The sequence below is a fragment of the Streptomyces sp. NPDC001450 genome, from assembly GCF_053597295.1.
On sequence record NZ_JBSFHY010000052.1, the window covers coordinates 1 to 54,186 of the forward strand.

General features: G+C 71.1%; 44 protein-coding genes and 9 pseudogenes. 22 read left to right on the top strand and 31 right to left on the bottom strand.

All coding sequences use genetic code 11. The features are described 5' to 3' along the window. From ACWC5O_RS39415 to ACWC5O_RS39425, 3 genes and pseudogenes are all read left to right on the top strand, one after another. A pseudogene (locus tag ACWC5O_RS39415) lies at window positions 1-400 on the top strand (glucose-6-phosphate isomerase); the annotation flags it as partial. A gap of 7 nt (window positions 401-407) precedes the next feature. After that, on the top strand, window positions 408-1,286 hold the full coding sequence (gnd, locus tag ACWC5O_RS39420) for a phosphogluconate dehydrogenase (NAD(+)-dependent, decarboxylating) (RefSeq protein WP_450592417.1): 879 nt from the start codon (window positions 408-410) through the stop codon (window positions 1,284-1,286). A 6-nt stretch (window positions 1,287-1,292) separates the two neighbouring features. After that, window positions 1,293-1,886, top strand: coding sequence for a histidine phosphatase family protein (locus tag ACWC5O_RS39425; RefSeq protein WP_450592416.1), 594 nt, complete (start codon window positions 1,293-1,295; stop codon window positions 1,884-1,886). Between the two features lie 676 nt (window positions 1,887-2,562). Here the strand turns inward: ACWC5O_RS39425 and ACWC5O_RS39430 are convergent. Next, complete coding sequence (locus ACWC5O_RS39430) at window positions 2,563-3,459, bottom strand: shikimate dehydrogenase (RefSeq protein WP_450592414.1); 897 nt, start codon at window positions 3,457-3,459, stop codon at window positions 2,563-2,565. Window positions 3,460-3,613: 154 nt separating this feature from the next. On the opposite strand from ACWC5O_RS39430, the gene ACWC5O_RS39435 reads away from it, so the two are divergent. Both ACWC5O_RS39435 and ACWC5O_RS39440 read left to right on the top strand, forming a co-directional pair. Next, on the top strand, window positions 3,614-4,279 hold the full coding sequence (locus ACWC5O_RS39435; protein WP_450592413.1) for a TetR/AcrR family transcriptional regulator: 666 nt from the start codon (window positions 3,614-3,616) through the stop codon (window positions 4,277-4,279). A 183-nt stretch (window positions 4,280-4,462) separates the two neighbouring features. Continuing rightward, complete coding sequence (locus ACWC5O_RS39440) at window positions 4,463-5,818, top strand: MFS transporter (RefSeq protein ID WP_450592412.1); 1,356 nt, start codon at window positions 4,463-4,465, stop codon at window positions 5,816-5,818. An 88-nt stretch (window positions 5,819-5,906) separates the two neighbouring features. Here ACWC5O_RS39440 and ACWC5O_RS39445 read toward each other — a convergent pair whose 3' ends face one another. Together ACWC5O_RS39445 and ACWC5O_RS39450 are read right to left on the bottom strand one after the other, a co-directional pair. Beyond that, window positions 5,907-6,248: a VOC family protein gene (locus ACWC5O_RS39445; protein ID WP_450592410.1), complete on the bottom strand. Its 342-nt coding sequence runs from the start codon at window positions 6,246-6,248 to the stop codon at window positions 5,907-5,909. A 53-nt stretch (window positions 6,249-6,301) separates the two neighbouring features. Next, window positions 6,302-6,898: a TetR/AcrR family transcriptional regulator gene (locus tag ACWC5O_RS39450; protein WP_450592408.1), complete on the bottom strand. Its 597-nt coding sequence runs from the start codon at window positions 6,896-6,898 to the stop codon at window positions 6,302-6,304. A 110-nt stretch (window positions 6,899-7,008) separates the two neighbouring features. On the opposite strand from ACWC5O_RS39450, the gene ACWC5O_RS39455 reads away from it, so the two are divergent. Further along, a complete protein-coding gene (locus tag ACWC5O_RS39455) occupies window positions 7,009-7,887 on the top strand; it encodes an NAD(P)-dependent oxidoreductase (protein WP_450592407.1) in 879 nt (292 codons plus the stop codon). 187 nt (window positions 7,888-8,074) lie between these two features. Here ACWC5O_RS39455 and ACWC5O_RS39460 read toward each other — a convergent pair whose 3' ends face one another. Continuing rightward, on the bottom strand, window positions 8,075-8,518 hold the full coding sequence (locus ACWC5O_RS39460; RefSeq protein WP_450591922.1) for a PPOX class F420-dependent oxidoreductase: 444 nt from the start codon (window positions 8,516-8,518) through the stop codon (window positions 8,075-8,077). Window positions 8,519-8,607: 89 nt separating this feature from the next. On the opposite strand from ACWC5O_RS39460, the gene ACWC5O_RS39465 reads away from it, so the two are divergent. The 5 genes and pseudogenes from ACWC5O_RS39465 (at window position 8,608) to ACWC5O_RS39485 (ending at window position 11,750) form a co-directional block, all read left to right on the top strand. Further along, the gene (locus ACWC5O_RS39465) at window positions 8,608-9,186 is read left to right on the top strand and encodes a TetR/AcrR family transcriptional regulator (protein ID WP_450591921.1); all 579 of its coding nucleotides are present in this window, start codon (window positions 8,608-8,610) and stop codon (window positions 9,184-9,186) included. Beyond that, a pseudogene (locus ACWC5O_RS39470) lies at window positions 9,183-9,490 on the top strand (MFS transporter); the annotation flags it as partial. The gene ACWC5O_RS39465 and the pseudogene ACWC5O_RS39470, both read left to right, overlap by 4 nt. 76 nt (window positions 9,491-9,566) lie before the next feature. Further along, entirely contained in the window at window positions 9,567-9,749 is a 183-nt protein-coding gene (locus ACWC5O_RS39475; RefSeq protein WP_450591923.1) for a hypothetical protein, read from the top strand. Between the two features lie 61 nt (window positions 9,750-9,810). Continuing rightward, window positions 9,811-11,034 (top strand): serine hydrolase domain-containing protein, encoded by a 1,224-nt coding sequence (locus ACWC5O_RS39480; RefSeq protein WP_450591919.1) that lies wholly within the window; start codon window positions 9,811-9,813, stop codon window positions 11,032-11,034. Window positions 11,035-11,162: 128 nt separating this feature from the next. After that, window positions 11,163-11,750 (top strand): histidine phosphatase family protein, encoded by a 588-nt coding sequence (locus tag ACWC5O_RS39485; RefSeq protein ID WP_450591918.1) that lies wholly within the window; start codon window positions 11,163-11,165, stop codon window positions 11,748-11,750. A 16-nt stretch (window positions 11,751-11,766) separates the two neighbouring features. On the opposite strand, the pseudogene ACWC5O_RS39490 reads toward ACWC5O_RS39485, so the two are convergent. Next, window positions 11,767-12,087, bottom strand: a pseudogene (locus ACWC5O_RS39490) (IS5/IS1182 family transposase); the annotation flags it as partial. A 107-nt stretch (window positions 12,088-12,194) separates the two neighbouring features. Between ACWC5O_RS39490 and ACWC5O_RS39495 the strand changes: the two are divergent. The 3 genes from ACWC5O_RS39495 to ACWC5O_RS39505 all read left to right on the top strand — a co-directional run bounded on the left by ACWC5O_RS39495 (window position 12,195) and on the right by ACWC5O_RS39505 (window position 14,264). After that, window positions 12,195-12,362: a hypothetical protein gene (locus ACWC5O_RS39495; RefSeq protein ID WP_450591917.1), complete on the top strand. Its 168-nt coding sequence runs from the start codon at window positions 12,195-12,197 to the stop codon at window positions 12,360-12,362. A 204-nt stretch (window positions 12,363-12,566) separates the two neighbouring features. Then, on the top strand, window positions 12,567-13,256 hold the full coding sequence (locus tag ACWC5O_RS39500) for a HEAT repeat domain-containing protein (RefSeq protein ID WP_450591916.1): 690 nt from the start codon (window positions 12,567-12,569) through the stop codon (window positions 13,254-13,256). A gap of 3 nt (window positions 13,257-13,259) precedes the next feature. Then, on the top strand, window positions 13,260-14,264 hold the full coding sequence (locus ACWC5O_RS39505; RefSeq protein WP_450591914.1) for a MerR family transcriptional regulator: 1,005 nt from the start codon (window positions 13,260-13,262) through the stop codon (window positions 14,262-14,264). An 85-nt stretch (window positions 14,265-14,349) separates the two neighbouring features. Here ACWC5O_RS39505 and ACWC5O_RS39510 read toward each other — a convergent pair whose 3' ends face one another. Next, a complete protein-coding gene (locus ACWC5O_RS39510; protein ID WP_450591913.1) occupies window positions 14,350-14,778 on the bottom strand; it encodes a hypothetical protein in 429 nt (142 codons plus the stop codon). Window positions 14,779-15,292: 514 nt separating this feature from the next. Here ACWC5O_RS39510 and ACWC5O_RS39515 point away from each other — a divergent pair. Beyond that, a complete protein-coding gene (locus ACWC5O_RS39515; protein WP_450781186.1) occupies window positions 15,293-15,664 on the top strand; it encodes a hypothetical protein in 372 nt (123 codons plus the stop codon). On the opposite strand, the gene ACWC5O_RS39520 is transcribed toward ACWC5O_RS39515, so the two are convergent. The 5 genes from ACWC5O_RS39520 to ribA are packed head-to-tail and all read right to left on the bottom strand — an operon-like array spanning window position 15,642 to window position 20,656. Further along, on the bottom strand, window positions 15,642-16,793 hold the full coding sequence (locus ACWC5O_RS39520) for a saccharopine dehydrogenase family protein (RefSeq protein ID WP_450591911.1): 1,152 nt from the start codon (window positions 16,791-16,793) through the stop codon (window positions 15,642-15,644). The genes ACWC5O_RS39515 and ACWC5O_RS39520 overlap by 23 nt on opposite strands. Continuing rightward, window positions 16,786-17,850 carry a saccharopine dehydrogenase gene (locus ACWC5O_RS39525; RefSeq protein ID WP_450591909.1) on the bottom strand — a complete coding sequence of 355 codons (1,065 nt, stop codon included), beginning with the start codon at window positions 17,848-17,850 and terminating at the stop codon, window positions 16,786-16,788. Before ACWC5O_RS39525 ends, ACWC5O_RS39520 begins: the two co-directional genes overlap by 8 nt. Continuing rightward, window positions 17,847-18,992, bottom strand: a complete 1,146-nt coding sequence (locus ACWC5O_RS39530) for an NAD(P)/FAD-dependent oxidoreductase (RefSeq protein ID WP_450591907.1) — start codon at window positions 18,990-18,992, stop codon at window positions 17,847-17,849. Before ACWC5O_RS39530 ends, ACWC5O_RS39525 begins: the two co-directional genes overlap by 4 nt. Continuing rightward, window positions 18,989-19,963, bottom strand: coding sequence for an ornithine cyclodeaminase family protein (locus ACWC5O_RS39535; RefSeq protein ID WP_450591906.1), 975 nt, complete (start codon window positions 19,961-19,963; stop codon window positions 18,989-18,991). Before ACWC5O_RS39535 ends, ACWC5O_RS39530 begins: the two co-directional genes overlap by 4 nt. 33 nt (window positions 19,964-19,996) lie before the next feature. Then, a complete protein-coding gene (gene ribA, locus ACWC5O_RS39540) occupies window positions 19,997-20,656 on the bottom strand; it encodes a GTP cyclohydrolase II (RefSeq protein ID WP_450591904.1) in 660 nt (219 codons plus the stop codon). A gap of 38 nt (window positions 20,657-20,694) precedes the next feature. Between ribA and ACWC5O_RS39545 the strand changes: the two genes are divergently transcribed. Next, on the top strand, window positions 20,695-21,471 hold the full coding sequence (locus tag ACWC5O_RS39545; protein ID WP_450591902.1) for a creatininase family protein: 777 nt from the start codon (window positions 20,695-20,697) through the stop codon (window positions 21,469-21,471). 101 nt (window positions 21,472-21,572) lie between these two features. Here the strand turns inward: ACWC5O_RS39545 and ACWC5O_RS39550 are convergent. From ACWC5O_RS39550 to ACWC5O_RS39570, 5 genes and pseudogenes are all read right to left on the bottom strand, one after another. After that, a pseudogene (locus ACWC5O_RS39550) lies at window positions 21,573-22,679 on the bottom strand (lysylphosphatidylglycerol synthase transmembrane domain-containing protein); the annotation flags it as partial. Next, the gene (locus ACWC5O_RS39555) at window positions 22,676-23,686 is read right to left on the bottom strand and encodes a class I SAM-dependent methyltransferase (protein WP_450591901.1); all 1,011 of its coding nucleotides are present in this window, start codon (window positions 23,684-23,686) and stop codon (window positions 22,676-22,678) included. The gene ACWC5O_RS39555 and the pseudogene ACWC5O_RS39550, both read right to left, overlap by 4 nt. Beyond that, entirely contained in the window at window positions 23,683-24,864 is a 1,182-nt protein-coding gene (locus tag ACWC5O_RS39560) for a glycosyltransferase family 4 protein (RefSeq protein WP_450591899.1), read from the bottom strand. Before ACWC5O_RS39560 ends, ACWC5O_RS39555 begins: the two co-directional genes overlap by 4 nt. After that, window positions 24,861-25,259 carry a 6-pyruvoyl trahydropterin synthase family protein gene (locus tag ACWC5O_RS39565; RefSeq protein WP_403965710.1) on the bottom strand — a complete coding sequence of 133 codons (399 nt, stop codon included), beginning with the start codon at window positions 25,257-25,259 and terminating at the stop codon, window positions 24,861-24,863. The genes ACWC5O_RS39560 and ACWC5O_RS39565 overlap by 4 nt, the downstream gene beginning before the upstream one ends. Window positions 25,260-25,371: 112 nt before the next feature. Then, window positions 25,372-26,361, bottom strand: a complete 990-nt coding sequence (locus ACWC5O_RS39570; protein WP_450591897.1) for a zinc-dependent alcohol dehydrogenase — start codon at window positions 26,359-26,361, stop codon at window positions 25,372-25,374. Between the two features lie 108 nt (window positions 26,362-26,469). Here ACWC5O_RS39570 and ACWC5O_RS39575 point away from each other — a divergent pair, with 108 nt between their 5' ends. Further along, window positions 26,470-27,234 (top strand): CDP-alcohol phosphatidyltransferase family protein, encoded by a 765-nt coding sequence (locus ACWC5O_RS39575; protein WP_450591896.1) that lies wholly within the window; start codon window positions 26,470-26,472, stop codon window positions 27,232-27,234. Window positions 27,235-27,289: 55 nt separating this feature from the next. Here ACWC5O_RS39575 and ACWC5O_RS39580 read toward each other — a convergent pair whose 3' ends face one another. The 7 genes and pseudogenes from ACWC5O_RS39580 to ACWC5O_RS39610 all read right to left on the bottom strand — a co-directional run. After that, entirely contained in the window at window positions 27,290-28,006 is a 717-nt protein-coding gene (locus ACWC5O_RS39580) for a YcnI family protein (RefSeq protein WP_450591894.1), read from the bottom strand. A 40-nt stretch (window positions 28,007-28,046) separates the two neighbouring features. Beyond that, a complete protein-coding gene (locus tag ACWC5O_RS39585; RefSeq protein WP_450591892.1) occupies window positions 28,047-28,661 on the bottom strand; it encodes a hypothetical protein in 615 nt (204 codons plus the stop codon). 190 nt (window positions 28,662-28,851) lie between these two features. Then, on the bottom strand, window positions 28,852-35,049 hold the full coding sequence (locus ACWC5O_RS39590) for a hypothetical protein (RefSeq protein WP_450591891.1): 6,198 nt from the start codon (window positions 35,047-35,049) through the stop codon (window positions 28,852-28,854). A 92-nt stretch (window positions 35,050-35,141) separates the two neighbouring features. Then, the gene (locus ACWC5O_RS39595; protein ID WP_450781188.1) at window positions 35,142-37,571 is read right to left on the bottom strand and encodes a hypothetical protein; all 2,430 of its coding nucleotides are present in this window, start codon (window positions 37,569-37,571) and stop codon (window positions 35,142-35,144) included. A gap of 77 nt (window positions 37,572-37,648) precedes the next feature. After that, on the bottom strand, window positions 37,649-38,260 hold the full coding sequence (locus ACWC5O_RS39600; protein ID WP_450781190.1) for a hypothetical protein: 612 nt from the start codon (window positions 38,258-38,260) through the stop codon (window positions 37,649-37,651). Next, window positions 38,244-38,420: pseudogene (locus tag ACWC5O_RS39605) on the bottom strand (RHS repeat-associated core domain-containing protein); the annotation flags it as partial. The gene ACWC5O_RS39600 and the pseudogene ACWC5O_RS39605, both read right to left, overlap by 17 nt. Before the next feature lie 25 nt (window positions 38,421-38,445). Continuing rightward, window positions 38,446-39,068: pseudogene (locus ACWC5O_RS39610) on the bottom strand (IS5 family transposase); the annotation flags it as partial. Between the two features lie 288 nt (window positions 39,069-39,356). Between ACWC5O_RS39610 and ACWC5O_RS39615 the strand changes: the two are divergent. The 3 genes and pseudogenes from ACWC5O_RS39615 (at window position 39,357) to ACWC5O_RS39625 (ending at window position 41,240) form a co-directional block, all read left to right on the top strand. Further along, window positions 39,357-40,388, top strand: coding sequence for a hypothetical protein (locus ACWC5O_RS39615; RefSeq protein ID WP_450592520.1), 1,032 nt, complete (start codon window positions 39,357-39,359; stop codon window positions 40,386-40,388). A 135-nt stretch (window positions 40,389-40,523) separates the two neighbouring features. Next, window positions 40,524-40,660 (top strand): annotated as a pseudogene (locus tag ACWC5O_RS39620) (TcmI family type II polyketide cyclase); the annotation flags it as partial. A 116-nt stretch (window positions 40,661-40,776) separates the two neighbouring features. Continuing rightward, window positions 40,777-41,240, top strand: a pseudogene (locus tag ACWC5O_RS39625) (transposase). Between the two features lie 2 nt (window positions 41,241-41,242). On the opposite strand, the pseudogene ACWC5O_RS39630 reads toward ACWC5O_RS39625, so the two are convergent. The 5 genes and pseudogenes from ACWC5O_RS39630 to ACWC5O_RS39650 all read right to left on the bottom strand — a co-directional run. Further along, window positions 41,243-41,730 (bottom strand): annotated as a pseudogene (locus ACWC5O_RS39630) (discoidin domain-containing protein); the annotation flags it as partial. A gap of 76 nt (window positions 41,731-41,806) precedes the next feature. Further along, a complete protein-coding gene (locus ACWC5O_RS39635; RefSeq protein ID WP_450583192.1) occupies window positions 41,807-43,171 on the bottom strand; it encodes a GH1 family beta-glucosidase in 1,365 nt (454 codons plus the stop codon). Between the two features lie 29 nt (window positions 43,172-43,200). Next, window positions 43,201-44,040, bottom strand: a complete 840-nt coding sequence (locus ACWC5O_RS39640; protein WP_393484755.1) for a carbohydrate ABC transporter permease — start codon at window positions 44,038-44,040, stop codon at window positions 43,201-43,203. A gap of 13 nt (window positions 44,041-44,053) precedes the next feature. After that, window positions 44,054-45,040, bottom strand: a complete 987-nt coding sequence (locus tag ACWC5O_RS39645; protein WP_450583190.1) for a carbohydrate ABC transporter permease — start codon at window positions 45,038-45,040, stop codon at window positions 44,054-44,056. Then, window positions 45,037-46,362 (bottom strand): ABC transporter substrate-binding protein, encoded by a 1,326-nt coding sequence (locus ACWC5O_RS39650; protein ID WP_450583188.1) that lies wholly within the window; start codon window positions 46,360-46,362, stop codon window positions 45,037-45,039. Before ACWC5O_RS39650 ends, ACWC5O_RS39645 begins: the two co-directional genes overlap by 4 nt. 195 nt (window positions 46,363-46,557) lie before the next feature. Here ACWC5O_RS39650 and ACWC5O_RS39655 point away from each other — a divergent pair, with 195 nt between their 5' ends. Next, window positions 46,558-47,847, top strand: coding sequence for an ROK family transcriptional regulator (locus tag ACWC5O_RS39655; RefSeq protein WP_450583186.1), 1,290 nt, complete (start codon window positions 46,558-46,560; stop codon window positions 47,845-47,847). 194 nt (window positions 47,848-48,041) lie between these two features. On the opposite strand, the gene ACWC5O_RS39660 is transcribed toward ACWC5O_RS39655, so the two are convergent. From ACWC5O_RS39660 to ACWC5O_RS39670, 3 genes are all read right to left on the bottom strand, one after another. After that, window positions 48,042-48,878: a class II glutamine amidotransferase gene (locus ACWC5O_RS39660; protein WP_450583185.1), complete on the bottom strand. Its 837-nt coding sequence runs from the start codon at window positions 48,876-48,878 to the stop codon at window positions 48,042-48,044. Between the two features lie 329 nt (window positions 48,879-49,207). Then, a complete protein-coding gene (fusA, locus tag ACWC5O_RS39665) occupies window positions 49,208-51,265 on the bottom strand; it encodes an elongation factor G (RefSeq protein ID WP_450583184.1) in 2,058 nt (685 codons plus the stop codon). Between the two features lie 361 nt (window positions 51,266-51,626). Next, entirely contained in the window at window positions 51,627-52,598 is a 972-nt protein-coding gene (locus ACWC5O_RS39670; RefSeq protein WP_450583183.1) for a nucleotidyl transferase AbiEii/AbiGii toxin family protein, read from the bottom strand. 218 nt (window positions 52,599-52,816) lie between these two features. Here ACWC5O_RS39670 and ACWC5O_RS39675 point away from each other — a divergent pair, with 218 nt between their 5' ends. Beyond that, a complete protein-coding gene (locus tag ACWC5O_RS39675) occupies window positions 52,817-54,025 on the top strand; it encodes an Ig-like domain-containing protein (RefSeq protein WP_450583210.1) in 1,209 nt (402 codons plus the stop codon). Window positions 54,026-54,186 lie beyond the last annotated feature (161 nt).

Sequence of the window (54,186 nt, forward strand, 5' to 3'; positions counted from 1 at the left end):
CGACCTGTTGATGGCCAACTTCTTCGCCCAGACCCAGGCGCTCGCCTTCGGCAAGACGGCCGAGGAGGTCCGTGCGGAGGGCGTGCCCGAGGAGCAGGTGGCGCACCGCACCTTCCGCGGCAACCACCCCACCACCACCATCCTCGCCCGCGAGCTGACCCCGTCCGTGCTCGGCCAGCTGGTCGCGCTCTACGAGCACAAGGTGTTCGTCCAGGGCGCGGTCTGGAACATCGACTCCTTCGACCAGTGGGGCGTGGAGCTGGGCAAGGTCCTCGCCAAGCGCATCGAGCCCGCCCTGACCACGACGTCTACATCAGCCGCTGCCGCGGCGGGCTCCGTGCCCGGTCTCGACCCGTCCACCACGGCCCTCGTCGCCGCCTACCGCTCTCTCAGGAAGTGAACTGATCATGCAGCTCGGTCTCATCGGTCTCGGCAAGATGGGCGGCAACATGCGCGAGCGGATCCGCCGCGCCGGCCACACCGTCATCGGCTACGACCGCAACCCGGAGGTCTCCGACGTCAAGAGCCTCGAGGAACTGATCCAGAAGCTCGACGCGCCGCGCACGGTCTGGGTGATGGTCCCGGCCGGCACCGCCACCCAGACGGTCGTCGACGAACTCAAGGACCTGCTCTCCCCCGGCGACGTGGTCGTGGACGGCGGCAACTCCCGCTGGACGGACGACGAGAAGCACGCCGCCGAACTCGGCATCAAGGGCATCGGCTTCGTCGACGCGGGCGTCTCCGGCGGCGTGTGGGGCCTGCAGAACGGCTACGCGCTCATGGTCGGCGGCGACAAGGAGCACGTCGACCGGCTCCAGCCCGTCTTCGAGGCGCTCAAGCCGGAGGGCCCCTACGGCTACGTCCACGCCGGCCGGGTCGGCGCCGGGCACTTCTCGAAGATGGTCCACAACGGCATCGAGTACGCCATGATGCAGGCCTACGCCGAGGGCTGGGAGCTGCTGGAGAAGGTCCACTCGGTGGAGAACGTCCGCGAGGTGTTCCGCTCGTGGCAGGAGGGCACCGTCATCCGTTCCTGGCTGCTGGACCTCGCGGTGAACGCCCTGGACGAGGACGAGCACCTGGAGAAGCTGCGCGGTTTCGCGGAGGACTCCGGCGAGGGCCGCTGGACGGTCGAGGCCGCCATCGACAACGCGGTGCCGCTGCCCGCGATCACCGCCTCGCTGTTCGCCCGGTTCGCCTCCCGGCAGGACGACTCCCCGCAGATGAAGATGATCGCCGCGCTGCGCAACCAGTTCGGCGGGCACGCCGTAGAGACCAAGGGCTGAGCGGCCGTGGGGGACCTCCTGCTGGTCCGCCACGGCGAGACGGAGTGGAGCGTGTCGGGACAGCACACCAGCTGGACCGACCTGCCCCTCACCACGCACGGTGAGGAACAGGCCAAGTCCCTCGCCCCGCTCCTCACCGAACGGACCTACGCCCTCGCGCTGACCAGCCCGCTGGTCCGCGCGATACGCACCGCCGAACTCGCGGGTCTGACCGGGGCCGTGCCCGACCCCGATCTGCACGAGTGGGACTACGGCGGCTACGAGGGCGTCACCACGGTCGACATCCATCGCACCCGCCCCGACTGGGACCTGTGGACCGACGGCGTACCGCGTGGCCCCGAGGGTCACCCCGGCGAGTCGCCCGAGCAGATCGGGGTGCGCGCCGACCGGGTGCTGGCCCGGGTGGAGACGGCGCTGGCCACGTACACCGGTGACGTGATCCTGGTCGCGCACGCCCACTTCCTGCGGGTGCTCACCGCCCGCCGGCTGGGTCTCCCGCCCGCCGAGGGCCGGCTGTTCCAGCTGGCGACCGGCACCGTCAGCCGGCTCTCCACGGAGCACGGGCGGCCGGTCGTCGCCGAGTGGAACCGACGCGCGTAGCGGCCCTTCTCGCGGCCCGGGTCACCTCGTGTGACCCGGGCCGCAGTCGTACAGCAGCCCGGTCCGGTCGCCGGGAAGGCTCGTCCCGCCCGCCGCCTACGAAGCCGTCCGGAGCCTCGGCACCGGTGCGCACGGCCGTGGTGGGTATGCGCGGCGGGGCGTGCCGGACGAGGGAGTGGCTTGCTGGCGGGGCTCGGCATGGGCGGCCTTCCAGGCATCCCGGGGATCTCACGGTCCGGGACGCTGGGAACGCCCCGGACCGTGGTGAGTATCGGCCGGGCCCTGGCGCCGGTGACCGAGACGGGACCGGGTCTCACCGAGGTCTCATCACGGGCACACCTGGTGTTGGCGGGCTCTCACCGGGGAGGAGCCGTTGCCCGGGGCCCTCACGCGGGGTGGGAACCCGGTCTGCCTCCGGCTCACGGGCGTACGGGTGCTGCCCTGCGCGCGTACGGTGGCGGCCGCGGCCTACCGCGTTCGTCCGCGGTCGGGATACGTCCGCGGACCGGATACGTCCGTCGTCGGGATACGTCCGTGGACGGGATACGTCCGTGGACGACCGGGGTGCTCAGCCGCCGTGGCCCGGTCTGGCGCAACCGCGTGACATCCTGCGGCTCGGCCGCGTGGGCGCCACCAGCCGTGGACGTCCCGCCCCTGTCAGACCGCCCGACTCTCGTTACACGGTCTGCCCCGCGGAGTGCTCCGCGCCGGCCAGCTCCGTGATGTCCGCCAGCATGCGGGCCGTGTCGGGCTCGCGGCCCGTGAACAGGCGGAAGGCGTCCGCGGCCTGGAAGACCGCCATCCCGCCCCCGTCCAGCACGGCGCAGCCGGCCGCTCGCGCCGTGCGCAGCAGCTCGGTCTCCAGGGGGCGGTAGACGACCTCGGCGACCCACAGCCCGGGGTGCAGGAGGTCCGCGGGCAGGGGCAGACCGGGGTGGGCGGCCATGCCGGTGGGGGTTGCGTGAACGAGGCCGCCGAGGCCGCCGGCGCGGGACAGCAGGTCCGCGAGGCGCTCCGGGCTCGCGGAAGCCGCCCGGCCGGCGCCGAAGTGCCGGTTCAGGGAAGCGGCGAGGGCGGCGGCGCGCTCCGGCAGCGCGTCGACGACCGTGACCCGCTCGGCGCCGAGAGTGAGGGTGGCGTGGGCGACGGCCGCGCCCGCTCCACCGGCGCCGAGCTGCACGATCTCCCGCAGGGGCGCGTCCGGCAGGCCGCGCGCGAAGGACGCGGCGAAGCCCGTGACGTCCGTGTTGTGCCCGACCGCTCGCCCCTCCGGCTCGAAGACGACCGTGTTGACCGCGCCGAGCGCCTGTGCCTGCGGGGCGAGCCCGTCGAGGTGCTCGATGACGAGCTGCTTGCACGGGTGGGTGATGTTGAGCCCGTCGAAGCCCAGGTCACGGGCCGCCCGGACGAGATCCCCCACGGCTTCGGGCGGCATGCCGAGCACGTCGATGTCGATGAGCCGGTACAGATAACGCAGTCCTTGGCGGTCGGCCTCGCGCTCGTGCAGTGCGGGACTGAGCGAGGGACCGATGCCGGAACCGATCAGCCCGACGAGATACGCGTCCTTGGCCACGGAGACCTCCCGGTGCGACCCACCAATGTACGAACTAGTACGTTAGCTATATCAGCCTCCACCCTCTCAGGGAAGGCCGGGCCGGTCCGGCGGGCCCCGCTTCGGACCCTGCTTCTACAATCACCGGCACTGGCCCCATGTCCGAAGGAACCCGATGACCAGCGTCGAAGAACCGGTACACCCCGGCGGGCGGACGCGTGACGCCGTCCGCACCAAGGCCGAGATCCTCGACGTGGCCACGCAGGAGTTCGCGCGGGCGGGCTACGACGGCGCCCGGGTGGACGAGATCGCGGCCCGCACCCGCACCACCAAGCGGATGATCTACTACTACTTCGGCGGCAAGGAGCAGCTGTTCACGGCCGTGCTGGAGCGGGCGTACGGCGTGATCCGCGAGGCCGAGCAGCGGCTGGACGTCGAGCACCTGGACCCGGTCGCGGCGATCCGGCGCCTGGCGGAGCTGACCTTCGACCACCACGAGCAGCACCCGGACTTCATCCGTCTGGTCAGCATCGAGAACATCCACGACGCCGAGCACATCGCGGCCTCCGAGAAGCTCGGGCGGATGGGTTCACCGGCGCTGGACGTGATCCGCCGGATCCTGGCCGCCGGGCAGGAGTCCGGGCTGTTCACGGCCGATGTCGACGCCGTCGACCTGCACGCGGTGATCAGCTCGTTCTGTTTCTTCCGGGTCGCCAACCGGCACACCTTCGGCGCCCTGTTCGGCCGCGACCTGGTGGACCCGGCACAGCGCGAGCACTACCGGACCATGCTCGGCGACATGGTGATCGCCTACCTCACCGCGGAGCGGGCCGCCGGCTGACGCGGCCGGACGCGGCCCGACCGGCTCACGCACGACCTCTTGACACGACGGAAACGCGGGCGCAACATCCCACCCACCACAACTAACTATCCAGTGGGTTAATTAACTGCCGAGATCCGGCCCTTCGCCCCGCCGCCCACTCCGCCCCTCCATAGGGTGGAGTTCCCCCGAAGGAGCACCGCCGTGTCCGTCCCCACCCCCGCGCCCGCCGCCGAGGCCCCACCCGGCCAGCCCAGGAAGGCCGCCACCGCCGCCTGGATCGGCAGTGCGCTCGAGTACTACGACTTCTTCGTCTACGGCAGCGCCGCCGCGCTGATCTTCCCGAAGGTGTTCTTCGACGCCTCCGACCCGGCCACCGCGACCCTGCTGTCGCTGGCCACGTTCGGGGTGGCGTATGCGGCCCGGCCCATCGGCGCGCTGTTCCTCGGGCACGTCGGGGACCGGCTCGGGCGCAAGAAGATCATGGTGTTCACGCTGATCCTGATGGGTCTGTCGACGTTCCTGATCGGCTGTCTGCCGACCCGCGCGCAGGTCGGCACCCTCGCTCCGGTGCTGCTGGTGCTGTGCCGGGTCCTGCAGGGCATATCGGCCGCGGGCGAGCAGGCCAGCGCCAGCTCGATGAGCCTGGAGCACGCGCCACCGGACCGGCGGGGTTTCTTCACGAGCTTCACGCTCAGCGGCACCCAGGGCGGCCAGCTCATCGCCACTCTCGTCTTCATCCCGGTCGCCCAGCTCCCCGAGGACCAGCTGCTGTCCTGGGGCTGGCGGGTGCCGTTCTGGCTGAGCGTGGCGGTCGCCGTCGTCGGCTACGTCATCCGGCGCAAGCTCCAGGAAACCCCGGCCTTCGCCCGGCAGTCGGCGACCGAGGGTGTGGTCCGGCTGCCGCTGGCGGTGCTGATGCGGGAGCACTGGGCCGATGTGCTGCGGGTGATCGCGGGCGCGCTGATCGCCTCGGTCAGCACGATCTTCACGGTGTGGGCGCTGGCGTTTGCCACGAGCGACGCGGTCGGCATGTCCCGTACGTCGATGCTGTGGGTGGGCGCCCTGGCCAACCTGGTCGCGCTGGCCGCGATCCCGCTGTGGGCCACGCTGTCCGACCGGATCGGGCGCCGCCCCGTCTACCTGATCGGCGCGGTCGGCAGCGCGGCGGCGATGGCCGGCTACCTGTGGGCGATCTCCACCGGCTCCTACCCTCTCACCCTGACCCTCGGGATCATCGCCTTCGGTCTCGTCTACAGCGCCGCGAACGGCGTGTGGCCCGCCTTCTACGGCGAGATGTTCGCGACCCGCGTCCGGCTGTCCGGCATGGCGATCGGCACTCAGATCGGCTTCGCGGTGGCGGGTTTCGCGGTCACCTTCGCCGCCGAGATCGCCGGCCCCGGCGGCGACGACTGGCAGGCGGTCGCCCTGTTCACGGCAACCCTGTGCGTCCCCCCGACCCTGGCAGCCCTCACCGCCCGCGAGACCCACAAGGTCCCGACGGAACTGCTGGGCGAACGCGCCGGCCGCAGCGAGTCACACCAGACCGTGCCGGCCTGACACCTCCCCGACCGGCCGGGCCGCCACAGCACGCGCCCGGCCACCGGACGGGCGACCGTCCACCGGGGCCTGCACCGCCCTCACCGGCCTACGGCCGCGGATGGCGCGGCTCGTACAGGCCGAGGCTGCCGCCGCCCGGCAGCCGGAGTGCCGTGAGCCGACCCCAGCGAGCCTCCTCGACCGGCCTCGCGAACTCCACGCCCTTCTCGGCGAGTTGCTCCCGTGTCGCGTCGAGGTCGTCGCACATCAGCATCAGTTCGTGCGACGGGTCTCCGTCCGTGGGATGGCAGGCCACCTCCGTGGGCGGCGCCTGGAAGATCAGCCAGCCGTGGCCCGCGTCGACGTGCGCCCATCCGAGGACGTCCCGCAGGAAGGCCCGGTCCGCTTCGACGTCGCGGCTGTAGATCACCACATGTGCCCCATTGATCACGCGCGGAGGCTAGTGCGGGAGGCCGTGCGGAACAAGCACCTCCGCGCCGGGCGTCACCCGGAGGAGACCACCGCCGCGTCGAGCAGTGGCCCGAGTTCGCGGACCACGGCCGTCAGCGGGCGTACGTCCTCTTCGGCCCGGGCCATCAGGATCGCGCCCTCCAGGGTGCTGATCATCAGGGTGGCGAGGGAGTCGGCGCGGGCCGCGGGAACGCCCATGCCGGTCAGGGCCTCGGCGACCGGGGCGCGCCAGGCCGTGAACGCCGCGGCGGCCGCCTCGCGGGTGGAGGTGCCCGTGGCGGCGCAGTCCACGGTCGCGGCGGCGACCGGGCAGCCCCCGGCGAAGCCTTCCGTCTCGTACTCGTCCGTCCACTGCGCCGCCATCGCCGCGAACAGGCGGCTCGGCGTCGGCTCGTCCAGGCCCGCGAGGAAGCGGGCGACGCGCTTGCCGGCGTACCGTCCGGCCCAGCCCACGGCCTCGTTGACCAGCTGTTCCTTGCCACCCGGGAAGTAGTGCTGGAGCGAGCCGCGCGGCGCCCCGGCGTGGGCGGCGACCTCCCGCATGCCGGTCGCACCGACCCCGTCGCGCCGGATCAGCTGGGCCGCGCTGAACACCATCCGCTCACGCGGCCCGTGCCGCGACTCCGCCATGGCCGACCTCCGATCACCCTCACCCTCGATCCTCACCCTATGACCGGTGTCATAACCCTCGCTACTATGACAGCCGTCATAGTCGGTCGGCAGAGGGAAGGGCGGCCCCCGTGAACATCGGTTTCATCGGTCTCGGAGTGATGGGTCAGCCGATGGCGCTGCGCCTGGCGACCTGCGGCACACCCCTCGTGGTGTGGAACCGGACACCGGAGCGCGCCGAGCCGTTGCGCGCGGCCGGCGCGGAGGTCGCGGCGGACGCCGACGAGGTGTTCGCGCGGGCCGAGGTCGTGCTGCTGATGCTCGCCGACGAGGCGGCGGTCGACACCGTCCTCGGCCGCGGCACCCCCGCCCTCGCCGCGCGGGTCGCCGGGCGCGTAGTCGTCCACATGGGCACGACCTCCCCCGAGTACTCCCACGCCCTTGAGTCCGACATCCGCGCGGCCGGCGGCCGGTACGTGGAGGCGCCTGTCTCCGGCTCCCGGGTACCGGCGGAGCAGGGCCGGCTGGTGGCGATGCTGGCCGGCGAGGAGTCCGCCGTGGGCGTCGTACGACCGCTGCTCGCACCCCTGTGCCGGGAGACCTTCCCGTGCGGCGCGGCGCCGGGCGCGCTGCTGATGAAGCTGTCCGTGAACCTCTTCCTGATCACCCTGGTGACCGGGCTGACCGAGGCCTTCCACTTCGCCGAACGGCAGGGGCTGGACCGGCGCCTGTTCCTGGACGTCCTGGACGCGGGCCCCATGGCCAGCGGGGTATCCCGGATGAAGGCACCCAAGCTGCGCGAGCGGGACTTCGCGGTGCAGGCGGCCGCCCTGGACGTCCTGAAGAACAACCGGCTCATCGCCGAGGCAGCCCGCAAGGCACACCTGGCCTCGCCCCTGCTCGACGTCTGCCACAGCCTGTTCGAGGAGACGGTGACGCAGGGGCACGGCGGCGAGGACATGGTGGCGGTACTGCGGGCGATCGAGGCGCGAACCGCCGAGGCACCCTAGGGGGTGTCGTTTGGATCAGGCCGGCTGTGACAAGCGGTGCGGACTGGGCGACCCGAGCGGGGCCTGGTGCGTGCAGCTGCAAGGCGGAGGAGGGAGGCGACGCGGAGCGTCGGCGAGTGACGACAACGCCGCAGATGTGCGCACCAGGCCCCGCGACGCCGGGATGATCCGAACGACACCCCCTAGGTCAGCCCTGGCCCTTCGGGATGCCGTACACCCGCTCGACGGGCAGCCGCAGCACCAGCCGCCGGTCGCGGACCATCGCGGCCCGGTAGTCGTCCCAGTCCGGGTGTTCACCGAGGACGTCCCGGTAGAGCCGGACCAGCTCCTCGACGGTCTCGTCGTACGGGTCCTCGGCGACCGGCGAGAGCTCGGCCGTGCCCTCGGCGACCGTGTACGCCCAGCGGTCCCGGCTGGTGACGTGGTAGGAGGCGCGGGGGTCGCGGCGGAGGTTGCGGGCCTTGGCGCGGTCGTCGGTGACCGAGATCCGGATGACCCGCTCGTCGGGGTAGTAGGCGTGGCTGACGTTGGACAGCTGGGGCCGGCCGTCGCTCTTGAGCGTGACCAGCACTCCGCCTCGCGCCTCGGAGAGCAGCTTGAGCAGGGCGTCCTGCGTCGGGTCCTGAGTCATATGAGGGTCAACTGACCCGAGGGCACGGGCATTCCCCCACATGGATACGCAAGTAGACACCATCTACGCATACCTGGTAGACACTGTCTATGACTGAATCCGGCACAGGGCTGCGCGCCCGCCTCATCGACGTCGGCGTGGATTTGGTCGCCGCCGAGGGCGTCCAGGCGCTGACGCTCCGGGAGATCGCCCGCCGCGCGGGGGTCTCGCACGGGGCACCACGCCGCTACTTCCCCACCCATCTGGAACTGCTGTCAGCCATCGCCCGACGGGGGTTCGCGGATCTGGGCGACCGAGTCCGGCCGGCACTGGACGACACCGGCGACCCACGCGCACGGGTGCGGGAACTGGCCCGCGTCTACTTGGAGTTCGCTCTGGACAATCCGGGCATGTACGAGCTGATGTTCCGTCACGACTTGCTGGAGAGCGGCCACTTGGGTCTGCGCGAAACGAGCCTGCCACTGTTCACTCTCCTCGCGGACCTCGTCGGCCAGGTCCGCCCGGAGACGGACGCCCGGCGCACGGCGGGCGCCCTGTGGGCAAACCTGCACGGCATCGCCCAGCTGTGGCACTGGGGCAGCCTCCAACTCGCCACGAGCGAACCGGACTTCAACGCACTGTTGGATACGACGCTCCTCGCCCACCTGGGCCCGGAGGGCGGGCGGTGAACCGCCGGCTTGCCCTGGTGAGCAGTGTGGCGGGCGCCGTACTCGTCGCCCTGGACGGCACGGTCCTCACGGTCGCCCAACCCTCCCTGCAACGGCGCTGCACGCGTCGTACGCGCAGGTGCAGTGGACCAGCACCGCGTATCTCGTGGCGGTGGCGAGCCTGCTGGTGTTCGCGGGCCGGCTCGGCGACCGCTACCGGCAGCGGCGGATGTTCGCGCTCGGCATGCTGGGATTCGGCGCGGCCTCGGCGGGCGTCGGACTGGCGTCCTCGATCGGCTGGGTGATCGGATTGCGGGCGGTTCGCCGTGCACCCAGCCTGCGCAGCAGCATCGGGCACAGGGGGGCGGATCAGGGCTGCGCCTTCGCGCAACATCGGTCCCGTGCTCGGCGTGGCCGCGGGCACCGCGCTGATGGACGCGAGCCCCCGGACGGCGCTGCTCGTGCTCGCCGCTGTGGCCGCGATCGCCGTGCCGGTGGCCCGCGCGCTGCCGGGGCCAGAGGTCGCGTCGATCACACACACCCCTGATGAACAGGTCCGTTCCGGGGTTCCTGCGCGACGATGAGGTGTGCGTTGCGGCGGACCTGCCTGCCCGCACGCGCGTACGAGGCGACCGGAGGAGAGCGATGGCACAGCTGCGACAGGAAGTCGAGCCGGACGAGGCCGGGCTGGACGCGAAGGCCCTTGACCGCCTCGACCGGCGCTTCGCCCAGCACGTCGACGAAGGCCGCCTGCCCGGCTTCCTGTTGGCCCTGGCCCGCGGGGGCCGCGTCGCCCACCTCACCACGTACGGCCACCGGAACGTCGCGGCCGGGCTGCCCGTCGAGACGGACACCCTCTGGCGCATCTACTCCATGACCAAGCCCGTCACAGCGGTCGCGGTGCTGCAGCTGATGGAGGAGGGCCGCCTGTCCCTGGACGACCCGGTCGACCGCTACCTACCGGAATTCGCCGACCCCCAGGTGTACGAGAGCGGTGCGGGCACCGAAGTACGCACACGCCCCGCCGCCGGCCCGATCCTCATCCGGCATCTGCTCACCCACACGGCGGGCCTGACCTTCGGCTTCTACTACCAACACCCCGTGGACGCCCTCTACCGCGAGGCCGGCCTGGAGTCGTCCGTACCGCCGGGCGCGAACCTGGCCGAGACGATGCAGGTGTACGCGCGCCTGCCCCTGCAGTTCGAACCAGGCACGCAGTGGAACTATTCCATCGCCTCCAACGTGCTGGGCAGGATCATCGAGGTGACCTCCTCACAGTCCCTGGACGAGTACTTCGCCGAGCGCATCTTCCGCCCCCTCGGCATGACCGACGCCGGCTTCCACATCACCCCCGAACAGGCCGAACGACTGGCCGAGATGTACGGCGAGACCGAGGACGGCGGCATCACACCGATCCCGGGACTGCCACTGCGCGGCCGGCCCCGCTTCCTGTCCGGCAGCGGCGGTATGGTCGCCACGGCCCAGGACTTCCACCGCTTCATGGAGATGCTCCGCCGGGGCGGCGAACTGGACGGCACCCGCCTCCTGTCCCCCGAAACGGTCGCCCTGATGACCCGCAACCACCTCCCCGGCAACACCGACCTGCGCGCCTTCGGTGCCCCCACCCACCAGGAACGCACCAACGACGGCCTCGGCTTCGGCTTCAACGTCTCCGTCGTCATCGACCCGACCCGCGCACCGGCTCCCCAGGGCCTCGGCACCTACGGCTGGACCGGCGTGGCCACCACGGCCTTCTGGATCGACCCGAGCAACGACCTGACGGTCCAGTTCATGACCCAGCTACGCCCGAAGAAGCTGAAGGTCTTCCCGGAGCTGCGGCGAATGGTGCACGAGGCGCTGGTGGGCTGATCGCCCGGCTACGGTCCCCTCCCGTGCGAATCACTTCTGTCCGTGCTGGTGCGGTAACTTCCTTCCCACATCCGCCGAGTTACGCAACACCCTGCCTCGTGTCGCATGATCAGATAGCGTGCGCAGCCATGGGTGAGCTGATATTGATCAGGCATGGCCAGACCGAGTGGAGCCTGTCGGGCCAGCATGCCGGCCGCACCGACGTTCCGCTGACGGACGTGGGCGAGGCCGCAGCCAAGGCGCTTGCTCCGAGGCTGGCCCAGCGCCGTCTGGTTGCCGTGTTCAGCAGCCCGCTGAGCCGGGCCATGCGGACAGCCGAGCTGGCGGATCTGGCCGGCGTCAGGCCCGATCCCGACCTGATGGAGTGGGACTACGGCGGCTATGAGGGCCTGACCGCCGGGCAGATCCGGGAGACGAGGCCGGGCTGGGATCTGTGGCGGGACGGCGTCGTTCCCGGCGACGCCGCGCATCCTGGCGAGCAGCTCCGGCAGGTGGCCGCGCGCACGGATGCGGTGCTGGACCGGATCCGGCCGCTCTTGGGCGACGGCGATGTCGCCGTCGTCGCTCATGGTCATCTGGCGCGGGTGCTGACCGTGCGCTGGCTTGGCCTCGACGCGTCCGCCGGCCGACTGCTCGGCCATCCGCATCCGGGCACTCTCAGCTTCCTGGCTACCGAGGACGGGCAGCCGTTCATCTCCGCCTGGAACGTCCCGTAGTGGCGGAGCCCCTGCGTCACGTCTGCCGCGCGAGGCGCCGGTAGCAGATGAGAGCGCAGGCGATGCTGGTGAAGGCTAGGAAGTGCTCGGCCTTGCGTTCGTAGCGGCGATGGGGGCGGCGGCAGCCGAGCCAGGGTCCGCTCCGTGATCAAGTGGATCTTCGACCCGAACTTGCCCCGGTCTACAGGATTCGGACCCGTCAGGTCCCCCTTTTCAGGGCCCGCATGTTCACCGAGTCGATTGCGCAGCGGGACCAGTCCAGCTCACCGCGAGCGCCGAGCTCGTCGAGAACCAGACGGTGGAGCTTGGCCCACACCCGGGCCTTGCTCCACTCGGAGTCAGAAGGAGCTGACCCGGCCTCGTGGCTGAACCGGCGAAGAGTGCTTCATCCGCCGGTTCAGCCAAGTCGCCGCCTACACAGGCCATTTCGGCGAACATCCCAGCATGGCCAGTACATGGTCCAGCAGTTGGCCGGCGGCGGCGAGCATCTCGTCGTCGAAGGGGGGCGGGAACACCCAGCAAGGCGGCGACGTCCCAGCCGTGCACAACGTAGTCGACCCCGCCCTGGGCAGGGCCCTGCTGGTCCTGACGAACCGCGAAGTGGACCAGTGACCGACGATCTTCACCGCGGCCATCCCCTGCGGCCGGCACGAGTACCCCCGCCCCCACGCATGCCAGCCCCGTGACCAGCAACTTCACGATACTCAATGGGCACGGTCGGGACGCAGCAGATGGCTGGTGCTCACGCCCCAGCGGGCTGTGTTTGACCTTGACACGGTGACAGGGTCTTCACTGCTCGCCAAGGAGGTGGTCTCGATGACGATCACGAGGCAGGATGCGGATGCGGATACGGATACGGATACGGTACGAGCGCTTCAGGGGTTGGAGGACGGCCGTTCGTCCGTACGACTGCGGACTGCTCTGGCGGTCGGCATGACGCCTGACCCGCGCTTCGTCGACAAGCTCATCGAACGCTGCGCGATCGAGCCCGAGTTCTTCGTCCGCGACATGCTGACCTGGGCGCTCACCCGCCACCCGGTGTCCATGACGCTTCCCGAGCTGCTCCGCGAAGCCCGCTCGGAGCGTGCGCAGGCACGGAGCCAGGCACTGCACACACTGTCCAAGATCGGGGACCGGCAGGCGTGGCCGGCGATCACACGGACGCTCCTGTCCGACGCCGACGACGAGGTGGCGCGAAGCGCCTGGCGGGCCGCGGCCGTGCTCGTGCCGGAAGGCGAGGAGTCCGCGTTGGCCAAGGTGTTGGCGACGCAGCTCGGGCGCGGTGATCGGGAGACGCAGCTGAGTCTCAGCCGGGCGCTGGTCGCGCTGGGTGAAGTGATCGTGCCGGCTCTTCGTTCTGCGACGACGGCCCCTGACCCGCGCGTGCGCGCGCACGCGCACGCCACACAACGGCTGCTGCTCGACCCGGACGCCGGGTTCGAGTTCGCGATCGAGGAGGCGAAGCGCGTCGTGGCCCTCAGCGGGTCTGGCCAGGAGGGACGATAGGACGTGTTGATCGGTGAGGTGGCGCGACGGTCCGGGGTCAGTGCCCGCATGCTCCGGCATTACGAGTCGCTCGGTCTGGTGCGCCCTTCGGGTCGTACCGGCTCCGGGTACCGGGAGTACTCCGGCGAGGACATCCAGCGGATCTTCCATATCGAGAGCCTGCGGTCGCTCGGGCTGTCGCTGCGCGAGATCGGACGCGCGCTCGAGGATCCCAGCTTCACGCCCTCGGCACTCGTGGACGACCTCATCCGTCAGACGCGCGACCGCATCGCGGCCGAGACCGAGCTGCTCACGCGGCTCCGCCGGATCCATGCCGCGGGCCCCGTCGGCTGGGAGGGCGTCCTCCAGGTCGTTGCGCTCCTCCAAGCACTGGGGTCGCAGAGCGCCGACGTGCGCCAGCGCGCGGCCCTCTCCTCGGCCGACGAGGTTCCGGTGCCGGTGGAGGCCCTGGTCGAGGCGGCACTCAGCGAGACGGAGCCGAACGTCGCCGGGGCCCTTCGATGGGCGCTGGCGCGATCGGGCGACGGCGGCCTGCCACTGCTGGCGGAGGGCCTCGGCTCACCGGTGGCCGCGGTGCGGGAACGTGCCGTTCAGTCCCTCGCCGAGATGCCCGGTGGTGAGGCTACCGCGCGGCTGCGGGATGCCCTCGCGAGCCCCGACGTCGTGGTCCGCGGGTATGCGGCATTGGCGCTCGGTACACGCGGTGTGGCCGATGCGGTCCCGGTGCTCATCGACATGATCGTGGAGGGAAGGAACGACACCGATGCGGCCGATGCACTGAGCGTGCTGGCGAGCGACACCGAGACGACGGATGAGATCGCGACCAGGCTCGTCGACCGCCTCGCCCACGACACCACCAGGGCGCCTGCACGCTGGCGGCTGACCCAGGCGCTGGCGGGCATCCCGGGGACGAGGGCGTCACGTGCCCTCGTGGAACTGTCGCAAGACGTGGACCGTGCCGTTGCGCTGACTGCGGCGTACCTTCTTCAGCTACGCGACGCACGGTGACGGATCTCTCGTGGGGCCGTGTACGCGGCCCGCGAGGCGGACGGGGTCCCGGACTTGGAGTCGTGCTCCCTGGAGGGACAGTTCCTCAGGAGCGCTCTGCCCAGGTGGCCGGCCCATTGGCGACAGGTGGCCCCTCTGTCAGAGCCGCAACCACAGCGGAGACAACAGCGGTCACCACGAGACTCCCCATCATGACCATCCCCACGCCGACCATGAAGAGGCCGCTGGCGTCGTCCGACCAGTCGTAATAGGCAGCAACCGTCAGGCCGGCGGTGGTACCGAGCACAACGCCTGCCATGTAGCGCCGAGATGCCGCCCAGCACACCGGCGCCAGCAGTGTCAGCACCAGCCCGATCACTTGCCACGCCTCGTACGGGCCGGTCGTCGAACCGTCAGGGTGGACGTCGCGATGCTGGTCCCAGCCGAGCCAGGCTGCCCACAGTGCCAGTGAGACCCCGGCCAACGCGGGGATCGAGAGCAGTTGGAGAACGGGTTTCGGTTGTCCTTGACTCATGGCCCCAGCGTTCCGGCTCGCCCCGTCACCGCCCAGAGCTCAAGTACTCAGGTGCACGTAGGTAAGGGGCACCGACTTCGCGGACTACCTCGATGCCAAGGTCATGGTCGACACGTTCAGGGCCCCGGCGTCCCGGGCGCGGAGGGCGGGCACCCACCTTTACCGCAGATGCTGTCCGTGAGGCGGTTCGGCCCCTCGTACTCGTCATACTCGTCGGATGGACGGATCGAATGGATCAAAGGGTTCCTGGGTCAATACCACCCACGACTGGGCCCGTCGCACGGATCTGGACCACCTTGCCCATATTCGCCGTGCGCCGGCGGAGTTCGCTCCCGGTGGCCCGGGGCACCTCGTCCTCGAGGTCGTCGCCTACGCCGCCGACGAGGCAGCGAGCAGAGCAGAGGGACGATGCACGATCACTCTGCATCGCGACGGCTCCGTGTCCGTGGCCGATGACGGTCGAGGCACCGACACTCGCGTAGATGAGCACGGCCGGGTCGTGAAGAAGCCGGTCGTGGCCACCAAGGACTTGCGGTTCTTCGGCTTTCCGGACACGGAGAGCCTTCCGGACGGGTACCCGCGTCGTGGCATGTCCGTCGTGGCGGCGCTCAGCGAGTGGCTGATTCACACCAATCGCCGCCTCGACGGAGCCTGGACCCAGCGCTATGAGCACGGGGTTCCGGTGACCGGCCTGGAACCCCTCCAGGCCGACGGGACGACCGGCACGCTCATCCGGTTCCTGCCGGACACGGCGCTGCGCGCGCAGAGCTTGCCGACCGCGGATGACCTGGCGCGGTGGACCTCGCGCTGGTCCGGCCTTCAGGTCCGCATCGACGACCAGCGCGACAGCGGCGCCTCCCCTTCTACCGGCCGAGCCTCAGAGTGAAGTTCAGCCCTTCCTCGGCGAGTTCGGCGAGCCAAACGTCCGACCGCTCCGCCGTCTCCGCCGCCCGGTTCAGTCCCGCCGGCAGGCTGCCGTCCAGGATGTGGCGGACGCCCAGGGCCAGGGGGCGGGAGACGCAGCGGGCCATGGCCGACTCGTCGGCGGTGCCCACAAGGTCGAGGAGGTAGCTGCCCGTCCGGGTGCGGTCCGGGGTCTCGACCTCCAGGGACACCGACAGCACGACGCGGTCGCGGTCCTCGTCCGTCGTCGGGTAGGTCGCCGCCAGCTCGCGTGCCAGGGCCGCGACGCGATCGTCGTCGCCCGCTTTCAGCTCCTCGAAGACCGGCTCCCACGCCTTCAGCCAGCCGTCCAGGCGCAGGGTGCCCCGTACGAAGGCGCTTGGGGTCCAGGCGGGCGGGAGACCGTACTGGGCGATGAAGGGGATGCTGTCCCGGTTGGGGTAGGCCTCGAAGGTCTCCCCGGAGAGGAGGTGCGGCCTGGTCGCCTCCCAGGGGCGGGTGGCCGTGGTCTCGACGCCGCTCTCCAGGTAACGGGCGGGTGAGCGGAGGGCGTTCAGGACGCCCAGGGGTGCCCAGCTGAAGCGGTAGCGGAAGTCGTTCGGGAGCGCCGGGACGCCGCCGCAGTAGGAGGTGAGGCGGTAGGTCGCCGGGGTGTCCGCGCCGATCTCCGTGCGGGCCCTGCCGATGAGGCTGTGCGCGAAGAGGTGGTCGATGCCGGGGTCCAGGCCCGCCTCGGTGAGGACGACCAGGCCGGCTGCCTCCGCTGCCGGCACCTGGTCCAGGACCTCGGGCGAGACATAGCTGGAGCAGGAGAAATGGGCTCGCGCGGCTACGCACGCGGACAGGAGTGCGGCATGCGCGGGCGCGGGCAGCATCGATACGACGACGTCCCCGGGCGCCAGTTCCGCGGCGAGCGCGGGGAGCGTGAACGCGCGGGGCTCGGCTCGGTCGGTCAGGCCAAGGGCGGCGAGGGCGTCGGCCGCGCGTTCCTCGGTGCGGTGCCACAGGCGTACCCGCTCGGCCGTGTCGCACAGTACGGCCAGTCCGCTGCCGGTGGACAGGCCCGCGCCGACCCAGTGGACGGTGCCGGACGCCGGGACTCGGTCAGTCATGGGGCGACTCCCTCTCGTCGACGATGCCCAGCCCACGGCAGGCCTGGTGGAAGCGGTCGAGGCAGCGTCCCCACGGGCCCGAGGTGCCGAAGTCGAGCAGCTGGGGCAGGAGGGCCGCCGAGAAGTCGGCGCTGGACTCGCGGGGCAGCAGCGAGGGCAGGTTGTCGATGGCGATCAGGGCCAGCGGCGGCTCCTTGCGCAGGTGGCGCACGGGGTCCGTCCAGTCGGTGGTGCGGTCGTAGACGGGCAGGACGTTCAGCGGGGAGCCGACGTCGCAGGTGACGTCGCACAGCGTGCGCAGGCGGCGGGCCGGGGCGTCCAGGTCCGCCTCGCGCAGGAAGGGTGGGACGGGGGTGGTGGCGAGGACGCAGTTCACCATCACGTCGTGGCCGAGCAGGGCCGGGCGGTCGAGGGTGCGGGTCTCGGCGAGGTCCCAGTGGGTCGCGGTGACGCCCGCGGTGTCGAAGGCGGCCGCGGCGCCCCGCCCGCTGCGGCCCAGCGCGCCGATGACGAGTGCCGTGAAGTCCTCGTCTCCGGGGATCGGTTCGAGAGTGGCGTCCAGGTGCTCCTTGGTGGTGGGGTGCAGGGGTGCCACGAGGCGGCCCCGGTGCTGGAGCACGGCGAGCGCGGCGCCCAGGTAGCCGGCCCAGTAGCCGAAGGCGGCCAGCCTGCGGCCCTGGTCGTCCACCAGGTACTCCAGGTCCAGCAGCGCTCCTCCGCCGGCCGCGAACCGGCGCAGCAGCTCCGTCGCCCCCGGCTGCTGCTTGTAGGCGTGCCCGAAGAAGATGTGACGGTGCGGCAATGACGGCGGCTCGTCCGGGAGTTCCTTCAGGCCCAGGATCACGGAGTCCGGTGGTGCCGTCACCCAGGAGCCCGCGGGGGCGCGGCTGCAGCCCGCCGCCTCGTACTCCTCGATGGGGAAGATCCGCTGCGGGGAATCCTCCACGGTCAGCCGCACCCCGCTCTCGGTCAGGCGGCGGGCGTCGGCGGGGACGATCGGCGTGCGCCGCTCGGTGGTACGGGCCTCGTGGCGCAGCCACAGGTGGAGCTCGGTCATACCAGGTTGGCCTCCGGGCGCGGGGCGTCGGCCGCGAACCGGCCGGCGCTCAGGGGGCGGACGTCCAGGAAGGGTACGCGGCCCAGGTACAGGTCGCGGACGATCTCGCCCACGGCGGGTCCCTGCAGGAAGCCGTGGCCGGAGAAGCCGGTCGCGTACAGGAAGCGGGACACCGAAGGCGCCTCGCCGATCAGGGCGTTGTGGTCGGGGGTGTTCTCGTACAGGCCCGCCCAGGTGCCCGTGCGGCGCAGGTCGAGCAGGGCGGGGGCGCGGTGCTGCATCGCCGCGCAGAGCCGGGGGATCCAGCGGTCGTGGGTGTCGGTGGCGAAGCCGGGTCTCTCGTCCGGGTCGGACATGCCGAGCAGCAGGCCGGGGCCCTCGGCGTGGAAGTAGAGGCTGGTGGTGAAGTCGATGGTCATGGGGAGCTTCGGCGGCAGCCCGGGGACGGGTTCGGTGACCGCGATCTGGCGGCGCAGCGGCTGCACGGGCAGGTCCACGCCGACCATCGCGCCGACCGCCCTGGACCATGCGCCGGCCGCGCAGACCACCGTGTCGGTGGCGATGCGGCCGAGGGTGGTGCTGACGGCGGTGATGGTGTCGCCGTGCAGTTCGACGCCGGTCACTTCGGTGTGGCGCAGGATGCGGGCGCCGTGGGCGCGGGCGGCGCTCGCGTAGCCGTTGACGACGGCCTCGGGTGTGCAGTGGCCGTCGTCCGGGGAGTAGGCGGCGGCCAGCAGTCCGTCGGTGGTGATCAGCGGGGACAGCCGGCGGGCCTCCTGCGGGGTGAGCATCCGGCTGGGCACGCCGAAGGAGTTCTGCAGCCGTACCCCCGCTTCGAAGGAGGCGACCTCTTCGGGCGTGGACAGCAGGAACAGATAGCCGACCCGGTGCAGCCCGATGTCCTGCCCGATCTCCTGCGTGAACCGGCCGAAGGCCGCCAGGCTGCGCGCGCCGAGCTGGATGTTCAGCTCGTCGGAGAACTGCGCACGTACTCCGCCCGCGGCTTTGGAGGTGGAGCCGGCGGCGAGTTCGTCGCGTTCGGCCAGGACGACGTCACGCACTCCGGCGCGCGCCAGGTGGTAGGCGATGCTCGTGCCCATCACCCCGCCGCCGATGATGACCACCCGGGCCTGAAGGTTCACTCGGCTGCCTCCTTCGCGGCGCGGATCACGGCCCAGGCCGCCGCGGCGTCCTGGATGCCGAGTCCGGTGCTGTTGTAGTAGACGATGTCCTGCGGTGCGGTACGGGCGTCGCGGCGTCCGGTGAGCACCTCGCCCAGCGGGATCAGGGCGTCGGGGGTGAGCAGTCCGTCGCGCAGGGCGTCCACGACCGGCCCCGCGTGTCCGGCCGCGGTACCGGCGTCGTCCACGACGACGGCCGCGGCACGTCGTACGACGTCGGCGTCGACCTCCCGGCGGGTGGGCTCGAAGGAGCCGACGCTGACCACCGTGCAGCCGGGCGCCAGCCATGCGCCGCGCACCACGGGCGTCCTGCTGAGCGTGCAGGCGGCGACCACCCCGGCGCCGGTCACGGCCTCCTCGGCGCTGTCCACCGCCCTGACGGGGACGCCGAGTCCGGCGGCAAGGGCGTCCGCGGCGGCGGTACGGCGGCTCGGGGTCGGGCTCCACAGCCGTACCGCCGTCACCTCCCGCACCCGGGCGATCATGCGGGCGTGGGCGAGGGCCTGGGTGCCGGAGCCGAGCAGGGCCAGCTCCGTGCGGCCGGGCAGCGCGAGGGCGTCCACGGCCACGGCGCTGCCCGCGGCCGTACGCAGCGTGGTCACCGCCGTACCGTCCAGGACGGCCGCGAGCCGCCCGGTGGTGGGGTCGAGCGCGGTGACGACCGCGTGCACGGTGGGCAGCCCGGCGGCCGCGTTGCCCGGGTTGACGCTGCCGAACTTCGCCACCGCCCCGGTGTCCTTGGACAGCCGGGACACATAGGCGAAGACCACGCTGTCGTCGAAGCGGCTCGGCTGCATGATCTTGCCGGGCATATCGGCCTCGCCCGTGCCGAGCGCGGTGAAGGCCGCCCGCTGCGAGGCGATCGCCGCGTCCGCGCCCAGCAGCCGGGTCACCTCGGCCGCGGAGAGGAAGAGGACGTCGTCGTCGGTCATCCCCTGATCCTGTCCGGACGGCCGCCCGCCGAATCAGGAGCCGTGGGCGACCGCGTCCAGATGGGGCAGGTGGTGGTCCAGCCGCTCCCGCTTCGTCCGCAGATACGTGATGTTGCTCTCGCACGGCTCGATCAGCAGCGGCACCTGCTCGGCGACCTGGATGCCGTGCCGCACCAGCGCCTCCCGCTTGCGCGGGTTGTTGGACATCAGCCGGACCGAGCGCACCCCGAGGTCGTGCAGGATCTGCGCGGCGACGCCGTAGTCGCGGGCGTCGACCGGCAGCCCGAGCGCCAGGTTCGCCTCGACCGTGTCCAGGCCCTCCGCCTGCAGGGCCATCGCGCGCAGCTTCGCCAGCAGACCGATGCCGCGGCCCTCGTGGCCCCTCAAGTACACGACGACACCGCTGCCTTCGGCGACCACCGCACGCATCGCCGCGGCCAGCTGGTCGCCGCACTCGCAGTGCTGGGAGCCGAACGCGTCGCCGGTCAGGCACTCCGAGTGCAGCCGGACGAGAACGTTGTCGGCGCCGATCTCCCCGTACACCAGGGCGACTTGCTCGTCACCACGGTCGTGGTCCAGGTAGCCGATCGCCTGGAATTTCCCGTACACGGTGGGCAGCGGGGCATTCACAACGCGTTCCGCGCCCGAACGCCGCGGGGACTTCTTGCCGAGGATGCCGATGTTTTCTGTCATGATCTGATTCCTAAGCAGAGACGAAAGGCCGGGAAAAGATGAGTGGTTCGGGCGCGCGTTCGGCGGCATACGGGGTGGTGCCGGCAGACACCACGGAAGACGTACGGATGCGGGGGGCGGGCGTTTCAACTCAGGTCGCTGTCCTTCCCGTCGGCAGCTTCGAACAGCATGGGCCCTTCCTTCCGCTGGCGACCGACACGCTGGTCGCCTGTGCCGTGGCACGGGAGATCGCCGCCGCGTACCCGGTGCACCTCCTCCCTCCGGTGACGGTCTCCTGCTCGCACGAGCACGCGGCCTGGCCGGGGACCGTCAGCATCTCCTCCGTGACTCTCCATGCGGTGGTCCGGGACATCGCGGCGTCGCTGCGCCGCTCCGGTGTCGACGCGCTCGTCGTGGTCAACGGGCACGGCGGCAACTATGTGCTGGGCAACGTCGTACAGGAAGCCTCCGCGCGCGGCGAGAAGGCGGCGCTGTTCCCGGCCGCCGAGGACTGGGAGGCGGCGCGGGAGGCGGCGGGGGTGCGCACCTCGCTGCTCACCGACATGCACGCGGGGGAAATCGAGACCTCCATTCTGCTGCACGCTCATCCCGAATTCGTCCGTCCTGGATACGAGTCCGCCGATTTCACCGCGGACGACCGTCGTCATCTGCTCACCGTGGGAATGTCCGCCTATACCGAGTCGGGCGTCATCGGCCGTCCTTCCCTGGGTTCGGCCGAAAAGGGGAAGGAACTGCTGGCGAGCCTCACGGAATCGTTCGGGGCGATTTTCGCGCTGCTCACGTCCGCCGACGGCTCCGAGGAGGTACGGGGGTAGCCGCGCAGCCCGGCGTACCAGCGGGCGACGAGGACGACGGCGCCGGGCAGGCTGGCCACGAAGCTGAGCACGCCGTACACGACGGCGACGGCCACTCCGCTGCTCGCGCCGAGCCCGGCGGCGCCGAACGCCCAGGCGGTGACGCCCTCGCGGGGGCCGAAACCGCCGACGTTCAGCGGCAGGCCCATGGCGACCAGGGCGAGGACCGCGAGCGGGAGCAGCACCGACACGGAGGCGGCGGAGTCGGCGACCCGGGCCGCCACGACGAACATCGCGACGTGCCCGGCCAGGATGACCGCCGAGGACAGGGCTACACCGGGCCCGGCCTGACGGGACAGCAGCCCCTGCCGCACCTCGCCGAGGCCCCTGCGCAGGGCGCCGCCGCGGCGGGCGGCCGCGCGGTTCATCCGTACGGCGAGGAGCACGGCGAGCGCGCCCGCCGCGGCGAGGGCCGTCGGTGCGGCGAAGGTGCGGACGTCGTCCCGGACGGGAGACGGCAGGGTCAGCAGCACCACCGCGCCGAACACGGTCAGCGCGACCTGCCCGGCTATCCGCTCCAGGACGACCGCCTTCACCCCGCGCCGCAGGTCACCGGCGCTCTGCCCGTGCCGGACCGCCCGGTGCACATCGCCGAGGACCCCGCCGGGCAGGGCCGCGTTCAGGAACAGCGCGCGGTAGTAGTCGGCCACCGCGGGGCCCAGCGGCAGCCGGATGCGCAGCCCCCGGGCCACCAACTGCCAGCGCCACGCGCTGAACACGGTGGTGACCACGCCGATACCCAACGCGACCAGCAGCGTCACCGTGTCGATCCGCCGCAGCCCGTCGAGCAGCACACCGGTACCCATCCGCCACAGGAGGGCGCCGAGGATGGCGACGCCGGCGACGGTGCCGAAGTGGGTACGCAGGGCGCGGGAGTTGAAGCGGCGGGTGGCGCGCTCCTCGGGCTCGGCGGCGACGTGCCGCTCGGACTCGGAGGCGATGCGCTCTGCGGGCTCGGCGGCGACGTGCCCCGCAGCCTCGGAGGCAGCGCACTCTGCGGGCTCGGCGGCGGCGTGCCCCGCAGGCTGAGCGGTGATACGTCCCACAGCCTCGGGCGCGGTTCGTGCCGCCGGCCCGGAGGCTCCTGCGTGCCTCGCCCCGCCAACGGGCGGCTCCAGCAGTGCCGTCACGGTCTCCGGGGCCGACACCGTGCCCGCCTGCCCGCTCATGACGCCCCTCCCGCCGGCCGCGGCAGCGCCAGCAGGTCGCTGTGGTGGAGCACTACCTGCAACTCGCCGGCCTCGCAGGCGGCCAGGCGTTCACGCAGATAGCGCTCGGCGGGCTCGCGCAGTTCGGGCCGCTGCTCGACGGCCGCGCCCACCCAGCCCCGCAGCCACTGCGCGGTCAGCGCGGACTCCTCGGGGCCGAGCCGCCACGGGCTCGGATGCACCCGTACCGTCGCCCCGCGCTCGGAGAACGCCTCGCAGGCCACGGTGACCGCGTCCGGACCGAGCAGGCCGGTACGGCACTGGTGTGCGTTGAACGCCTCGGCGATCTCGGCGTCCAGCGGGTCGGACGGGGTGAGTTCGACGCGTCCGGCGACGGACAGCGTGAGCAGGGCCGGGCAGCCCGCTCCGGTGCAGGCGGCGGCGAGGGCCTCGATCTCCTCGCGGGTGAGGACGTCCAGCAGGGCCGAGGCCGTCACCAGGGAGGCCCCGGTCAGCGCGTCCGGGGTGAGCCGGGCAACGTCTCCGCGTCGCGTCTCGACCGAGACCCGGCTGCCGTCGGCGGCGGAGCGCGGGGACGCCACGGCGGCGAAGTGCAGCAGGTACGGGTCGCGGTCGTGCAGGACCCAGTGCTGGGCGCCGTCCAGGCGGGGTGCGAGCCAGCGGCCCATCGAGCCGGTGCCGCAGCCCAGGTCGTGCACGACGAGACCGCTCGGGCGGCCCGGCAGGTTGGCCAGCCGGATCCGCAGCGGGTCCAGCAGGTCCTGCGCCCGGGCGGCGGCGTCGGCCGGTTCCCGCAGCTGCAGCCACTCGGGCGCGTAGCGGGGCGCCTCCTCTTCCCCGCCCTCCCGCAGCCGTACGGTGGCCCGCTCGCCGGGGCGGGCGACGGGTCCGGCGCCGGCGATCACGCCGGACGGGTCGTCGGGCCGGGGAGCCGTGCCCAGCACCCGCTCGTCGCCCGGCCCGGGCTGGGCCGGGATCCCGTCGGTCACGGTCCTGGTGTCGCTCATGCCGCCCTCCTCGGTGCCTCGGGCAGCCGGCCGAGGACGCCGGCCAGGCTGCGCGCGGTGGTCGCCCAGCCGTCCAGGGCCGCGCGGCGGCTGCGGGCGGCGGCCTTCAGACGGCGGCGTACGTCGGGTTCGCCGAACCAGCCGCGCAGTTCGGCGGCGAGTGCGGGCGGGTCCTCCGGCGGGACGAGGATGCCGGGGACGCCGCCGTCGGGGGCGCGGCCGACGGCCTCGGGGACACCGCCGACGTCGGTCGCCAGCACCGGGATGCCGCGGGCGAGGGCCTCGGTGATCGCCATGCCGTACGTCTCGGCGTACGAGGTGAGGACCATCAGGTCGGCCGCGGCGTAGGCGGCGTCGAGTTCGGCGCCGGCCTGCGGTCCGGCGAGCCGCAGCCGGTCCTGGAGGCCGTGCCGCCGGATCAGCTCGCGCAGATGGGCGACGTACTCCGGGTCCTGGGTCAGCCCGCCGACGCAGACGCAGTTCCACGGCAGGTCGGTCACCGTGGCAAGGGCCTCCACCAGCCGGTGCTGGCCCTTGCGCGGGGTGACGGCGGCGACGCACACCAGCTGGGAGACGCCGTCGGTGCCGGGCGCGAGGGGCGCGATGTCGGCGCCGGGGGCGGCGACGTGCACCCGCTCGGGGGCGAGGCCGTGGTGGGAGACGAGGCGGCGGACCGCCCAGTCGCTGGTGGCGACGACCGCGGGCATCGCCCGCAGCACCGCCCGCTCGCGGGCGTCGAGGTCGGCGGCGACGGCCGCGTCGAGGCCGGTCTCGTCGCCGAGGGGCAGGTGCACCAGCACGGCGAGCCGCAGGCGTTCGGCCTCGGGGACGACGATCTCGGGGACACCGCAGGCGACCAGGCCGTCGAGGAGGACGACGGTGTCGTCCGGCAGGTCCCGCAGGACGCGGGCGAGGACGTCACGGTCGGACCGGCCGGGGCGCGGCCAGCTGCCGGGCACGGAGTGCCGCACGGCCTGCCAGCCGAAGCCCGGCAGGTCCAGGCAGACCCGGCGGTCGTAGGCGTTGCCGCCGCTGGGCGCGGCCGGGTCGTCGACACCGCCCGGCATGACGAAGTGCACGGTGCGCAGGGACATGGGGATGATCCCGACGTTCTCGGAAGGGGCGGGCTGCTGGGGCACGTAGGCGAGCCGCGCCTTCGCCACGGTCGTCTCGGTCACAGGCCACGCTCGTAACTCGCCCAGGCGATGTGCGACTCGTGCAGCGTGACGGTGATGTTCTTGAGGCCCTTGGCTCCCTCGCCCAGCGCGCCCTTGTGAATGCGTTCGGCGAGCCGGTCGGCGATGACCTTGGCCAGGAACTCCGTGGAGGTGTTGATCCCGGCGAACTCGGGCTCGTCGTCGAGGTTGCGGTAGTTCAGCTCGGCGACGACGGCGCCCAGTTCCTGCGTGGCCAGGCCGATGTCCACGACGATGTTGTCCTCGTCCAGCTGTTCACGGCGGAAGGTGGCGTCCACGAGGAACGTGGCGCCGTGCAGTCGCTGCGCGGGCCCGAACACCTCGCCGCGGAAGCTGTGGGCGATCATGATGTGATCGCGGACGGTGATGCTGAACAACGGACGACCCTCCAGGTGCGGCGCGTCTGGTGCCCCTCGCGGTTGCCTGCGAGGGGATGCCGAGTAGTACGGCTCTTCGCTTCCCCGTGTTCAGCCTCCTCTCACTCTTTTCTCAGGTCAGGCCGTTGCCGGTGTAGTTGATGCGGTGACACAGGGCGGGGATCTCGCCGGCGGCGAGCTTCGGCATCAGCTCCGGCAGCTCCTCGAAGGCGCTTTCGCCGGTGATGAGGGCGTCCAGGGCCGGGTCGGCGAGCAGGTCGAGGGCGAGCGCCATCCGTTCGGCGTAGCCACGGCCGGCGCGTGCGGCCGGGGAGACGGTGCCGACCTGGCTGCTGCGCACGGTGAGCCGGCGCGAGTGGAAGGCCTCGCCGAGCGGCAGAGCGACGCGCCGGTCGCCGTACCAGCTCAGCTCGACGACCGTGCCCTCGGCGGCGAGGAGTTCCAGGGAGCGGGTGAGGCCCTGTTCGGTGGCGCTGGCGTGGACGACGAGGTCGCGGTCGCCGAGGGCGTCCTCGGGGGCGGCGAAGTCCACGCCGAGGGCCTCGGCGGTCTTCGCGCGGGCCGGGTCGGCGTCGACCAGCTGCAGCCGTACGCCGGGGAAGCGGGCGAGCAGCGCGGCCACCGAGCAGCCGACCATGCCGCCGCCGACCACCGCGATCCGGTCGCCGATCAGGGGCGCCGCGTCCCAGACGGCGTTCACCGCGGTCTCCACGGTCCCCGCGAGCACGGCCCGCTCGGCGGGCACCCGCTCGGGTACGACGGTCACGGCGCTCACCGGAACGACGTAACGGCTCTGGTGCGGATACAGGCAGAACACCGTACGGCCGACGAGCTCCCGCGGCCCCTCCTCGACGACGCCCACGTTCAGGTAGCCGTACTTCACCGGCCCGGGGAAGTCGCCCTCCTGGAACGGCGCCCGCATCACGGCGTGTTGGGACTCGGGCACCCCGCCGCGGAAGACCAGGGTCTCCGTGCCGCGGCTGACTCCGGAGTACAGCGTGCGGACCAGAACCTCGCCCTCGGCCGGCCCCGCGAGGGTGACGTCGCGGATCTCACCGTGCCCCGGCGAGCGGAGCCAGAACGCGCGGGCCGAGTGGTTCATCGGCATCCTCCTGAACGATAGGGAAGTTGTTCACGTACCGAGAAGTGCACAGGCCGCGCACAGTACGCGGCGTTGATCGACTCTGTCACTCGGCCGGAGGAATGCGCGGTGGCCCTGAACAACACGTTTGACGCGAGGCTTCAGCAGGAGACCGCCGTGGGGGCGGGCGTGCAGATCCTGCTGCTGGCCCTGCTCGGCACGGCGATCGGCATGGGGCCGGCCGGCTGGCTGACCGGGCTCGCCTTCGCGTTCGCCACCTGGGCGGTTCTCTCCCGCGCCCTGCACCGCTCCCGGCTCAGCTCCTTCGGCCCCGCCAACCGGGTAACCCTCGGCCGGGCCACCCTGGTCGGCGGGGTGACCGCGCTGGTCGCGGACTCCTTCGAGAGCGCACCGCCGGTCACGCTGCTGGTGGGCCTGACCGCGGTTGCGCTCATCCTGGACGGCGTGGACGGCAAGGTGGCCCGCCGCACCGGCACCTCCAGCGCGCTCGGCGCCCGCTTCGACATGGAGGTGGACGCGTTCCTGATCCTGGTGCTGAGCGTGTACGTTTCCATGCAGTTCGGCCCGTGGGTGCTGCTGATCGGCGGCATGCGCTACGGGTTCGTCGCCGCGGCCCGTGTCGCCCCCTGGCTGAACGCCCCGCTGCCGCCGTCCTTCGCGCGCAAGACGGTCGCCGCGCTCCAGGGCATCTGCCTGCTGGTGGCGGGCGCCGAGCTGCTGCCGCAGGCGGCCAACCTGGCGGTCGTGCTGCTGGCCCTGGGCTCGCTGGTGTGGTCGTTCGGCCGTGATGTGCTGTGGCTGTGGCGGAACTCTCGTACGGCTGCGGTGGAGGTGCCGGCGGAGCACAGGGTGCTGGAGCTGGCGGCGCGCTGAGGGCGCACGCAGAAGGGCCCGGACCGCTCGCCGGTCCGGGCCCTTCTGCGTGGGGTCAGGACCGTGCGGACCGGCCCCGTACGATCGCGAACGCGGCGGCGGCGAGACCGAGCGCGCCGACCACCAGCCCGGCGACGCCGAGACCACGGGCGGCCGAGTCGCTCGAGTCCGCGGCCTTGGCCGTGCCGGCCGAGCCGTTCTTCGAAGCCGCCGGCGTCGTCTCCCCGCCGGCCGTGAGCTTGAGCACCGGCGCCGGGTTCTCCGGCTCGTCCCCGCCGGCCGGCTCCTCGATCCAGCGGGCGACCTTGCCGTCGGAGTAGGTCTGCAGCGTCTTGAACGTCAACTGGCCGGTGTCGTCCGGCAGCTGGCCGAAGGCGACATCGAAGTCCTCGTACTGCCCGGCGCCGATCTTCCCGCCGGTCCAGGTGATCGCGGAGACCGCCTCGGTGATGGTGCCGTCGTCGGTCTTGACCGGCGTCTTGAGCTTAGTGGTGGTCACCTTGGCGGTCCAGCCGTCCTGCGGGTGGACCAGCACGCCGAGCACGGGGTGGTCGGTGGGCAGGAAGACCTGCACCTTGGTGGTGGAGGCGCTGTCCTCCTCGTTGGGCACACGGAAGGTGAGCAGGCCGTCTGTGGCTCCCTTGGCGTAGCTCTCCGGGTGGACGGTGACGTGCGCGGAGGCGACACCGGCGGCGGCGAGGACTCCGGCGGCGGTGAGGGCGGTGACGGCCGCGGCGCGGCGCAGGGTGGTGCGTGTGCGTGTCGTGGACATGGGTGAGTGGATCTCCGTACGACTGAGGGGTGTTGGTCGGTCAGCTCGGGTACGGGATCGGGGCCGGGGGTCCGCGACGGCTGACGGCGTGCCGCAGCGTCGGCCGACGGGACGGCTCGGGGCCGGCGGGAAGACTCAGGACGCGCCCGACGGGGGCGGGCAGCGGGGCGTCCCGCCACCAGGCGACGAGCCCCGGCACGAACGCGACCGCACGCCGCAGCAACGCCCACAGCGCGGCCTCGCCGCGCCGCAGCCACCAGGAGGCGAGCAGGGCGGCGAGGAGGTGGGCGAGGGTGGCGTGGGCGGTGGTGACGTGGGCCGTCGAGTGGGCGTGCATCGCCACCATGGAGTGACCCGGCATCGACGCCATGCGCATGGCGTGCGCGCGGCCGTCGCCGCCGCTCCGGTGGGCCGCGTCGAAGGCGATGTGCAGGCCCGCCTGGGTGAGGAGCATGGCAGTACCGATCCCGGGCAGCGACCGCTCCCGTCCCCCGAGCGCCCAGCCGAGCGCTAAGACACCCAGGAAGGCGGCGGCATCGGCCCACAGGGGCGGCATGTCCCCCATGGCCAGTCCGTGCCCGGCGGCAGCGAGCAGCACGCACACCGCGGCGAACACCGCGGCACGCAGGCTCCTTACTGCCGGGGATGCGCTCACGTGAGGGATCTTCCCACGGTTGGTTGATACGAGGGTGACCGATGCCTTGTTCATTCACCGTTCGCTCGCGGCCGAGACGGTGAGCCGCTGAACGCCTACCGGCACCGTGGCGGACGTGTCCGCCGATCCCCGAGCCCGGAGCGGCGGACACGATCTTCACTGGGCCGAACGACCTTGCTCGACCCTGTGGTCAGGCGCCCAGTGCCAGGCACTGCCGGAGTAACGGTTCCAGGCGCAGCCGACCGTCCTCCTCCCGGTCGAACACCTGCAGGGCGTCGAGGCAGGCAAGAACCCATCGGGCTTCCTCCTCATCACCGCCGGTCTCGTAGGCGATGGCCGTCACGACGTCCTCCGCATCGGCCGGGTCACCCATGACCTGCTTGTCGACGGCCTGATACCCCGCGGCGAGCGCCGGATTCGTCCGCACACTCGTCGCCTCGACGAAGGCCCGGGCCTCCGACCTGTCCGTAAGCAGGCCAGCCAGCCTGCCCAGGACCTTGTCGGCATCGCGTAGCTCGACATGGAGCCGGTGCGCCCGGTCGACGAGCCACGGCCAGCCACGGGTCAGGTCGTGGAGTCGCTCAAGGCGTTCCTCCGTGTTGAACGCCTCGCCCAGGCGCTGTGCCCATCCCCGCAGGCTGTGGCGGTCGTGGCGTCGCAGCACAACGGGAGCCGCAGGGACCTGCTGATCGCAGGTGAGGAGAGCGCGCCACAGGTCCAGCTGGCGGATGTCGGTCACCAGCACGACAGCCCGGGTGACACCCGGAATGGTGGGCACCAGATGGTTCGCGAGTTCTACCGCATCACGGCAGGTCTCCGGCTTCGCCGGGTAGCGTGCGAAATCGCTGATGATCACCCGTCGTTCACGAGGTTGCCCGCCCATGAGCTCCTGTTTGAAGACACTGGGCCGACCGATCGGCGGCAGGGTCCAGCCGTCGATGCGCTCGGTGACGATGCGAAGCGTGTCCCCCACGTCCTTCACGCCCGTGGCCGGTGTGCCGAGAACGACCCTCGTCTGATTGGTCCGCTCACCGAGCAGGTCGTCGAGCTGTGTGATCGTCAACGGGGCAGAGCGCCCGTCGGGCAGTTCGGGCCTTCCTTCCAGGACGATGCTCTCCTCAAGCTTGCAGTCCTGTTCGGCCCGCAGCAGACGGGCCTCCACCTCGTGGGAGGTGCCGATCATACGCAGAGCGTTCGGCCCACGCAGGTGCCACCCCTGGCCGTCGTGGTTGGGGGCCAGGATCCCGAGTCCCACCATCTCGGAGAGGTAGGCCCTGAAACCCTCGGTGTCGAGCCGTTCGAACCCCTTCCGCCACCAGGTTTCGCACTCCTCGCGCAACTCGGCGTCGCTCAGCCGCACTTCCAGGCCCCGGTGCCGAGCGTGGTACGCCAAGACGTTGGCGATCACGTCGTACCGGTGGTCCAGACTCAGCGTGTCCTTGAAGGCGGCCGAGATGCCCGTCCTGAGCGCGGCGTCCGACTCCACCGTTTCGATGTCGGCCGCCGACACGGTGAAGGGCGGCCCGTCCACTCCGCGCCGCGTTCGCTTGCGATGCATCACCTCGACCAAGCGGTGTCCGAACATCTGCAGGAGGAACGGCTGATACGAGCAGAATCCGAGCACCCGGTTAACGAGATCCACGTCCTCGAACTCGAAGCCGAGCGCCCGCATCGGCTCCACCAGGAGGTCGGCGGCGAACTGCGGAGCCAGGGGCCCGATCACCTTCGGCGTCTGCGCGAGGTGTCCGAACGGCCCGTTGCTCGCGAGTTTCGAGAAGCGTTGCACGGAGTGCAGGCCCGCGAAGACGACCTTGGCCCGGTCCTTGGTGTCGGACCCGAGTCCCTTCAGCTTCTTGGTCTGGTCGAATCGCGGTGCGTCCGCCTCGAAGAACTGGTCGCACTCGTCGAGCAGGATCAACAGGCGGCGCCGGGAGTCACCGTCGAGCCACGACCGGATGCCGGCACGCACCCGTTCTGAGCGGTCCCTCCTCGGCGACTTGCGGCCGCCATGCTGGCGGCCCAGCACCTGGGCATCGGTCAGCTCCCGGTCCAGGACGCTCCACAGTGCCTCCGGCCCGAGCGAGCTTCCCTTTCCGATGTTCTCCTGGTCCAGGTTAATGTAGACGGACTCATGGAAACCGGGCCGCTGCTCCATGAAGCGTTCCCCGGCATCGCTGAGCAGCGCGGACTTGCCGAGCCCCCGGCCGCCGAAGATGACCTGGGTACCGCGAGGGTCGAGGATGCTCTGGCGTTCGGCATCGCGTCCGTAGAACATCTCCCTGCCGATCCGGCCGCGCTTTTCCCTGATGTACGGGTTGACGCCTGAGAACGGCAGGAGGGTCTGCGTGGCAGTACTGACCTGCCGGTTGCCGCGGGCCGCGAGATAGGCCAGGGCCGCGTCGTCGACCACCAGCATCGGCTGCAGGCGATCGGTTCCGGCGGCGAGTTCCGCGCGGACCGTCGGGCCCAAGGTGCCGAAGTAGAAGACCAGAAGGCTGGACCCGCTGGGGTCCCGTCCTGCGAGACTCATGACCACCTTGGCAGGCGGGCGGCCCCAGACCATGAGCACTCGGAGGGTTCCGCCCTGCTCCTTGATCTGGGAGCCGAACGCCGGCACTTTGGCTCGCCCGTTGACCTCCACCCCCGTGGCCTCGAAGAAGCGGTACTCACGGCGCTGCTGCGACAGCTCGTCCAGCCACCGGCCGGTCTTGGCGTCGTAGCCCAGGAGCTTCAGGGCCGGGAGCAGCTTGAACCGGGAAATACTCCCGCGGTCCTTCTGCTCAGTGGCGCCCAGCTCACGCCATTCGTTCAGGGCGTCCGCCGCCAGCGACGCCTCGTCGCTCGACAGGTTCCCGTAGTCGAGAACGTCGACGGCCGGGTGCTTTCCGCCCGAGCGAACCAGGTCGACCAGCTCTTGGTCGATTCCCTTGGACAGTCCCTCGGACACCACGGGAAAGAACTCGATCAGGTGGGACTCGCCGGCCTCGATCTCCGGTACGGGTTCGCCGATCTCCAGGAAATAGACGAGGTCCGCCGCGGTCGCCAGCCCTCCGGTGTCCAAGTGCCGCAGCACCTGCGCCCGCTCCTCGTTCGTGACATCCAGGGCGTCGAGCCGCGCCCGGATACGGGCGGTCGCTTCCTGGCGGTAGGCAGGCAGATCGGCCCGCACCCTCTCCAGGGCCCGACGGACCTCACTCGGGTCGTGCCGGTCCGGAGCGTCGAGGCGATGCCGGGCGTCCGCCAGCAGCTCCTGCAGCCGCAGGTCTTGATCGTCCGTCACCGCTCCGTCGGCCTGCGCCCGGTGCACCTCGGCCACGAGGTCGGCGTGCTCAGCGGCCAGAGTCGTACGCCTCGCGGCCTCCCGCTCGTCGACATCCGCACGCGTCCGCGCGCCGACCATCGCACCTTCGTGCCCCGGCAGTGCTCCCTGTTCCGCCAGCTCCATGATGACGCGCGCCGCACCGAAGGCATCGTGATCGAGCCGTTCGTTCAGGGCTTCCTCCCATCCGCGGTCGACTGCCGTCAGAAGCCGGTCGAGCGGTGGCCGCTCGGCGAATGTGTCGCAGATTTTCAGCAACTCGACATCCAGAACGAGTTCCGGGTCGGATGCACCTTGGCCCGGGTCTGTCGGGCGGGCGTCGCCGGACAGAAGATCGAACAGTTCCTCCATGGAACTGCGTGCCGCCCACACAGCCGCTGCAGCCGCCGTGCCGGACCGCCTGGCGAGCCTTTCGAGTTCCCGCATGACGGTGGCCCGGTGGCCCAGCGCCAACTGGCGAAGGTCCGAGATCTCCTTGGTGGCCCGGTGGGTGTCGGAGCGCTCGCTCCCGCGCACCCTGCCGACCGTCAGACACCATTCCCTGACCAGCGCCACGGCCCGCTCGACGACATGAACCAAGTCCTGCCGTCCCGACCCCTGCAACGGCTTGCCGCTGGACGAGCGAAGCTTGCGGTCCATGCGGTCGATCTCGCTGTTGACCTCGGACAGCTTCGACAGGCGCTCGGCCTTTTCCCGGTTGTCGGGCAACGCCTCACGGTCATCGGCGATCACGGCCTGGAGCATCGATCCGAGCAGCCCGTCGTGCGCCAGCCACCGCTTGGCGATCTCCGTCGCCCGGGCGAATCGGAGGCGCTGCGGAGCGGTGAGGGTGACGCTCTGCTCGCGCAATTCCCTCAGCCGAGCCTCTGTCTCCGACATGTCGGCGATCACCACCAGCGGTGAGGCGATCATCAAGGCACCGCTGAGCGCGCGGTCCGCCACGGCGGCCGCGACCTCCCCGAGCGCGTCCGGCAGCCTGGGCACCATGGCCTTGAGCTGCGCTCCGGCCACGTGATCACCGGTGACCAGAGCAGTGCGCAACAGAGCGGGAAGCAGGATGAGTTCACTGCCCTCGAAGTCGCGGCCGGTCATAGTGGCCTGCTGGCTGAGCAGGTCCGCGACCATCCGGGCACAGGGGCCCGTACCGGAGGTGAGGAGAGCTGCGGCGCCGGCCACGCGGAAGGACGTCACCTGCGGCTCAGGACAGCCGACGGCTCGTGCCACGTGGTGGGCGAGTCCAAAACGCCGCTCGACGACCAGGCGTGCCAGTGCCTGCTCGGCCGCTTGCGCTGCGTTCCCCGGAGGCATCGTGTCTTCCGGTGTCCCGCCCGCCCGCTGTCGGCCGATTGTGACGCGGGTACCACTGGCATCCGTGGCGTGGCCGCTCTGTTGCTCTTCCGCACCTGGGACCGCGGAGGCGGGCGCCGTGTCCTCGGCCGGTGGTGCGGGCTGTGGGATCTCCGCATCCGTGGCGGCGGGGACAAGTGTGGCGGAGGGCGCCGCATCGGCGACCGCCGCAGTCAAGACGCTGCGGGGCGCCCGCGGCTTTGGAGCCTGTGCCGGGCGCTTTGCTGTGTTCTCGGTGGTGTGCCGGCGCGTGCCGAGGTCCACCGCGGAGTGCGCGTCGGTGGAGGTGCCCTCGGGCGCGGCGCCGCCGTCTCGCTCCCCGTCCGTGCTGCTCTGGGCGACGGTGGCGGTGTCCGCGGTGGCCTGATCGGCATGCGGGCCGACGGCCCCAGCGCCATTCCTGCCGGTGCCGCGCCGCGGCTCGTACGGCTCTTCCGCCCGGCTCGAGGCGGAGTCGGTTCGTACCTCGGCCCGGTCGGGCAGGGTGAGCTCGTTCGCCATCACTACGGCGGTGGCACACGCGGGCAGCACTCGGACGACCCGTTCCTGAAGGACGAGGATTTCCGCGGCCGCGTCGGCCTGGCGCCCCATGCGGACGAGTTCGGCCAGTGCGGCGAGCGCGTTGCTCTCGTGGGTCTCTGTGTCTCCCCACTCCGCCATGTCGAGAAGACGCCGAGCGCAGTCGCGCACGGCTTCGGCGGCTGCGACGGCAGGGCTGTCCGGGGCGCAGCCTATGGAAAGAAGCTCCCGGAGCCCCTCCCGGGCGGCGCGGTCACGGTCACGTGCCGCCCTGAGGGCATCGGCGGCCTGGGTCATGTCCTCAAGGCGGAGAGGCACCGAGGTGACCCCCGCCGCGGCGAGAACGGAGCGAACGTCATCGAAGGCGTCTCGGAGCCCGGTGAGGGGTATGAGGTCGGCCTCGGCGGGTGGGCGGCCGTCCTCGATCGCCGCGGTCGCCCGCTGAGTTGCGCGCGCGGCCTCGGCGACGGCAGTGGCCAGCCGTCGGCATGCGCTCTCCGGCTCGGTGACGTCCTCTTGTGCGGCCGTCTGCTCAGCCGACACCGTCGGGACGGGAATGTCCTCAGCCGACGGCGCCGTGGCCGGCGCGTCCGTCGGTTCCTGCTGCTCGTGGTCGCCGATGGTGAAGCTCGGATGTGCCTCGACGACCGCTCGCGCGGCGGAGCGGACGGCTGCGAGGCGCTGCTCGTCCATCCCCAGTTCGGTCACCGCTCCCAACCAGTCCTGGTCCGCGGCCCAGGCGAGGACGTGTGCGTCGGCGACCGATGCCTGACACCAGGAGAACATCGCGGCCAGCACCAGCGTGCTGCCCCACTTGGTCACGGGATCGGAGACCTCGGCCACGGGGAGTGCGGCTGCTCCGACATCGTTCATCACCGTCTGGGTGAGAGCCCGGACGCCGCAGGTGCAGTCGTACTGGCGGGCCTCCCGGCGCAGCCGGCCGAGCACGTCCCGGCACAACGCGTTGCCCGCCCGCCGCGGGGCCGCCATGCGGATGGCCAGTCCGCCGAGGAGTTGCTGACGGTCCTTGGGGCGCAGTGAATTGAAAGCCAGCTCGACCAGGCCGGCCGTCAGCTGATCCAGGGCGGTCATCGTCGGCTGCCCCAGTGCGTTGAGTGCCGCAGCCAAAGCCTCCAGGCTCTCGACCGACACGGCGGGCGGGGACATCGGCGGCCCCGCGACAACGCGGTAGCGGTCCTGCATAGATGGGCGCTCCGTTCTGTGGTTGGTTGGTTCGCCGGCTGCCGGTCGTCCCGCGCGGGAGGCGGCCGGCCGACGGCGTGAAAGACTGCGATTCAGCGACCGCGGGTGTGCTCGGTCACGAACGTGTAGCCGTCGGGCAGTTCCCAGCCGTCCGCCTTGCCCAGCCTGCGGCAGTGCTCGCGGAAGGCGGCTCGCTGGGCCTCGCTCGGTGAGCGGCCGGGAAGCAGGCGACGCAGATGGCCGGGCACGTACTGCAGGCGCATCGGCTCGCCTGGCAGGCCCATGGATCCCCAGGGCCGGGTGACGCGCACTCGGGCGGGCCGGTATCCGATGAGCGGGATGCGCCGCTCCCCCGGCCGTGCCGGGAACTGCGGCTGACCAGTGGCATCACGGCTGCCGGTGGCCGGCGCGAGCAATCCCTCGGCAAGGAGTTCGGCTGCCGCGCAGTCGAGTGTTGCGGCCTGAGTCCGAGGCGGTCGCTGTCCGTAGACGGCAATGGGCAGGTTGGCCCGGTCGAGCAGGGCGTGGCCGTCCGGTGTCAGCAGCCCGCAGCGGCGCACCACGCGCATCACCAGTTGCCGGGGCGAAAGGCCCACGGCGGAGTCGCCGCTGCGGTCGCTCCCTGGCACATCTTCTCTAGTGAGTACGCGCGGGTCGTAACAGTGGCCTGTTGTGCGGTCGCCGACCCGCACCCGGTGGTCGAGTGGCATCGTCTTGATGCGGAGCACGTGCCTGCCCCTGGTCCAGTGGAGCTCGAGCACCAGGCCCGGGAAGAAGTCGGCGGGCCAGGCGATTCCCGTCAGACGGCCGGGACCGTCGCGCAGCTCCGCGACAGCGTGCTGAACGGCTTCGTTGTCCTCCAAGATGCCGCCGGGGTGGGCGAATTCGAGCCGCAGAGTGGGCCGGCAGCCGTACGTGTCTCGCAGTTCGTCGGTGACGAGTGGATGCAGGGGGAGGTAGGAATCGATGAGATGAGCCAGGCGCAAGGGCAGCCGCCAGACGACTTCAGCGCCACCACTGCGCATCAGCTGAGCCGGCCCGAGGTTCTCATCGTCCAAAAGCGGCGGGTCAACGGGCGCCAACTCCGGCTCCGGCTCCGGCTCCGGCTCCGGCTCCGGCTCCGGCTCCGGCTCCGGCTCCGGCTCCGGCTCCGGCTCCGGCTCCGGCGAGGATGCCGATGATGTCGTGGACGCCCATCCGCGGCCGGCCGGGATCATCGGATCGGTCGGCCCCTCCGCATCACCCGGGAAGCGGGAACGCCAGACGCCTCCCCCTTCGAAGGCATCGTCGAGTGTGACCCGGGTACCGTTCGCGAACAGGCCCTGCTCGCTGTCCCGCTGGACCACGTCCGCGAGAGTGACGTTCGCCCGGCACACCGCCGCCGCGTAGTCCACGCCCTTGAGCAGTTCTCCGGCTCCGGGGAATACACGCAGCCGAGGTCCGACGGCCGTATAGACAGTGACCGGTGCGGACAGTCCGTAGCGACGCCGCCCCGGTAACGCCGCGCGTTCCACCGCCGCCGCGAGGGTCCTGAGATCGTCGCCGCCGAGCGGACCGGTGCCGCGCCAGCAGGAGGCGAGAGACTCCCGCGCGATGGCGTACGGCCCCCACATGCGCAGCCGCTCGCTGGAGGCGAGCACCCGCCGCACCGTGTCGAGGAGTCGGAGCAGGCCCGCGCAAAGCTCGTCGTCGCCCTCGCCGTCCACCAGCGCTGTCAACGACACGGGGACAAAGGGACTGAGCAGCTGCGCCCGTGCCGTGGTCAGCAAGTACTCGGCATAGGCCTCAAGATCGGTGCGCCGGGCCGCTTCCCGGGACGGGTAGCAGGCGTCGACGAGAATGTGCCCGTCCTCGTTGATCCAGCGCTGATGGGTCCGCAACCGGCGCAGCTGGGCGGGTGACAAGCTCAGGCCGGGGCCGAAAGCGTGCGGATCGGGGACCAGGAGTTCACGACGGGCCGGGACATGGTCCCGACCCGTCCTGCCGGGCCCCTCGGCGCCCGCGGGTGCTCCGGACACCCAAGCCGGCACGTCGCCCAGTTCGTCGATGTCGGGATGGGCACCCTCTTTGTAGACGATCTCGGCGTAGAGCGGATCGGATCCCGTGGCGATGTGCACCATCGCCCCAACCGGGAGGGCCGGTGCACGCTCGCCGATGGTGACCGCGGGGAAGTCGTCCAGCCGCAGCGGGCTGCGGCCATACCCTTCGCCGCCGAGGTCATAGCCGAAGTAGACGGCGTTGAACGCGACGGCGGCGTGCACCGGCGCCTGGCGAACCGCCACAACAGCTTCCAGGTACCGCCGCAACCGCTGTCGTTCGCTTGCCGACACGGCGTCGTAATCCTCCGCCATCGCAGAGGTGAGCAGCGGATGTTCCCCGTAAGGATCCCCCACGTCTGCGATCAGGTCCCCCGAGCCTGTTCCTTCGGCTCCCGCTGGCCCGCCGGATGCCCCGACAGCCGTTGATACCTGTAATTCCCCACCCATGGCACCTCCAGCGCACCGCAGGTCGCTACCGCCCACCTGCGATGCCTTACGCAGGTTATGCCCGCCTCGATCTCTCCGACCATGCTTTGGTCATATTCGCGAAAGTCGCCGATTCACTCACTGGTGGGCGCCCCCGGTGAGCTTCCACACAACGCAACCTTTTGCTTGCGGCACGGGTCGACGCTCGAATCCCACTTTTCGCACCGCCGGAGTCCGAGCGCGTGGCTTGGGTCCCCGGCCGCATCCGCTTCGGACGGCTCGCTCAGCAGACCCTCTTCCACTCCTGGCACCGGTTGGCGGATGTTCCGGAGGACACGGGCGCCGTCCGCGTCGGCACCATGCACTCCGTCAAGGGCCTGGAGTTCCGCCGCGTCGCCGTCACTGGCGTCACCGACGGCGCCCTGTGTCGCCGGCCTCCTCGCCGCACCCCACCGTGGCTGCGCACCGTGGAAGCCGCCCGCGCCGAGATCGCGCGGCGCGAGGCACGTGCGGCGCGTGCTTCCGCTGTTTCGCGCGCCATTCGTCGCTTTCCTTGCTGGAGCCCGTGCTCGACAGTTCGCGGGGCCCATGCCGGCGCCGCCGCCGTTCTTGTTCGTCCGGAACCCGGGCATGTCCAGGTGGGCGTAGGACGCCTTCGCCGGGATGTGGTTGATCTCCTGGTCGACGGGGTTGATGCGGTCCTGATCGTCGTCCAGGATGTTCGCGGCTTCAGGCCGCTGTACCAACCGAGTTCTCCGTGCATCCCTTGGCGATCAGACCCTCGGGGTCCATCCGGACGTGCGGGTTGGCGACGTAGACGACCGGGTTGGGCGCGGGTCCCAGGCCGAGCGGGTCGGGGCGGGCATAGCTCGCGGTGTCGGGGTCGTAGTGGCGCTGGTAGTTGTAGTAGAAGCCGGTCTAAGACGTCATCTCATTTGGGGAGCCTGCGGTAGCAGATGAGGGTGCAGGCGATGCTGGTGAAGGCGAGGAAGTGGTCGGCCTTGCGTTCGTAGCGGCGATGAAGGCGGCGGCAGCCGGCGAGCCAGGACATGGTCCGTTCGATGGTCCAACGGTGTCGGCCGAGTCGTTGTGAGGTCTCAATGCCTTTGCGGGCGATGCGGTGCCGGATGCCTCGCTGCGACAGCCATTGCCGCAAGTGGCGGTAGTCGTAGCCCTTGTCGGCGTGAAGCTTGCCGGGCCTGCGCCGGCGAGGGCCCCGGCGAGACCGGATCGGCGGTATGCCTTTCACGAGCGGGACCAGGGCCTGGCTGTCGTGGACGTTGGCCCCTGAAATTCCGACGGACAGGGTCAGACCCGTCCGCTCGGTGATCAGGTGGATCTTCGAGCCGTACTTGCCCCGGTCGACAGGATTCGGGCCTGTCAGGTCCCCCTTTTCAGGGCCCGCATGTTCACCGACTCGATGGCGCGCCTCGACCAGTCCAGGTCGCCGCGGGAGCCGAGTTCGTCGAGGACCAGGCGGTGCAGCTTGGCCCACACCCTGGCCTTCGTCAACTCGGTGAACCTGCGGTGAGCCGTCGCCCCGGACGGCCCGAACGACGCTGCGGGGACCCAGCGTTCCACCTGGTCCTCGGTGACCCCGTCGCCCAGGGCGGTCGGTGCGCTGCGGCCGCGGGCTGCCGGGCGCATAGGGGGTCCGCGCCCCCAGGGATCCTGGACACGGTCTGCGGGTCGGGACACGCTGCACCTCCGCGGCGATGGGGCCGTGCTGGTTAGTACCCAGGGGCCTGCTCGGCTCACTTCCCCGGGCATGACGCGTCCACCGGTGAGGCCCTGACCTTCGCCGCGGGAACCGGCCGGCCCACTGCGTCGTCGATTACCGACGTGACTGAAGTGACCCCCACCCTGCCCGACGACCACAAAGAACTGATCTCCGACCTCTGCGGGATCGTCAGCGACTACCCCCACGGGAGCCCGCCTGCGACCCTCGGCCTGCTCGCCGACGACGCGGCGGACGCGCTCGACGGCATCGGCACCCCGCAGGGGCGCCGGGAACGGACCGGGTACACGATCCTGCTCCACACCACGTGCTGGTACGTCGCCGCACGCGTCTTCAGCAAGTCCCTCTTCGCGTCGTACACGCAAGCCCTGGAAGGGTTGCGGGCCACGCTCGACCCGGCGTCCTGCACCTGCCCGGCCGGAGCCCACCCTACGGACGTGGACGACGAGTACGGCGTCGAGGCCGGGGTGAGCATGCTGTCCGAGGCCGGCCGTGCCGTGTTCGCCGAGGAGTACGGGCTGGAGGGCGAGGAGCTGGCGGCGTTCGACTGCGAGGCGTTCCTCGCCGGCCTCGCCGACCGGGCCGCCGCCCGCATGCGCGAGGCCCACGAGGAGCTCTTCGGCAGTGTGGACGTCTCCCACCTCGACGCGCGGTTCCTCCGGGACGACGGCGGGATCGACATCGTCGCCCTGCAGGAGGCGATCCGGCGTTCCTGGGAGGACAACACCGGCCCCGTCGCGCTGTGGTCCGCCCGCCGCTGGCTGGCCGGGAAGGTGCGCGACGAGGAACGGATCGGCCTGTTCCTGTCCCTGTGGATGGGCATCGCCCAGACCTACGACGGCCTGCCTCCCTCCTACGCCCGCGACCTGGTCGCGGCCCTGGACACCATCGGCCCGGACGCCTCCTGCGAGCACCCCCGGCACCCCTGGTCGGCGACCACGCACGTGCAATCCCGGCATGAGGCGGTGGTGCATCTGTACGCTCCCGAGGACCACCCGGACACTCCCGTGCCCGCCAAGCTCTCGGCCCGCGAGCTGTGGGAATGCCCGGCGCACTACGCCGAGCTGGCACGCGGCGCGCGGGAGGTCGTCCAGCAGTGGCGTCACATGCGCGGCGGCGAGGAGGAGGACTGGTAGGTCCTGGTGCGGGCCGCCCCGCGGTCCCCGGCACTCACCCGCGTGGTCCGCACGAGTCGTGGTGATGCCGGGAGCGGCACAGGATCGGACGCGGTTCCCCGTGTTCCGCCGTCCCGCGTAGGAGACGTGCGCAGGATGACCACCGCCTCAGAACGACCGCCGACGCGGCAGGTGTCGCAGCGGTCTCCCAGTCCGTGTTCGACGGCTCCAGACTGCGGGTCGTCCTGCTGGTGGACGTCAACGACGGCGCCCAACAGCAGTTCCTGGAGGCCGGGTCCTCACCGGAGTGTGGCGTCTGGTACGGGTGCTGCTTCGGTTCGACGAGCAGCGCCGAATGGGCCGCTGACTGCGGTCTTCTCCTTGAGGTCGGTAGCCTCCCGGCGCGGGGATGGTTGAGCGGCTGGTGCCGGACGAGTGGTGGGAGCTGTTCCAGCGGGTGGTGCCGGAGGCGCCGTCGCGGCCTCAGGGCGGCGGCCGACGTCGCCACGGTGATCGTGAGGTGCTGGCGGCGATCGTGTTCGTAGCGACGGCGGGCTGCACGTGGCAGCAACTCCCCGCAGCGTCGTTCGGGCCGTCCGGGGCGACGGCTCACCGCAGGTTCACCGAGTGGACGAAGGCCAGGGTGTGGGCTCGCAGCGAGGCATCCGGCACCGCATCGCCCGCAAAGGCATTGAGACCTCACAACGACTCGGCCGACACCGTTGGACCATCGAACGGACCATGTCCTGGCTCGCCGGCTGCCGCCGCCTTCATCGCCGCTACGAACGCAAGGCCGACCACTTCCTCGCCTTCACCAGCATCGCCTGCACCCTCATCTGCTACCGCAGGCTCCCCAAACGAGATGACGTCTAAGTGTCGTCGTACTGGCCAGGAAAGCGCAGCGGGGTGTACGCCGTTGCGTCCCGGTTCCAGCCCGTGGCGCCCCAGTGCAGGTCCACCGTGTCGATCGTCGACTGCGCCCCCAGGTCCACCGACACCCAGCGATCCGCGTTCCAGTCGCTCGGCCAGCGGGTCAGGTCGCCCTTCACAGTGACGGAGTCGCCGGTGCCCGCCGTCTCGGCGTAAAGGGGGTCCAGTCCGTGCCGTTCTTCGAGACCTCCAGGACGTAGCGCTTGCCGTAGGCGGCCTCCCAGTCCAGGACGACCCGGTCGACGACGCGGATCCAGGCGTCGTCGGCGAAGTTGCTGGACCAGCGGGTGGCGCCGTTGCCGTCGACGGCGTGGTCGGGGGTGAGGCCGGAGTTCTCGTTGACGCAGGCGGTGACGGCGGCCGGGTTCACGGCGTAGGCGGCGGCCGCGCGGTCGGTGTACGAGGAGACGGCGGCCGCGGCGGCGTGGGCGGGGCGGCCAGGGGCGGGCCGGTGGACACGGGCTCCCGCACCCGTGTCCACCGGACGTCCGGGCCGTCGGGACCCCGGCTCAGGCGGCCCGCCGTGCCTGCCCGCGGTGGGCGCGGACGATGTCCGCGTACCGGTGTCCGCTGCCCTTGATCGTGCGTACCTGGGTGCGGTAGTCCACGTGCACGAGACCGAAGCGCTTGGCGTAGCCGTACGCCCACTCGAAGTTGTCCAGCAGCGACCAGGCGAAGTAGCCGGCGAGCGGGGCGCCCTTGCGGGCCGCCGAGGCGCAGGCGGCGAGGTGCCGCTCCAGGTAGTCCTGGCGCTCCGGGTCGTCGACGGTGCCGTAGGGGTGGACCACGTCCGGGAAGGCCGAGCCGTTCTCGGTGACGTAGATCTTCCGTGCGCCGTACTCCTCGGTGAGGCGCAGCAGCAGGGTCTCGATGCCGCTCGCGTCGATCTCCCAGTCCATGCCGGTGCGCGGGACGTCCGGGCGGCGTACGGAACGGACGCGGGGGGCCGGGCCGTGGGGGTCGTCGGCGACGTACGCCGGGAAGTAGTAGTTCAGGCCGAGCCAGTCCAGCGGGGCCGCGATGGTCTCCAGGTCGCCCGGCTGCTCGGGGAGTCCGACGCCGTACGTCTCGACCATGTCGGCCGGGAAGCCGCGGCCGTGCACCGGGTCGAGCCACCAGCGGTTCACATGGCCGTCGTGGCGGCGGGCGGCCGCCAGGTCCTCGGGGCGGTCGGTGACGGCGTGCACGGTGGAGAGGTTGTTGACGATGCCGACCTGCGTGTCGGGGGCTGCGGCGCGGATCGCCTGCGTGGCGAGGCCATGGCCGAGGAGCAGGTGGTAGGAGGCGCGTACGGCCGCGGTGAGGTCGGTCCAGCCGGGGGCCATCTTGCCCTCCAGGTGGCCGATCCAGGCCGAACAGGAGGGCTCGTTGAGGGTCGCCCACAACTTCACGCGGTCACCGAGGCGTTCGGCGACGGTCGAGGCGTACTCGGCGAAGGCGAAGGCGGTGGCCCGCTCCGGCCAGCCGCCGCGGTCCTGGAGCACCTGCGGCAGGTCCCAGTGGTACAGGGTGACGGACGGGGTGATGCCCGCCTCCAGCAGGGCGTCCACCAACTCGTCGTAGAAGGCCAGGCCCTTGGGGTTCGCCGGGCCGTCCCCGCCAGGCAGCACACGCGGCCATGCCACCGACAACCGGTAGGCGTTGACGCCGAGTCGCCGCATCAGGCCGAGGTCCTCGCGCCAGCGGTGGTAGTGGTCGCACGCGACGTCGCCGTTGTCGTCGTTCGCGATCTTCCCCGGGGTGTGCGAGAAGGTGTCCCAGATCGACGGTGAACGGCCGTCCTCGGCGACGGCCCCCTCGATCTGGTACGCCGCTGTGGCCGTGCCCCACAGGAAGTCGTGCGGGAGTGCGGCGAGGTCGATGCGTTCGGACACGGAAGTCCCTTCGGGATACAGGGTGTTGGTCACTTGACGGCGCCCGCCGTCAGACCGGCGACGAGATAGCGCTGCAGGAGGAGGAACCCGGCGACCACCGGCACGCTCACCACGAGCGAGGCGGCCATGATCTGGTTCCAGTACACGTCGTTGAGGGTGGAGTAGCCCTGGAGGCCGACGGCGAGGGTGCGGGTGGTGTCGTTGGTCATGACGGACGCGAAGAGCACCTCTCCCCACGCGGTCATGAAGGCGTACACGGCGACGGCGACGATGCCGGGGATCGCGGCCGGCACGACGATCCTGAGCAGCGCGCCGAGCGGGCCGCATCCGTCCACCAGCGCCGCCTCGTCCAGGTCGCGCGGCACCGAGTCGAAGTAGCCGATCAGCATCCAGATCGAGAACGGGAGGGAGAAGGTGAGGTACGTCAGGATCAGGCCGCCGCGGGAGCCGAACAGGGCGATGCCGGTGGCGTTGCCGATGTTGACGTAGATGAGGAAGAGCGGGAGGAGGAAGAGGATGCCGGGAAACATCTGCGTCGACAGCACGGTCACCGTGAAGACCCGCTTGCCGCGGAATTCGTAACGGCTGACGGCGTAGGCGGCGAACACCGCGATGACCACCGAGCAGATGGTCGCCGCGCCCGCCACGATCAGCGAGTTCACGAAGTACTTGGCGAGCGGGACCGTCGACCAGATGTCGATGTAGGGGCGGATGGTCAGCCCGCTGGGCAGCCAGCGGAACTTGCCCGTGACGTCCGCGAGCGGCTTCAGCGAGCTGGAGACCATCACGTACACCGGCAGCAGCACGAAGCCGGTGAGCAGGGTGAGGAAGATCCGCCGGGACCACAGGAACGAACGGGGCGGCGCCATCGGGTAGCTGGGATCAGACATCGGCGGCCCTCCGTCCGCGCGCGGTGAACAGGAGGTACAGGCCGGTCACGACCAGAAGGAACAGCAGGAGCAGGACGGACATGGCGGATCCGGTGCCGAAGTTCCAGGTGACGAAGGACGCCTGGTAGATGTGGACCGAGATGAGGTCGGCGGCCTCGGGGGCGGCCTTGCCGAACATCACGTACGGCGTGTTGAAGTCGTTGAACGTCCAGAGGAACAGGACCAGGACCAGCACCTGGTTGACCGGGCGCAGGGACGGAAGGGTGATGCGGCGGATCTGCTGCCACATCCCGGCGCCGTCCAGCGCGGCCGCCTCGTACAGCTCGCGCGGGATGTTCTGCAGCCCGGCCATCACGATGAGGAAGGCGAACGGCCAGCCCTTCCACACGGACACGGTCAGCAGGGCGTAGAAGCTGTTGTCGCCGATGAGCCAGAAGGAGGGTTTGTCGGTGAGGTGCAGCTGGTCGTGCAGGACGTGGTTCACCAGGCCGTTGTCGTGCTGGAACATGAACACCCAGGTGATGACGGCCGCGTAGACGGGCAGGGCGTACGGCACCAGGAACAGGGCGCGCAGCAGACCGCGGCCGCGGAAGGTGTCCTGCATGAAGATCGCGGCGGCGGTGCCGATCAGCCAGCACAGGCCGACCGACAGCAGGGTGAAGCCGACGGTGACGAGGAACGAGTGCAGCAGCGCCTCGCCGACGGGCGCGTCGAAGTCCACCGACAGCCTGTAGTTGCCGAGGCCGGACCAGGGGGCGGTCCCCCAGTCGCGGATGTAGAACTGGGTGAGTTCCTTGAAGCTCATCACGATGCCGATGACCATCGGCACCAGATGGACGAGGAGTTCGAGGAGCAGGGCGGGCAGGAGCAGCAGGTACGGCAGTCCGATGCGGCGGATCCGCCCGGCGCGGCGGCGGTTTTCGCGCGCCGCGCCGGGGGAGGTCTCGCGCACCGGCTCCTTCAGAGCGGTGGTGGTCATCGTGTTCGGGCCGCCGGCATCTGCTGCTGGGCCTTCTCCAGCTTGGCCTTGACGGAGTCGGTGGTCACCGCGCGTCCGGCGGCGGCGTCGGCGAACAGCTCCTTGACAGCCGTACCGACCGTCGTCTCGAACTGCGACTCGGCGGCGACCTGCGGCAGCGCGGCAGCGCTGGTGGCGAGGGTGTTCTTCAGCACCGCGGTGGCCGGGGAGTTGAACGCCGAGTCCTGCTGGGCGGCCTTGACCGGCGGAACGGTGCTGTAGGCCGTGTTGAGGGTCTTCTGCTCGGCGTCGCTGGTCATGAACTTCACGAACTTCGTGGCGCCGTCCAGGTTGTGGCTGTTCTTGAAGACCGCGATGTTGATGCCGGCGACCATCGAGTTGGTCTGGGCGCCGGCGCCGGGGGTGCCGGACTGCACGGGCACGGGGGCGATGCCGTAGGCGTCCTCGCTCATGCCCTGGGACTTGAGGTTGGCGGAGGCGGACTGCCACAGCAGCATGGCCTGCTTGCCCTTGGCGAAGTCGCTGACGGACTGGTTCTGCGCGTACTCGGCGTCGCCGGTCGGGATGACCTTGTCCTGGGCCATCAGGTCGACGTACTGCTTGACCGCGTCGACCACCTTGGGATTGGTGAAGTCCGGCTGGCCGTCGGCGGTGAAGAAGTCGGCGCCGTGCTGCTTGGCGAAGACGAAGACGTGGTGGATGTTCTCCGACACGTTCGAGCCCTCGGCGCCGAGGACCGACTTGCCCTTCGCCTTGATCTTCTTGCCGTCGGCGATCAGCTCGTCCCAGGTGGCCGGGGGCTTGGAGATGCCGGCGTCGGCGAAGATCTGCTTGTTGTAGTAGAGCGCGTACGCCATCGAGTACAGCGGTACGGCGGCCGGGTCCTTGCCCTGGGCGCCCGTCGACCCGAGCGCGGAGTCCACGAACCGGTCCTTGCCGCCGATCTTGCCGAAGTTCTTGGCGTCCCACGGCAGCAGTGCGCCGGTCGCCTGCAGGGAGGCGCTCCAGGTGTTGCCGATGTTCAGCACGTCCGGGCCCTGACCGGACGTGGTCGCCGTCAGGATCCGGTTGAGCAGATCGGACCAGGGCACGACCTCCAGCTTCACCTTGATCCCGGTCTGCTTCTCGAACTTGTCGAGTTCGGGCTGGAGGACCTTCTTGTCGACGGCGATGCTGGCGCCCTGGTTGGAGGCCCAGTAGGTCAGCGTCTTCGGCGAGTCGCCGGACCCGCTGCCGCTGGACGAACCGCCTCCGCAGGCCGTAGCCGCGAGGGCGAGAGACATGGTGACGGCGCCTACGGCCGCGGCTCGGATGCTGCGCATGGCTCCTGGTGTCCCTTTCCGGGGGTCGAGAACCCCGAGGGGCTGCTCGCAAAAGCCGACACCCGTTCGACCCTCGAAGCCCCTCATGGCTTAATTTAGGATGTGAGTTAAACCTCAAGAGAATCGCCCGTCAAGGGATCCGGCAACGGCATCCGCTCCGGCGGGCCACAAATGTGCGCGGACCAGGGAGGTCGGGTGGCAGGGCTGGGCGGCCGTACGGTGCGTGACCTGCGGCGGGAGAGCCGCAGCGCCGTTCTGCAACGGTTGTATTTCGACGGCCCGATGAGCCGGCACGCCCTCGGCCCGGCGACCGGGCTGAGTTCGGGCTCCGTCAGCAACGTCGTGGCCGAACTCCTTGCCGACGGCCTGGTGGAGGAGGCGGGCAGCGTCGGCTCCGACGCCGGCCGCCCGCGACGACTGCTGCGGATACGGCCGGACAGCGGCCGGCTCATCGGGGTCGACGTGGGCGAGACCCGGGTACGCGTGGAGCTTTTCGACCTCGGACTGCGCGAACTCGCCCGTGCGGAAAGCCCGTTGGGTCCACGCGGGTACGACGTCGACGCCGTGGTCGGGCATGTGCACGAGGGCATCGCCGAAGTGTCCCGCACGGCCGCGCTCGCCCCCGACGACCTCCTCGGCGTCGGCATCGGCGTGCCCGGCATCATCGAGGACGCCGGCGAGGAGGGCGCCGTCGTCCACGGCCAGACGATCGGCTGGGACGCGCTACCCCTGGAGCGACTCCTCCGCCTGACCGGCCAACTCCCACCCCACATCCCGTACTTCATCGACAACGGCGCCAAGACCCTGGGTCAGGCCGAGATGTGGTTCGGCGCGGGTCGCGGCGCCCGCAACGCCGTGGTCGTCCTCTTCGGCTCCGGAGTCGGCGCCTGCGTGGTCACGGAGGAAGCAGCCCAAGGACGGGCGGTGGAGTGGGGACATCTGACGGTGCGGGTCGGTGGACGCCGATGCCGGTGCGGTGCCCGGGGTTGCCTGGAGGCGTACGCGGGCGCGGAGGCGCTGGTGGCACGCTGGCGGGAGGCGGGCGGGCAACCGTCGTCCGGGGCAGGCGAGGAGAGGGCCCTGACCGAACTGCTCGCCGCGGCCCGCCCCTCGAACGACCGCGAGTCCGACCCGGTGGCGGCGGCCGTCCTGGCCGAGACAGCCGAGTACCTGGGCGCCGGTCTGTCCGACCTGATCAACCTCTTCCAGCCCGAACGCATCCTGATCGGCGGCTGGGCGGGCCTCCAGCTGGGCGGCGCCTTCCTGGACGAGGTCCGCGCCCACGCCCTCGCGCAAGCCCTCCGCTTCCCCGCGGGCCGGGTCGGCATCGAACTGGGCCGGCTCGGACCGGACGCGGTCACCGTGGGGGCGGCGGTCCTTCCGCTGGCGGCGTTCTTCGCGCGGGGCGGGCAACGGCCGAGGCCCGCGGCGCGGCCGGTGAAGGCACCGGCCTGGCGGGCGGCGGTGGACGGACGGCTGGCGTGAGAGGTCCGTCGGCACATGTCCGAGCCGGCACTGCCCGGGCAGCCGCCGGTCCGGGCTCGTGTGCCTGCCGGGCAGGTGGCGCACCCCGGCCGGCACTGGTACGGAGCCCGTCGGCGACGGCCGAGCGCGCCGGCCATGAGCCTGTTGCCCGCATGCCCTCCGCCCGGCTCGGTGTGCACGCCCGGGGGCGTCCGTCACGGGACCTCGGGCCGGAAGTCCCGCAGCAGATCCCCGCCCGGCTGGACGACTCCGTAGGTGTCGGCCGGTACCTCGTTCCAGGCGCCGGGCAGTTCACCCAGTGGTTCCGACACCACCAGGCGGGTCTCGTCCGAGACGTCCCGCAGGAAAGCGGCGTCGGGGTGCAGCGCCCGCAGGTCGTCCACCCTGCTGCTGTAGTACAGCGACCTCGGCGTGCCCTCGCTGGCGTACCGGAAGGCCAGGACCCGCTCCCCGTCGGCCACCGCGACCGTCATCTGCACAGGGGACGGCACCCCGTGCTCCCGTCCGACTCGCTCGACGAAGCCGGTCATACGGGCGACACCACCGACCGGATCTTCGTCCAGCCCGAACGTCAGCGCCAGATAGAACATCACCTCGGAGTCCGTGGTGCCCTCGATCGAAGGGAAGAGCGCCGGGTCGACGGCGAGCACGAGAGACCGGCGGAGTTCATGGAATCCGGCGATCGAGCCGTTGTGCATCCACATCCAGCGACCGTGGCGGAACGGGTGGCAGTTGGTCTGCTGTACCGCCGTACCGGTGGAGGCTCGGATGTGGGCGAAGAACAGGGGCGAGCGGACATGCTCCGCGATCTCCCGGAGGTTGCGGTTGTTCCAGGCCGGTCCGATGTCGTGGATCACGGCCGGGGCGGCGCGGGAGTGCTCCGCGTACCAGCCGATGCCGAAGCCGTCGCCGTTGGTGGTCTCGACGCCCATCCGCGCGTGCAGGCTCTGGTCGATCAGCGAGTGTTGCGGGCGGTACAGGACCTCGTCGAGTACGAGGGGCGTTCCCGAGTAGGCAAGCCAACGGCACATGGCTCACGCCCCCCGTACGGGGTCCCGAGCGGCACGGCCACTCGCGCCCCTTCTGTCCTCGGTCATGCTGTCCTCGGTCATGTCGCCTCACGCCTTCCGGGCCACGGACCAGCGGTGTCCGTCTTCCACCTCATCCGGCTCCCCGGGTGAGCGCATCGCCCGGCAAGGGTGATTTCCCGGCCGGCCGAGGGCGGCCCGGGGACCGAGGAACCATCACTGGCGTCCTCGGTCCCCGGGCGACCCGTCGTTGCGCCGCCGACGTCGTGGGTCGGCAGACGGCCGCGGGGTGCGACGTGCGTGCCGGTGCTGCCACCGCACTCCGGGCAGGGCTACCGAGCCGGTGCCGGCTGCTGCGCCGGCGCGTAACCCGCCGGGCGGGTGGTGAACGTGCCCCGCCCCTGGGTCCGGCTGCGCAGCCGAGTCGCGTAGCCGAACAGCTCGGCCAGCGGCACAGTCGCGGTCAGCACCGCCGAGCCGCCCCGGCTCTCGGACCCGTTGACCCGGCCACGCCGCGCGGCCAGGTCACCGAGCACCCCGCCGACCGCGTCCTGCGGCACCGTGACCGTGACCTCGGCCACCGGTTCCAGCAGGGCCAACGCACAGACGCGCAGCGCCTCGCGCAGTCCCAGCCGCCCGGCGGTGCGGAAGGCCATCTCGGAGGAGTCCTTCACATGGGTGGAGCCGTCGGTCAGCGTGACCCGCAGCCCGGTCACCGGGTGCCCGCCGAGCGGCCCCTCGGCGAGGGCGTCCCGGCAGCCGACCTCCACCGCCCGCACGTACTCCTGCGGCACCCGCCCGCCGACCACGACGGACCGGAACTCGAAGCCCGTGGCTCCGACTTCGGCCCCGAGCGGTTCGACATCGAACACGACATGCGCGAACTGCCCGGCCCCGCCGTCCTGTTTGACGTGCCGGTGGACAAGACCGCTCACCCCGCGCACGACGGTCTCCCGATGCGCGACCCGCGGACGCCCCACGACAACCTCCGGTCCACCGTCACGGCGGATCTTCTCCACCGCGACCTCCAGGTGCAGTTCGCCCATCCCGGACAGCACGGTCTGCCCGGTCTCGTCGTCGGTGCGCGCCGCCAGCGAGGGGTCCTCCTCCGCCAGCCGCGCGAGCGCGGTCGCCAGCCGCCCGGTGTCGGTGCTGCGGCGCGCCTCGACGGCGACGGACACCACCGGCTCGGCGACCACAGGCGGCTCCAGGAGCAGCGGGGCGCCGGGATCGCAGAGGGTCGAGCCGGCCCGCGCCGACTTCAGGCCCGCGAGCGCGACGATGTCACCGGCGACCGCCCGGTCCAGCTGGACGTGCCGGTCCGCCATGACCCGCAGGATCCGCGCCACCCGCTCGGTGCGCCCCGTGCCGGGGTCCCACACGGTTTCTCCCTTCTCGATCGTGCCCGAGTAGACGCGCACACAGGTCAGGCGCCCGATGCCGCCCGCGTTCACCTTGAACGCGAGGGCAGCGAACGGTGCTTCGGGGTCGGCGGAACGCCGCTGTTCGGTGTCGCCGTGGACACCGCGTACGGCGGGCACGTCCAGCGGCGACGGCAGGTAGGCCACCACCGCGTCCAGCAGCGGTTCGATGCCACGGTTGCGGTAGGCGGAGCCGCACAGCACGACCACGCCGTCGCCGGTGCGGGTGAGGTCCCGGAGGGCGGCGACCAGGGTCGGCTCGGACAGAGCGGACTGGGCGCAGAACTCCTCCAGCGCGGCCGGATGCAGCTCGGCCACCGCCTCCTCCAGCACCCGGCGCCGCCGCAGGGCCTCCTCCGCCAGTGTCTCGGGAACCGGCCCCTCCACCGCCGTACCGCCACCGCCGTCCCAGAGCAGGGAACGCATGCGCACCAGGTCGACCACGCCGGTGAAGCCGTCCTCGGCCCCGATCGGCAACTGGACGACGAGCGGGGCAGGATGCAGCCGCTCCCGGATCGAGTCGACGGCCCGGTCGAGGTCGGCGCCCGCGCGGTCCAGCTTGTTGACGAAGGCGATCCTCGGCACGCCGTGCCGGTCGGCCTGCCGCCACACCGACTCGCTCTGCGGCTCGACGCCGGCGACCGCGTCGAAGACGGCGATCGCCCCGTCGAGGACGCGCAGCGAACGTTCGACCTCGTCGGCGAAGTCGACGTGACCCGGGGTGTCGATGAGGTTGATGCGGTGGCCGTCCCAGCCGCAGCTGACGGCGGCGGCGAAGATGGTGATGCCGCGGTCGCGTTCCTGGGGGTCGAAGTCGGTGACGGTGGTGCCGTCGTGGACCTCGCCGCGCTTGTGGGTGGTCCCCGTCGCGTACAGGAAGCGCTCGGTGACGGTGGTCTTGCCGGCGTCGACGTGGGCGAGGATGCCGAGGTTGCGGACGGTGGCGAGGGTGCTGAGGTTGGTACGCACGGCCCATGGCCTTTCTGAGGATCAGGAAAAGGGGCAGCGCGATTTCCCGTGCGGAGGCGCAGAGGGACCCGGCTCGGACACCCGCCGCCCGGCAGGTGTGAGCTGTGTGGTGCGAGCTGGGAGTGAACCGGGTCAGAGCGTCGTCACGGGCATCCGGTGCCGGCCGCGCAGCGGGCACCGGACGGACGAGGACACCAGGATCACCTCGGACCGTGACGGGGGGACGACGACGGCGGTACGGTCACGCACGGCCCGGCTCCCCTCGGTGTCAGTGGTCACGAAACGCGCGGCCGAGATGTGTCAACGCCGCGCGATGCAGGGTGAGTCTAGGGAAAGCGATCAGGAACCGAGTACCGATTTTTCACGCGCCGATCGGTCCCAGCGCCCGGGCGAGCCGTCGCAGCCACTCCTGCGCCGTGCCCCGCACCCACGGGTACCTCTCCCGGAACCCGGCCCAGTCCACGTCCCAGCGCTCCACCGCGCCCGGGCGGAGAGCGTCCGCCTCCCCGCACGCCGCACGCCGGAAGACCGACCTCAGTAGACGCGGCGCAAGGGACGCCCCCTCCCCCTCGGCGAGGAGCACCGCGTCGTACAGATCCTTGCCCTGCGCCCGGCCGTCGTCCCGGCTGTCGGTGTACAGCCACAGCAGCTTCCAGGCCAGGGACAGCTCCCGGCTCGCGGTCCGCACCGCGGTGGGCGCTCCCCCGTCGCCGCGCGGTATCAGGGTCCACACCGGGGACTCGGGAAGCAGTTCGTCGCGGGCGAAGTCCAGCCGTACCTCGCCCGCGGGCGCCCCTTCTCTCTGCCAGGGGACGAGCAGCCGCACCCCTGGTGTGTCGTACTCCGTGTACGTCCACGTGCCGTCCACGCGCGCCTTCTCCGCGTCGAGGAAGACACCCGGGGCCGCCCAGGGCCGCTGCGCCACGCGTTCGAGCAGGTCCAGGTACGGGGGGCCGGACTCCACGAGGTCCTCGTCCGGCAGCCAGTGCAGGCCCTCGGGTGGCAGGACGGGCCGCTGTCCGGCGGTGTCGAACTCCTCGTACGTCCACATCTCGTACCGTGCCGCGCCGTCGGCGGCCTCCGGCCACTGCTGCACCGTGTCGAGCGCGTCGACGTACGGATACGGGTCCAGCGCATCGACCCCGGCGGCGTGCTCCAGGACCACCCAGTCGAGATCGGCGGGCTCGCGCGCCGCGGCTCCCACCCAGGCCTGCATGACCATGCTTCCGCGCAGGACCAGGCTTCCGCTCCAGGGAGCGTCCGCGATCAGATCCAGCACATGATCCAGAGCCGCACGCCGGCTCACCGACTCGTCGCCTCGTTCCCCGTTCACGGGGCAGACCGTAGCGTCCGCCACTGACAACGGTGGGTGAGGAGAGCACCCCACGGCGCGTGGACTTCGCCACAATTCACTCCCTTAAGGAGGGATGAATGCGTAAAAGTAGTTCTTTGAATCTGGTTGCCCTCCTCCGGTAACCAGTTCCAGGGAATCAACGACCAGTGGCATGGGAGAAGCGTTTGATCACGGTACGTAAGCGACGCACCGGGCAGATGGCTACGGCCGGCGTACTCGGCGGCGTACTCGCACTCACGGTGCTCGGCGGTACCAGCAACGCTGCCACCGGCGACAACAACCCCGGTACCCCCCAGAAATCGCAGGCGCCGGCAGATCAGACGGGCGCCCAGGACGCTTCCGACGCCCGAATAGAGATCACGTCCGGGGAAGGTGCCTACAACGTCGGGATCAACGACCCCGTCAAGGTCACCGTCAGCGACGGCCAGCTCACCAAGGTGACCATGACCGCTACCGCGACCGGTGCCGAGGTTCCGGGCACCGTGTCCGCGGACGGCACGTCCTGGAAGCCGAACGGCCCGCTGGCGCCGGCTACCCGATATCAGGTCGCCGCAGACGCCGTGGACGCCAAGAAGCGCCCCGTCAGCGGGAACGCCACGATCACCACGGTCTCCCCGGCCAACGACTTCATCGGGCACCTCTCCCCCGAGAACGGCTCGACCGTCGGCGTGGGCATGCCGGTGACGGTCAACTTCGGCACGGCGATCAGCAACAAGGCCGCCGTGGAGTCGGAGATCCAGGTCAGCTCCAGCAGCGGCCAGCAGGTCGTCGGTCACTGGCTCAGCGACAACCGCCTGGACTTCCGCCCCGAGAACTACTGGAAGCCCGGTTCCACCGTCACCGTCAAGCTCACCCGTCAGGGCATCCAGAAGACGGTCACGTTCAAGATCGGCCGGAGCCAGATCAGCACTGTCGACGCCAAGACGAAACAGATGACCGTCGTACGGGACGGCAAGACGATCAAGACCATTCCGATCTCGTCCGGCAGCCCCGAGCACCCGACGTACAACGGTCAGATGGTCATCTCCGAGAAGTTCAGGCACGTCCATATGAACGGTTCGACCGTCGGCCTCACGGAGAAGGACGGCAAGCCCTCGTACGACATCAAGGCCGTACCGCACGCCATGCGTCTGACCGACTCGGGCACGTTCATCCACGGCAACTACTGGGGTGCCGACTCGGTCTTCGGCAAGGTCAACACCAGCCACGGCTGCGTGGGCCTGAAGGACATCAGGGGCGGCGGCAACGACAAGCTGCCCGCCGCATGGTTCTTCGACAACTCGCTGATCGGCGACGTCGTGATCGTCAAGAACTCCCAGGACAAGGCCACGGTGGCCCCGGGCAACGGCCTCGGCGACTGGAACATGCCGTGGACCGAGTGGGTCTCGGGCAGCGCGACCGGCTGACGCCGCAGCGCTCCACGCACGGAACCTGCATCACTTCCGCCAGGCGGCGGCCGACACCATGTCGGCACCACGGAAAGGACGGCGAGCGTGCGGATGAAGCGGCGCGAACAGGGCAGAGCGGGCTCAGTGCCGGATGTCCAGGGTCCTCGCCCATGCATGGC

Coding starts and splice junctions, on each gene's coding strand:
- gnd (WP_450592417.1), top strand. CDS start 408: ATGCAGCTCGGTCTCATCGGTCTCGGCAAGATGGGCGGCAACATGCGC.
- ACWC5O_RS39435 (WP_450592413.1), top strand. CDS start 3,614: ATGACCAGCGTCGAAGAACCGGTACACCCCGGCGGGCGGACGCGTGAC.
- ACWC5O_RS39450 (WP_450592408.1), bottom strand. CDS start 6,898: ATGGCGGAGTCGCGGCACGGGCCGCGTGAGCGGATGGTGTTCAGCGCG.
- ACWC5O_RS39460 (WP_450591922.1), bottom strand. CDS start 8,518: ATGACTCAGGACCCGACGCAGGACGCCCTGCTCAAGCTGCTCTCCGAG.
- ACWC5O_RS39465 (WP_450591921.1), top strand. CDS start 8,608: ATGACTGAATCCGGCACAGGGCTGCGCGCCCGCCTCATCGACGTCGGC.
- ACWC5O_RS39480 (WP_450591919.1), top strand. CDS start 9,811: ATGGCACAGCTGCGACAGGAAGTCGAGCCGGACGAGGCCGGGCTGGAC.
- ACWC5O_RS39485 (WP_450591918.1), top strand. CDS start 11,163: ATGGGTGAGCTGATATTGATCAGGCATGGCCAGACCGAGTGGAGCCTG.
- ACWC5O_RS39495 (WP_450591917.1), top strand. CDS start 12,195: ATGGCCAGTACATGGTCCAGCAGTTGGCCGGCGGCGGCGAGCATCTCG.
- ACWC5O_RS39500 (WP_450591916.1), top strand. CDS start 12,567: ATGACGATCACGAGGCAGGATGCGGATGCGGATACGGATACGGATACG.
- ACWC5O_RS39510 (WP_450591913.1), bottom strand. CDS start 14,778: ATGAGTCAAGGACAACCGAAACCCGTTCTCCAACTGCTCTCGATCCCC.
- ACWC5O_RS39520 (WP_450591911.1), bottom strand. CDS start 16,793: ATGACTGACCGAGTCCCGGCGTCCGGCACCGTCCACTGGGTCGGCGCG.
- ACWC5O_RS39525 (WP_450591909.1), bottom strand. CDS start 17,850: ATGACCGAGCTCCACCTGTGGCTGCGCCACGAGGCCCGTACCACCGAG.
- ACWC5O_RS39535 (WP_450591906.1), bottom strand. CDS start 19,963: ATGACCGACGACGACGTCCTCTTCCTCTCCGCGGCCGAGGTGACCCGG.
- ribA (WP_450591904.1), bottom strand. CDS start 20,656: ATGACAGAAAACATCGGCATCCTCGGCAAGAAGTCCCCGCGGCGTTCG.
- ACWC5O_RS39545 (WP_450591902.1), top strand. CDS start 20,695: ATGAGTGGTTCGGGCGCGCGTTCGGCGGCATACGGGGTGGTGCCGGCA.
- ACWC5O_RS39555 (WP_450591901.1), bottom strand. CDS start 23,686: ATGAGCGACACCAGGACCGTGACCGACGGGATCCCGGCCCAGCCCGGG.
- ACWC5O_RS39570 (WP_450591897.1), bottom strand. CDS start 26,361: ATGAACCACTCGGCCCGCGCGTTCTGGCTCCGCTCGCCGGGGCACGGT.
- ACWC5O_RS39580 (WP_450591894.1), bottom strand. CDS start 28,006: ATGTCCACGACACGCACACGCACCACCCTGCGCCGCGCCGCGGCCGTC.
- ACWC5O_RS39590 (WP_450591891.1), bottom strand. CDS start 35,049: ATGCAGGACCGCTACCGCGTTGTCGCGGGGCCGCCGATGTCCCCGCCC.
- ACWC5O_RS39640 (WP_393484755.1), bottom strand. CDS start 44,040: ATGGCGCCGCCCCGTTCGTTCCTGTGGTCCCGGCGGATCTTCCTCACC.
- ACWC5O_RS39645 (WP_450583190.1), bottom strand. CDS start 45,040: ATGACCACCACCGCTCTGAAGGAGCCGGTGCGCGAGACCTCCCCCGGC.
- ACWC5O_RS39650 (WP_450583188.1), bottom strand. CDS start 46,362: ATGCGCAGCATCCGAGCCGCGGCCGTAGGCGCCGTCACCATGTCTCTC.
- ACWC5O_RS39660 (WP_450583185.1), bottom strand. CDS start 48,878: ATGTGCCGTTGGCTTGCCTACTCGGGAACGCCCCTCGTACTCGACGAG.
- ACWC5O_RS39675 (WP_450583210.1), top strand. CDS start 52,817: ATGGCTACGGCCGGCGTACTCGGCGGCGTACTCGCACTCACGGTGCTC.